Below are 55,910 nucleotides of genomic sequence, written 5' to 3'. Positions count from 1 at the left end.
CTCGTTGTGCCCGACCTCCCCGGCGTCGCGGTGGTAGGCGTCAGCGGTGTCGATCAGCGTGACACCGGCGTCGAGCGCCGCATGGACGGTGGCGATCGAGCGCTCCCGGTCGGGGCGTCCCTCGATGGACAGGGGCATGCCGCCGAGCCCGATCGCGCTGACGGAGCGGTCTCCGATGGTGCGTGATTCCACGGTTCTCCTTGTCTCGACTGTGCTGTCGACGATAAGAAGTGAGCGATGATGAGTCCAACGACTTGAACTCATACCGTTCAGAACTGGGAGTGATCAATGGAGCTGCGGCAGATGGAGTACCTGGTCGCGGTGGCCGAGGAGGGGCACTTCACCCGTGCCGCGGCGCTGTGCGGGGTGACCCAGTCCGGGCTGTCCGCGGCGATCCGGAACCTCGAGAAGGAGCTGGGTGCGTCGCTGTTCTCCCGGACCACACGCCAGGTCGCCCTCACCGACGCCGGGCGGGCCCTGCTGCCGTTCGCGCGGCGCATGCTCGCCCAGGCCTCCGCCGGCCGGGACGCCGTGGCGCGCGCCAGCCAGCAGCTCTCGGGACGGCTGCGACTCGGGTCCGAGCAGTGCCTCGGCGTGATCGACGTCGGGCCGCTGCTCGAACGGTTCCGGCTGCGCTACCCGCTGGTGGACGTGCAGTTCACCCAGGCCGGGTCCGCCGAGCTCGCCACCCAGGTGCGGGCGGGCGACCTCGACGTCGCGTTCCTGGCGACCACCGAGCACCTCGGCTCCCTGCGGCGTCTGGAGCTCGGCCGCCGACCCGTCGTCGCGCTCGCCCACCCGACCGACGACCTCGCCCGGTCCCCGCAGGTCTCGTGGGAGGACCTGGCCGCCCGGGACTTCGTCGACTTCCGCGAGCCGTGGGCGATCCGTCGGCTCGTCGACGACGCCTTCGCCGACCGGCACCTCGAGCGGAGGGTGCGGATGAGCGTCGACGACGTCCACACGCTGCTGGACTTCGTCCAGCGCGGGCTCGGGGTCGCCGTCGTGCCCCAGCACGTCGCCGCCAAGCCGCAGGCCGCCGGACTCGCGATCCTGGAGCTGCCCGCCGGCGGCGCCCCGGAGTGGGTGGTCTCGGCCGTCTCGGGGGCCTCGGCCGCGCCGGCGGCGGTCCGTCTGCTCGAGCTGCTCGGGGAGGCGAACCTGGCGGTCGCGCAGCCGGCGTGAGCCGTCGCCGGGGCGGCTACCCGTCGAACTGGGCGCCGAGGGTGCGCAGCAGCGCGGCGAGGCGGGGGCGTTCCTCGGCGGGCAGGGCGTCGAGGACCTGGGCCTCGACGTCCAGCAGGTCGCTCATCGCCGCGTCGACACGTGAGCGCCCGGCGCCGGTGAGCCGGACCAGCACGCCGCGCCGGTCCTCGGGGGACCGGTGGCGCTCGACGAGGCCGCGTTCGGCGAGCCGGTCGATGCGGTTGGTCATGGTGCCGCTGGTGACCAGGGTCTGGGCGACGAGGCGTCCGGGGGAGAGGCGGTACGGCTCGCCGGCGCGCCGCAGGGCGGACAGGACGTCGAACTCCCACGTCTCGAGGTCGTGCCGGGCGAAGGCGCCGCGACGCGCACGGTCGAGGTGCCGGGCGAGCCGGCTGATCCGGGAGAAGACGGTCAGCGGCTCGACGTCGAGGTCGGGGCGTTCGCGCTGCCAGGCGGTGACGATGCGGTCGACCTCGTCGCCGGGGTGCGTGCTCTCCATCCTCCGAGCCTAGCGCGGGTCTCTCGATATCAAGAATCTTGATATCGGCCTGTCGGCGGCGGGGTCAGCGCTCGATGAGCCCCGGCTTGCGCTCCATGCCGGACAGCCCGTTCCAGGCCAGGTTGACCAGGTGCGCGGCGACGTCGGACTTCTTCGGTCGCCGGGCGTCGAGCCAGTACTGACCGGTCAGCGCCACCATGCCCACCAGCATCTGTGCGTACAGCGGGGCGACCTTGGGGTCCAGCCCGTTGCTGCGGAACTCCTCGGCCAGGATGTGCTCGACCTGCGTGGCGACGTCCCCGATCAGGGACGAGAAGGTCCCGGTCGCCTGGGCGACGGGGGAGTCGCGCACCAGGATGCGGAACCCGTCCTCGGAGGACTCGATGTAGTCGAGCAGCGCCAGCGCCGTCCGCTCGAGCAGCACCTTGGGGTGGCCGCCCTCGGCCAGCGCCCCCGTCAGGGCGCCCGTCAGGGCCTGCACCTCGCGGTCGACGATGACGGCGTAGATGCCCTCCTTGCCGCCGAAGTGCTCGTACACCACGGGTTTGGAGACCTCCGCCGTGCTGGCGATCTCCTCGACGCTCGTGCCGTCGAACCCCTTCGCCGCGAACAGTCCGCGGCTCACGGCCACCAGCTGCTCGCGGCGCTGGCTCGCGGTCATGCGCGCACGCGGCGGGCGTTTCGTCTCCCGGGGTGCAGCAGCCATGACCTCCATTCTGCCTGGTGCGCGGCCCGGCGGGGTGCGCGGTCCGTCCCGGCGGTGCCCCCGGTCGGCGTGGCGCCGCGTGAGCCCCGGTGTGGTGCGCCCCACGGTGCCGGCCGGTGCACCCGGGCGGGATATGTGCGAGCCACCCGCGGCGACCTGGCAGACTGAGGCCTGGATGTGCGGCGCCCGGGGCCCCGGAGGTCGCCGGCCCGACGGCGGAGCCGGGCGTGGTCCGGTACGACGTCGCGCACGATCCGCCTTGGTGTAATCGGCAGCACAAGGGTTTTTGGTGCCCTTGGTCCAGGTTCGAATCCTGGGGGCGGAGCTCGCGCCAGACCCCCGACAGAGACGGAGCAGTGGTGGTTCCCACGGTCCCCCAGGGCGAGCAGCACCCGACCGACCCGACGACGGCACGACCGGCCGCCGTCGTGGTCCTGGCAGCCGGGCAGGGCACCCGGATGAAGTCCGCGACCCCCAAGGTGCTGCACGGCATCGGCGGCCGCACGATGCTCGGGCACGCGATGACCGCGGCACGGGAGCTGACGCCGGAGCACGTCGCCGTCGTCGTGCGCCACGAGCGCGAGCAGGTCGCGGCCGCGGCGCGGGAGATCGACGCGTCGGCGCTCGTCGTCGACCAGGACGAGATCCCCGGCACCGGGCGTGCCGTGCAGTGCGCACTGGACGCCCTCGACGCCCGGACGCACGCCGTCCGCGCGGCCGACCTGGTGCACAGCGCCGACGAGGTCCACGACGCCGACGGCGAGCACCCGCTCGGCGACGGCCTCGAAGGTGCCGTCGTCGTGCTCGCCGGCGACATCCCGCTGCTCGACGGCGCCACGCTCGCCGAGCTCCTCGCCGCCCACCACGCCGACGGCAACGCCGTGACGGTCCTGACGACCGAGCTGGAGGACGCCACCGGCTACGGGCGGATCGTGCGCGAGGCCGGCACCGGCGACGTCACCGCGATCGTCGAGCACGCCGACGCCACGCCCGAGCAGCGCGAGATCCGGGAGATCAACTCCTCGGTCTACGTCTTCGACGCCGCCGTGCTGCGACGCGGCCTGGGCGGTCTCGGCGACGACAACGCCCAGGGCGAGGTCTACCTCACCGACGTCATCGCCTCCGCCCGCGAGGCCGGCGGCGCCGTGCGCGCGCTGCTGTCCGACGACCCGATGCTCGTCGAGGGCGTCAACGACCGGCTGGCGCTGGCCACGCTCGGTGCCGAGCTGAACCGCCGCACCCTGGAGCGCTGGATGCGCGAGGGCGTGACCGTCGTCGACCCCGCCAGCACCTGGGTGGACGTCGACGTCGAGCTCGCCCGCGACGTCACCCTGCTCCCGGGCACCCAGCTGCACGGGGCGACCACGGTCGCCGAGGGTGCCACGGTCGGCCCCGACACCACGCTGACGGACGTCGAGGTCGGCGAGCGGGCCAGCGTCGTGCGCACGCACGGTTCGCTCGCGGTGATCGGCGCCGACGCCTCGGTCGGGCCGTTCGCCTACCTGCGGCCGAACACGGTGCTCGGCGCCCGCGGCAAGATCGGCACCTTCGTCGAGACGAAGAACAGCCAGATCGGCGAGGGCTCGAAGATCCCGCACCTGTCCTACATCGGGGACGCCACGATCGGCGACGAGAGCAACGTCGGCGCGGCCTCCGTGACGGTCAACTACGACGGCGTGCACAAGCACCGCACCGTCATCGGCTCGCACGCGCGCACCGGGGCGGACAACATGTTCGTCGCCCCCGTGACCATCGGTGACGGCGCGTACACGGGCGCCGGCAGCGTCGTCACCCGGGACGTCCCCGCGGGCGCGCTCGGCGTCAGCCGTGCCCAGCAGCAGAACATCGAGGGGTGGGTGGAGCGCCGTCGCGCCGGCACGCCGGCCGCGGAGGCCGCCGCCCGCACCCGGGACGGGGCCGCCGAGGACGGTGGCGGCCTCGGCCCGCAGGCGAAGCTGGAGCTGGCCGAGCACAATGCCCTGACAGGAGCGATCCCGAAGGTGTCGCACACCGACGACGCCGCCGGGGACCCGGCCTCCTCCGAGTCCGCCTGAGACCGAGCCGCACGTAGCGAAGGAATCTCCTACTGATGAACACCTCCATCCCGGGTACCGGAGAGCGGACCCTCGTCGTCGCGGCCGGTCGCGCACATCCGGCCCTCGCCGAGGACGTCGCCGACGAGCTGGGCATCAACCTGCTGCCGACCTCCGCGTACGACTTCGCCAACAGCGAGACGTACGTCCGGTTCGGCGAGTCGGTCCGCGGCACGGACATCTTCCTGCTGCAGAGCCACACGGCACCGGTCAACCAGTGGTTGATGGAGCACCTGCTCATGGTCGACGCGGCCAAGCGTGCCTCGGCCCGGACGATCACGGTGGTCGCCCCGTTCTACGCCTACGCCCGGCAGGACAAGAAGTCCCGCGGTCGCGAGCCGATCTCCGCGCGGCTGGTCGCGGACATGCTGCACACCGCCGGTGCGGACCGGATCATGAGCGTGGACCTGCACACCGCGCAGATCCAGGGCTTCTTCGACGGTCCGGTCGACCACCTGTGGGCGATGCCGGTGCTGACGGACTACGTCCGCACCCGTGTCGACACCTCGAACGTCACGGTCGTGTCCCCGGACGCCGGCCGGATCCGGGTGGCCGAGCAGTGGGCCGCCAAGCTCGGCGGCGGCCCGCTGGCGTTCGTGCACAAGACGCGTGACGTGACCCGCCCCAACCAGGCCGTGGCGAACCGGGTCGTCGGTGACGTCGAGGGGCGCGACTGCGTGCTCGTCGACGACCTCATCGACACCGGCGGCACGATCTCCGAGGCGGCCAAGGTCTGCATGGAGGCCGGTGCGAAGTCCGTGATCGTGGCCGCCACCCACGGCGTGCTGTCGGACCCCGCCCCGCAGCGGCTGTCCGAGTCGGGTGCCGTCGAGGTCGTCGTGACCGACACGCTGCCGATCCCGCCCGAGAAGCGCTTCGACGGGCTGACCGTGCTGTCGATCGCGCCGCTGGTCGCCCGCGCGATCCGCGAGGTGTTCGACGACGGCTCCGTGACGTCGCTCTTCGACGGCAACCCCTGATCCCCGCCGGGGCGTGCGCCGGCGTGAGCCGGTGCACGCCCGCGGAGGTTTCCTCGACGTCCGCGGACCGGGTACAGTAGACCGGTTGCCTCGGCGAGGGACGTCTGACGGGCAGCGGATCCGACCGGGTCGTGCTGCTCGACGCAGGGACTGCGTCGGACCTCCGTGATCGACTGGGCGGCTGCCGGTGCGGTGACGTCGTCCCGCCCGTGCGGCGTCCCGCGGTCGTGTCCGTCACGTGCCCCACGCCGACGCAGCCGCCCGTCCGCACCGGTTTCGGTCGCGGGCAGCCGGTGGTCCTGTTCCGTCCGCCGGCACGCACAGTCTTCCCAGGAGTGATCCCCATGGCCGAGATCAAGCTCGCCTCCGAGGTCCGCACCGAGTTCGGCAAGGGCGCTGCCCGTCGTATCCGCCGTGCGAACAACATCCCCGCCGTCCTGTACGGCCACGGCACGGACCCGGTCCACGTCACGCTGCCGGGCCACGCCACGATGCTGGCCGTGCGTCACACCAACGCCCTCATCGAGCTCTCCTTCGACAACGGCACCGAGCTCGCCGTCGTCAAGGACATCCAGCGCCACCCCGTGACCTGGAACATCGAGCACATCGACCTGCTGCTGGTGAAGAAGGGCGAGAAGATCGCCGTGGACGTCTGGATCCAGGTCGACGGCGAGTCCGCCCCCGGCACGATCCACTTCGTCGAGTCGCAGACCGTGTCCGTCGAGACCGACGCCACGAGCATCCCGGAGTACATCCACGTCTCGATCGAGGGTCGCGAGTCCGGCGACAACATCCACGCGGGCGACCTCGAGATGCCGAAGGGCGTCACGCTGCTGACCGACCCGGAGCACGCGGTCGTGACGATCACCGAGCCGCGCGGCGAGGAGTCGGCCGAGGAGGCCGAGGAGGAGTCCGCCGCGTCGGCCGAGGGCGAGCAGGCCGAGGGCGAGTCCTCCGCGGAGTGATCCCGGCCTGAGCGGACCGTCCGGCCACGGCCGGGCGCCGCACCGCGCCGCGACATCGCGCCAGGGCCCGACGGCGGACCACACGTCTCGCCGTCGGGCCCTTCGCCGTCCGGCTAGAGTCGGCGCTGACCCGCACCGGGGCGCCCCGACCCGACCGACCGATGGGAGACGAGCATGGCTGACGGACCCTGGCTGGTGGTGGGCCTCGGCAACCCCGGGCCCCGCTACGCCGGCAACCGCCACAACGTCGGCCACATGGTGCTCGACGTCCTGGCGGAGCGCACCGGCAGCCGGTTCGCCAAGCACCCCCGCGCCCAGGCGGCCGTCGCCGAGGCGCGGCTCGGGGTCCTGCCCGGCGGCGCCCCCGGGCCCCGCGTCGTGCTGGCCAAGCCCACGACCTACATGAACACCTCCGGCGGCCCGACGTCGGCGCTGGCCTCCTACTACGGCATCGGGGCCGACCGCGTGCTGGTCGTGCACGACGAGGTCGACATCCCCTTCGACTCCCTCAAGCTGAAGACCGGTGGGGGCGAGGGCGGCCACAACGGCCTGCGGGACATCTCCAAGGCGCTGGGTACCCGCGACTACACCCGGGTGCGCGTCGGCGTCGGGCGCCCGCCGGGACGGATGGACACCGCGGACTACGTGCTCAAGGACTTCTCCGGGTCCGAGCGCAAGGAGCTGCCGATGCTGCTCGTCGACGCGGCCGACGCCGTCGAGATGGTCGCCACCGAGGGCCTGCTCGCGGCGCAGGGCCGGTACCACGCCCGAGCCTGACCGGGTCGGGCCCCGCCGGGCCCGCGTCACCCGCCGTATCCTGAGGACGCCAGCCCGCACGCCCCGCCCCGGGGCGAGGTGGGCCCGTCGCCGTGCGCACGAAGGACTCTCATGAACCTCACCGGCATCGTCCCTGCTCTGCTCGCCGACCCCGGCGCTGCCGCTGCGCTCGACGCGGTCCCCGAGGGCGGCGAGGTCGACGTCGTCGGTCCGCGGGGCGTCCGCGCGCCGCTGCTCGCCGCCGCCGCCGAGAAGCGCCCCCTGGTGGTCGTCACGGCGACCGGCCGGGACGCCGACGAGCTGGCCGCGGCGCTGCGCGCGTACCTGCCGGACGACCGGTCCGACGGCATCGCCGTGCTGCCCTCGTGGGAGACGCTGCCGCACGAACGGCTGTCGCCCCGCGCCGACACCGTGGCCCGCCGCCTCGCGGTCTTCCGCCGGCTCGCCCACCCCGACGAGACCGGCCCGACCGGCCCCGTCGACGTCCTGGTGATGCCGGTGCGGGCCCTGCTCCAGCCCGTGGTGGACGGCCTCGGTGAGCTGGAGCCCGTGGCGCTGCGCACCGGGCAGGAGGCGGACCTCACCGCCGTGGGCGACGCCCTGGTGGCCGCCGCCTACACCCGCGTCGACATGGTCGAGCGCCGGGGGGAGTTCGCCGTGCGCGGCGGCATCCTCGACGTCTTCCCGCCGACGGAGGACCACCCGCTGCGCATCGAGTTCTGGGGCGACGAGATCACCGAGATCCGGTGGTTCGCCGTGGCCGACCAGCGGTCCCTGGAGATCGCCGACCACGGGCTGTGGGCGCCGCCGTGCCGCGAGATCCTGCTCACCGACGCGGTGCGTGCCCGGGCCGCGGACCTGGTGCAGCAGCTCCCGGGCGCCACCGACATGCTGGACAAGCTCGCCGCGGGCGTCGCGGTCGAGGGCATGGAGTCCCTCGCCCCGGTGCTCGTGGAGCGCATGGTGCCGGTGCTCGACCTGGTCCGCGACGACGCGCTGCTGGTCCTGGACGAGCCGGAGCGGGTGCGACGTCGTGCCCACGACCTCGTGGCCACGACCGAGGAGTTCCTCGCCGCGGCCTGGACCGGCGCCGTCGCCGGTGCCGACGCACCGATCGACCTGTCCGCCGCGTCGTTCGCGACGTTCGCCGAGACCCGCGAGGTCGCCGCCCGCCGGGGCCTGGGCTGGTGGACGCTCTCGGCGTTCTCCCTGGAGGGGGCCGAGACCGCCGACGAGGACGCGCCGCCCGTCGCGACGGGGGAGGACGGCGCGACCACCGTCACGATCGCCGCCCGCGACGTGGAGTCCTACCGCGGGGACGTCGCCCGGGCGCTGGACGACGTGCGCGGGCTGCAGAAGGCGGGCTGGCGCCTCGTGCTCACCACGGAGGGCCCCGGACCGGCCAAGCGCATGGTCGAGCAGCTCGGCGCGTCCGACACCGCGGCCCGGCTGTCCACGGACCTGGCCACCGAACCCGAGGGCGGCGTCGTGCACGTCGTCCCGGCGCTGGTCGGCAAGGGGTTCGTCGTCCCCGAGCTGCGGCTCGCGGTCTTCAGCGAGGCCGACCTCACCGGTCGGCAGGGTTCGACCACCCGCGACATGCGCAAGATGCCCTCCCGGCGCCGCAACGTCGTCGACCCGCTGCAGCTCCAGGCCGGCGACTTCGTGGTGCACGAGCAGCACGGGGTCGGACGGTTCGTCGAGATGGTGCAGCGCACCCTCGGCGCCGGGGCGAGCGCGGCCACCCGCGAGTACCTGGTGATCGAGTACGCCTCGTCCAAGCGGGGCCATCCGGGGGACCGCCTGTTCGTGCCGATGGACCAGCTCGACCAGGTCACCAAGTACACCGGCGGGGAGTCGCCCAGCCTGAACAAGATGGGCGGCGCCGACTGGAAGAACACCAAGGCGCGCGCCCGCAAGCACGTCCGCGAGATCGCGAGCGAGCTCATCCGGCTGTACTCGGCGCGCATGGCCACCGAGGGCTACGCCTTCGGGCCGGACACCCCGTGGCAGCGGGAGCTCGAGGACGCCTTCGCCTACGTCGAGACGCCCGACCAGCTCGTCACCATCGACGAGGTCAAGGCCGACATGGAGAAGACCGTCCCCATGGACCGGCTGATCTGCGGCGACGTCGGCTACGGCAAGACCGAGATCGCGATCCGGGCGGCGTTCAAGGCCGTCCAGGACGGCAAGCAGGTGGCCGTGCTCGTGCCCACCACCCTGCTGGTGCAGCAGCACTTCGACACGTTCTCCGAACGGTACGCGGGGTTCCCGGTGAACGTCCGGGCCCTCTCGCGGTTCCAGAGCGCCAAGGAGTCCGAGGAGACGATCGCCGGGCTCAAGGACGGCTCGGTCGACATCGTCATCGGCACCCACCGGCTCATCACGGGCTCGGTGCACTTCAAGAGCCTCGGCCTGGTGATCGTCGACGAGGAGCAGCGCTTCGGCGTCGAGCACAAGGAGACGCTCAAGCAGCTGCGCACCAACGTCGACGTGCTGGCGATGTCGGCGACGCCGATCCCGCGCACGCTGGAGATGGCGGTCACCGGCATCCGGGAGATGTCGACGCTCGCCACGCCCCCGGAGGAGCGCCACCCGGTGCTCACCTACGTCGGCGCCTACGAGGAGAGGCAGATCGCCGCGGCGGTGCGCCGTGAGCTGCTGCGCGAGGGGCAGGTCTTCTACATCCACAACAAGGTCGAGTCCATCGACCGGACGGCGGCGAAGATCCGTGAGCTCGTGCCGGAGGCCCGCGTGGGTGTCGCGCACGGCAAGATGAGCGAGAACCAGCTCGACCAGGTCATCCGGGCCTTCTGGGAGCGGGAGGTCGACGTCCTGGTGTGCACCACGATCGTCGAGACCGGCCTGGACATCTCCAACGCCAACACCCTGATCCTCGAGCGCGCCGACACCTTCGGGCTGTCCCAGCTCCACCAGCTGCGCGGTCGCGTGGGCCGTGGTCGCGAACGTGCCTACGCCTACTTCCTGTACCCCCCGGAGCGGCCGCTCACCGAGACGGCCCACGACCGGCTGGCGACGATGGCCGCGAACACCGATCTCGGGGCGGGCATGCAGATCGCGATGAAGGACCTCGAGATCCGTGGGGCGGGCAACCTGCTCGGCGGCGAGCAGTCCGGCCACATCGCCGGTGTCGGGTTCGACCTGTACGTGCGGATGGTCGGCGAGGCCGTGCGCGCGTTCAAGGGCGAGGGGGACGCCGAGGAACCCGAGGTCACCATCGAGCTCCCGGTCGACGCGCACCTGCCCGAGTCGTACATCGCGACGGAGCGCCTACGCCTCGAGGCGTACAAGAAGATCGCGGCCGCGCAGGACTCCGCGGCGCTGGCCGAGGTCCGCGCCGAGCTGACCGACCGGTACGGGGCGCTCCCGGAGCCGACCGAGTCGCTGTTCTGGGTGGCGGAGTTCCGCAACCACGTGCGGCGGGCCGGGCTCACCGACATCACCGCGCAGGGCAAGTACATCCGCTTCGCGCCGGTGGACCTCCCCGAGTCCGCCCAGATGCGGCTCAAGCGGCTGTACCCCGGCACGGTCCTCAAGCCCGGCATCCGTGCGTTCCTGGTGCCGTTCCCGACCACGGCGCGGATCGGCGGCAAACCGCTGCGCGGTGCGGCGCTGCTGGACTGGGCGCGGCAGCTGGTGGACGCCGTCGTCCTGGGGGAGGTGTCGGCCGCCGCGGCGGCCGGGACGGCCACGCGCTGACGACGCGCCCGGCCCACCCGGCGCGACGACGGTCCCCGGGCCTAGCCTGGGCGCATGATCACCTCCGAGCGCGTCGTCATCCACGTCGTCGCGGACTCCACCGGTGACACCGGTGCGCGGGTGGGCCGAGCGGTCCAGGCGCAGTACCCCGAGCTCGAGGTCGTCGTGGTGCGGCACCCGCGCCTGCACAGCCAGGAGGGGCTCGACGACGTCGTGGAGCAGCTGCGCGCCGACCCGGACCTGGCCGTCGTGTTCTGCACCGTCGTGGACGAGGTGCTGCACGGGCAGGTCATCGACCGGTGCGCCGAGCTGGACATCCCGTGCGCCGACCTGCTCACCCCGGCCCTGGACGCCGTCACCGCTCGGACGGGGGCCGAACCCGCCCGGCTCGTCCAGCCGGTGGGGCTCGCGGCCGACTACTTCGAGCGCATCCACGCGATGGAGTTCGCGATCGCCAACGACGACGGTCACGTCACGCCGGACGGGCTCCAGGAGGCGCAGATCGTCCTGGTCGGCGCCTCGCGCACCGGCAAGACGCCCCTGTCGATGTACCTCGGCTACCTGGGCTACCGGACCGCGAACATCCCCCTCGTCGCCGGCGTCCCGCCGCCGCCGGAGCTGTTCCGGGTCGACTCCTGGAAGATCGTCGGGCTGACCATCGACCCGGAGCGCCTCGTGTCGATCCGCCGGCGCCGGGTGGACCTCATGGGGGCCGCCCGGCAGGGCTCCGGGAGCCTCGGCGGGTACGCCGACCTGGCGCGCATCGTCGACGAGCTCGACGACGTCGCCCAGGTGCAGCGCCGGCTCGGCTGCCCGGTGCTGGACACCACCACGCTGGCCCTGGAGGAGGCCGCGGGGCGGATCATCGATCTTGTGACAGCGCGGCGCCGCACCCGTACAGTCCTGCCCACACGCGCCGACGGGCGGAGCGATCCTTCCGCCCGGAGCTGAGAGGAAGGCAAGGGAGCCATGACCGACCAGTCCGAGCACGCCCGCACCGACCAGACCGTCGTCGAGGACCGGAGCCGACGGCTCGTCTACGACCTGGGCGAGGGAACCGCGGAGATGAAGCCGCTGCTCGGCGGCAAGGGCGCCGGGGTGGCGGAGATGATCCGCATCGGCGTCCCCGTGCCCGACGGCTTCACCGTCACGACCGAGGCCTGCGTCGCGACGATGGAGTCCGGCGGCACCTGGCCGGACGGCCTGTGGGAGGAGATCCTCGCGCACCTGGACGCGCTCGAGCAGCGCACGGGCCGGCGTCTGGGCGCCGCGGAGCGGCCGCTGCTGGTCTCCGTCCGGTCGGGTGCGGTGATGTCGATGCCCGGCATGATGGACACCATCCTCAACCTCGGGATCTCGGACGAGTCCGTCGTCGGGCTGGCCGAGGAGTCCGGCAACCCCCGGTTCGCCTGGGACTGCTACCGCCGCTTCCTGCAGATGTACGGCGAGGTCGTCGAGGGGGTGCCCGGGCACGCGTTCGAGGACGAGATCTCGGCGCTGAAGGCCCGCCGCGGCGTCGAGCTCGACAACGAGCTGACGGTCGAGGACCTCCAGGAGCTGGTCGACACCTTCCGCACCGTGGCGCTGCGCCACACCGGCCAGGGACTGCCCACGGACCCGCGGGAGCAGCTCCGCCGGTCCGTGCAGGCGGTGTTCTCCTCGTGGGACACCCCGCGGGCCAACGTCTACCGCCGGGCGCACGACATCCCCGACGACCTCGGCACGGCGGTCAACGTCATGCAGATGGTGTTCGGCAACCGCGGTGACACCTCCGCCACCGGTGTGTGCTTCACGCGGAACCCCGCCACCGGGACCAAGGAGCTCTACGGCGAGTTCCTGGTCGACGCCCAGGGGGAGGACGTCGTCGCGGGCATCCGGACCCCGCGCGCCCTCGCCGAGATGGAGGAGGTCCTGCCGGACGCCTACCGCGAGCTGCTGGACACCATGGCCCGGCTCGAGCAGCACTACGGCGACATGCAGGACATCGAGTTCACCGTCGACGACGGCAAGCTCTACCTGCTGCAGACCCGCACCGGGAAGCGCACCGCCGCCGCGGCGCTGAAGGTCGCCCGCGACCTCGTCGCCGAGGGCGTCATCGACCGCAGCACGGCGTTGCGGCGGATCGAGCCCGCCCAGCTCGACCAGCTCCTGCACCCGGGCCTCGACCCCGAGCACGGGGAGAAGCCGCTGACCCGCGGCCTGAACGCCTCGCCGGGTGCCGGCGTCGGCACCGTCGTGTTCGACGCCGACACCGCCGCCGAGCGCGGGGACGCCGGCGAGTCCGTGGTGCTCGTGCGGTGGGAGACGACGCCGGACGACATCCACGGCGTCATCGCGGCCCAGGGTGTGCTCACCACCCACGGCGGCATGACCTCGCACGCCGCCGTCGTCGCCCGGGGCATGGGCAAGCCGTGCGTCGCCGGTGCGGGCGAGCTGCAGATCGACGTCGAGGCCCGCACGGTCACCGTGGGGGACACGGTGCTCTCCGAGGGGGACACCATCACCATCGACGGCACCACGGGCGACGTGTACGCCGGCGCGCTGACGCTGGTGCCGCCGCGGATCACCGAGGACTTCACCGCGGTGCTGGCCTGGGCCGACGACGTGCGACGCCTGGGTGTGCGCGCCAACGCGGACACCGGCGCGGACGCGGCCAAGGCCCGTGAGCTCGGTGCCGAGGGCATCGGCCTGTGCCGCACGGAGCACATGTTCATGGACGCCGAGCGGCTGCCCGTCGTGCAGTCGATGATCCTCGCCGAGACCACCGAGGAGCGGGCCGCGGCGCTGGAGCGGCTGCTGCCGATGCAGCAGGCGGACTTCGAGGAGATCCTCACCGCGATGAGCGGGCTGCCGGTCACGATCCGGCTCATCGACCCGCCGCTGCACGAGTTCCTGCCGGACCTCGTCGAGCAGTCCGTGCACGTCCAGCGGCTCGAGGAAGCGGGCACCACCGGCCCCGAGCTGGACGACGCCCGCGAGCTCCTCGCGCACGTCAAGCGGCTCAGCGAGATGAACCCGATGCTCGGCACCCGGGGCGTGCGGCTCGCGCTGCTCTACCCGGAGATCGCGCGGATGCAGGTGCGGGCGATCGCCCGCGCGGCCCGCGCCGTCCGCGAGCGGGGCCAGGACCCGCACGTCGAGATCATGGTGCCGCTGGTCGGGTTCGACGAGGAGCTGCGCCGCATGCGCGAGGTCGTCGAGGAGACCTGGGCCGAGGAGGTGCCCGGGGACGACGTGCCGCACTCGGTCGGCACGATGATCGAGCTGCCGCGGGCCGCGCTCGTCGCCGGCGCGATCGCCGCGCACGCCGACTTCTTCTCGTTCGGCACCAACGACCTGACCCAGACCACGGTCGGCATCTCGCGCGACGACGCCGAGGGGTCGTTCCTGGGCGCCTACGTCGAGGCCGGCATCCTGCCGGGCAACCCGTTCGCGAGCATCGACGTCGACGGCGTGGGCGAGCTGGTCCGCACCGGCGTCCGGAAGGGTCGCGACACGGTCCCGGACCTCAAGACCGGCGTCTGCGGGGAGCACGGCGGCGACCCGGCGTCGATCGCCCTGTTCGACGAGATCGGTCTGGACTACGTCTCGTGCTCGCCGTACCGCGTCCCGATCGCGCGGCTCGCGGCGGCGCAGGTGTCCCTCGGCACGAGCTGAGCGCCCTGACGAGCACGCCCTGACGGCCCGTCCCGGTCCTGGGACGGGCCGTCAGGGCGTCGTGTCGTCGCGGTCCGACGGGTCGTGGGCGGTGGCACCCAGCTCGCCCGCGATCCGCTGCTCGATGGCGGCGGTGGCGGCGTCGGGCAGCACGACGATGCCCTCGAGCTCCTTCATGGCCCGGCGGTAGGCGGACTGCCGCTCGGCCGGGGAGGCGCCGTCGTCGTCGGCCAGGGCCAGCAGCTTCTTCGCCCGGTCCAGCGCCCGCCGCTCCTCCGCCGAGAAGTCGGAGGCCCGACGCCGCTTCGCCTCGCGTTCGGCGACGTCGAACGTGAGCTGGTACTCGCGCACCGCCGCGCCGTACCGGTCCAGCCGCCGACGGTCGCGCAGGTCGGCCGGGTCCTCCGGCCGCAGCGCCTCGGCCTCCCGGCGTGCGCGGTGGTAGTCGACGGTGACCTGCTCGCGCATGTCGGTCATGACCGGGAAGTCGAGGGTCTTGACGGCGTCCAGCTCGTACTCGAGCCAGCGGCGCTCGGTCTCCTCGTGCGTCGCGATCGTGCGCTCGATCTCGTCGGTCAGCGACTCCTCCGCCTCCGCGGCGGCGACGCGGTCCGCGTGCTGGAGCCGGTAGAGCTCGATCTTGTCCCGGCGTCGGCGTTCGTCCCACCGGCGGACGCCGCCGGCCCACCCGCCGATGATCCCGCTCAGCGGGAACACCAGCCACCAGTAGGAGCCGACGAAGTCCCAGAAGCCCTCCACCCTCGTCACGATAGTGCGGCCGCCCCGCGGTGCGCGGGTGAGTTCCGGACGGCGGGTGCTCGCCTGCCGGGCAGGACGGCGGGCCCGCCACGTGAGGGCTACCCTGGGGGCGTCAACCCTCCAACGTCGTGGGCGTCGGCTGCCACGGGACGCAGGAGCGTCCGGGCCTGGCCCCGACCGCCCACGAGCCCTGCAGAAGGAGCATCCGTGGCAAGCATCGAAGCCGTTGGCGCACGCGAGATCCTGGACTCTCGTGGCAACCCCACCGTCGAGGTCGAGATCGCCCTCGACGACGGCACGTTCGCCCGTGCCGCGGTCCCGTCGGGCGCCTCCACGGGCGCCTTCGAGGCCGTCGAGCGCCGGGACGCCGACAAGAACCGCTACCTGGGCAAGGGCGTCGAGGGCGCGGTCAACGCCGTCATCGACGACATCGCTCCCGAGCTCATCGGCTACGACGCCGAGGAGCAGCGCCTGATCGACCAGACGCTGATCGAGCTGGACGGCACCGCGAACAAGGGCAAGCTGGGCGCGAACGCGATCCTCGGCGTCTCGCTCGCCGTGGCGAAGGCCGCGGCCAAGAGCGCGGGCCTGGACCTGTTCCGCTACGTCGGCGGCCCGAACGCGCACGTCCTGCCCGTGCCGATGATGAACATCCTCAACGGCGGGTCCCACGCGGACTCCAACGTCGACATCCAGGAGTTCATGATCGCGCCGGTCGGTGCGGAGTCCTTCAAGGAAGCCCTGCGCATGGGCGCCGAGGTCTACCACGCCCTCAAGGGCGTGCTGAAGGCCGAGGGCCTGGCGACCGGTCTCGGCGACGAGGGCGGTTTCGCCCCGAACCTGTCGAGCAACCGTGCCGCGCTCGACCTGATCATCACCGCGATCGAGAAGGCCGGCTACAAGCCCGGCGACGACGTCGCGCTCGCGCTGGACGTGGCCTCGACCGAGTTCTTCTCGGACGACAAGTACTCCTTCGAGGGCAAGAGCCTGCAGGCCGCCGAGATGACCGAGTACTACGAGCAGCTCGTCGAGGACTACCCGCTGGTCTCCATCGAGGACCCGCTGGCCGAGGACGACTGGGAGGGCTGGAGCACCCTGGTCGCGCGCATCGGCGACAAGGTCCAGATCGTGGGCGACGACCTCTTCGTCACCAACCCGGAGCGCCTCACCAAGGGCATCGAGCTCAAGGCGGCGAACTCCCTGCTGGTCAAGCTCAACCAGATCGGCACCCTCACCGAGACGCTCGACGCCGTGACGCTCGCGCAGCGCAACGGCTTCACCACGATGACCTCGCACCGTTCCGGCGAGACCGAGGACACCATCATCGCGGACCTGTCCGTGGCCACGAACGCCGGTCAGATCAAGACCGGTGCGCCGGCTCGCGGCGAGCGCGTCAACAAGTACAACCAGCTGCTGCGCATCGAGGACGCGCTGGACGACGCCGGGCGCTACGCCGGCAAGTCGGCCTTCCCGCGCTACCAGGCCTGACGCCGGGTCAGGACCGCCGCGCGCGGGTCAGAGCACCTCTGCGCGGGTCAGGACTGATCCGGACGGGTCAGGACCGATGCGCGCGAGTCAGGACTGATCCGGACGGGTCAGGATGAGAAGCCGGTACGACCGATGGCCGGTCGCCCCTCCGCGAGGGCGGCCGGCCGTCGTCGTTCCTGGGCCGGGCATCACGGTCCTGACTGGTGCTGGGTCGGCCTGACTCGCGCGCATCGGTCCTGACTCGCCCGCGACCGGCCTGACTCGCGCACGTCGGTCCTGACTCGTGGTCGGCCCGGGCGCGGGCGCGCCGGGGCGGGGTGTGCCGTTCACGCCCCGTGGACCGGCACAATCGGGACGTGTCCTCCCGTCGTCCGACCACGCCCCGAACCCGCCGGGGTCCGACGCGCCCGACCGGCCATCCCGGACCGCGGCCGACGTCGCGCACCGGCGCCGGCCGCCCGCGGGCGTCCTCGTCGTCGGCGTCCGCCCCGAGCGGCGCCTCGCGCCGCCCGGCCGGGCCGTCGCGGGACGAACGGCGCCGCAGCCGCTTCGGGCTGGTCCTGCCCGAGGTGCTCACGGTCCGGCTCATCGTGCTCTCGGTCGTCGTGCTCCTCGCGTTCGTCCTGCTCCTGCCGACCGTGCGCGGCGCGGTGCAGCAGCAGGCGGAGATCGATCGCCTGCGGGCGGAGCTGACGGCCAACCAGGCCGAACGGGACCAGCTGGAGAACGAGCTGGCGCGCTGGGACGACCGGACGTACGTCATCCAGCAGGCCCGGAGCCGCCTGAACTTCGTGCTGCCCGGGGACACCGCCTGGCGTGTCGTCGACGCCGAGGAGATCGAGGTCGACGACGAGCCGGAGACGACGACCGACCCTGCCCCGGCTGTCGGCCCCGGCACCACCGGTGCCCCGTGGTACCAGGCGATGTGGGAGTCGGTGCAGGCCGCGGATCGCGCCGTGGTGGACCCCGGGACGGTCGACGATCCGGCCGACGTGGAGACCCCCGACTCCGGCGGGGGACAATGACCGGGTGAGTCCCGAACCCTCCACCCCGTCCCCCGCGCCGGCACCCGGCGACGACCCGACCGTCGCGACCCCTCATGACCTCGAGGTGATGGCCGAACAGCTCGGCCGGACGCCGCGCGGCGTCGTCGGCATCGCCGCACGGTGCGTGTGCGGGCGCCCGCTGGTGGCGCGCACCGCGCCGCGGCTGCCGGACGGCACGCCCTTCCCGACGACGTACTACCTGACCCACCCCGGCGCCGTCGCCGCGGCCTCTCGGCTCGAGGCCGAGGGTGTCATGAAGGAGATGACCGACCGGCTCGCCGTCGACGACGAGCTCGCCGCCGCCTACCGGGCCGCTCACGAGCACTACCTGGCACGCCGGGCCGAGCTCGGTCGGGTGGAGGAGATCGAGGGCATCTCGGCCGGGGGGATGCCGACCCGCGTCAAGTGCCTGCACGTGCTGGTCGCGCACAGCCTCGCCGCCGGCCCCGGGGTGAACCCGCTGGGTGACGAGGCGCTGGCGATGGTCCGGGACCAGTGGCGCCCGGACCGGTGCTCGTGCTGACGTCGCACGTGTCGGTCCGGGGTGAGAAGGTGCGTCCGTGATGAGCAGCACCCGTGTGGCCGCCGTGGACTGCGGTACGAACTCCATCCGCCTCCTGGTGGCGGACGTCGCCGCCGACGGCACCCTGACCGAGCTGGACCGCAGGATGGAGATCGTGCGCCTCGGCCAGGGCGTCGACCGCACCGGTGAGCTGGCGCCCTGGGCGCTCGAGCGCACCCTGGCAGCGTCGCGCGAGTACGCGAAGGTCGCGGCCGAGCTCGGTGCGACCCGGGTCCGGTTCGTGGCGACGTCCGCCACCCGTGACGCCCGCAACCGGGACGAGTTCGTCGCGGGCGTGCGTGCCGCGCTCGGCGTGGACCCGGAGGTCATCACCGGCCGGGAGGAGGCCGAGCTGTCCTTCCGCGGCGCGACGAGCGGTGAGGCCGCGGCCCACCCCGGCCCCTACCTCGTGGTCGACCTCGGCGGCGGTTCCACCGAGCTGGTGCTCGGCACGACGACGCCGGACGCCGCCGTGTCCATGGACGTCGGCTCGGTGCGCCTCACCGAACGGCATCTGCCGTCCGACCCGCCGACGGCCGACGAGGTCGCCGCGGCGCGGGCCGACGTCGACGCGGCCCTCGACGAGGCCGCCCGGGCCGTGCCGCTGGGACGCGCCGCCACTCTCGTGGGGCTCGCGGGCTCGGTGACGTCGGTGACGGCGCACGCCCTGCGGCTGCCGAGCTACCAGCGGGACGCCATCAACGGCACCGTGCTCGCCGTCGACGACGTGCTGACGGCCTGCGACGACCTGCTGCGGCGTACTCGCGAGGAGCGGCTCGCGCTGGGGTTCATGCACCCGGGCCGGGCCGACGTGATCGGTGCGGGTGCGCTGATCTGGTCGCAGATCGTGGCCCGGGTGCGCGACGACGTCGCCGCGACCGGTGGTGGTCTCACCGAGGTCGTCACGAGCGAGAGCGACATCCTCGACGGCATCGCGCTGTCCCTCGTCTGACCGATCGATCACATCGTGGACACCTTCGGGGTGTCCGTTCTGTCGATCCTGTGGCGCGATGTCGGCGCAAACGCCTGGTCACAGCGGTCCGGGGCGGTGATGGTCGGCACAGGCCGTCACCTCCCGTGCGATCCGAGGTGAGGCAGTCGTAGACTGGTGGTCATGCCTCAGAACGTTCTGTCGACGGACAACCCTGCCCAGGACGCGCCCGCGCCCGCACCGCGCCCCCGCAAGGTGCCTCGCATCGTCGTGCTCGGCGGTGGCTCCGTCGGGCTGTACGTGGCGCGCCGGCTGCGCAAGAAGCTCGGCAAGCGCGAGGCGGCGATCGTCGTCGTGGACCCGCGCCCCTACATGACGTACGCGCCCTTCCTGCCGGAGGCCGGCGCCGGGTCGATCGACGCGCGCGACGTGGTCGCCCCGCACCGGATCGCCCTCAAGGGCATCGACGTGCTGCAGGGCAAGGTCACGAACATCGCCCACGGCGACAAGAAGGTCACGATCTCGCCCGAGGAGGGCATGGACTACGAGGTCTCCTACGACCACCTCGTCGTCGGCCTCGGCTCGGTCTCGCGCACGCTGCCCATCCCGGGCCTGGCGGAGAACGCCATCGGCTTCAAGAACGTCGAGGAAGCCATCGCGGTGCGCAACCACGTGCTCAACCGCATGGACGTCGCCTCGTCCACGTGGGACGCCGACCTGCGCGAGCGGATGCTGACCTTCACCTTCGTCGGCGGCGGCTTCGCGGGGATCGAGGCGCTCGCCGAGATCGAGGACATGGCGCGCTACGCGACCCGCAACTACCCGACCATCGAGGAGTCGGACCTGCGGTTCGTCATGATCGAGGGCGCCGGCCGCATCCTGCCGGAGGTCTCCGAGCCCATGGGCGAGTGGGCGCTCGAGGAGATGAAGAAGCGCGGCATCGAGTTCCACCTCAACACGTTCCTGTCCTCCTGCGAGGACGGCCACGTCGTGACCTCCACGGGTGTCGAGTTCGACACCGAGACGATCGTGTGGACGGCCGGCGTCAAGGCGAACCCGGTCATCAAGGACAGCTCCGACCTGCCGAGCGACAAGATGGGTCGCGTCACGGTCCTGCCGACGCTGCAGGTCGCGCGGACGAACGAGGACGGCACCGAGGGCGAGGTCGTCCCGGACGCCTGGGCCGCCGGTGACTGCGCCGCGGTGCCGGACCTGCTCAACCCCGGCTCGTTCTGCCCGCCGAACGCGCAGCACGCGATCCGCGAGGCCACCCAGCTCGCGGACAACCTGATCGCCCAGCTCAAGGGCGAGTCGCTGGTGGAGTACAAGCACAAGAACATCGGCGTGGTCGCCTCCCTCGGCCTGTACAAGGGCGTGGCGGAGCTGTTCGGCTTCGTCAAGCTCAAGGGCCCCCTCGCCTGGCTCGCCCACCGCAGCTACCACGTCATGGCGATGCCGACGGGCAACCGGAAGTTCCGCATCCTCATCGGCTGGATCGGCCAGTTCCTCATGGGTCGCGAGATCGTCTCCCTCGGTTCGCTGCACGACCCGCGCGACGAGTTCCGCAAGGCCTCGGTGCCTCCGAAGCAGCAGGGTGAGAAGGTCGAGCAGAAGGCGGAGGCCTCCGCGGCCAAGGCGGAGCACGGCGGCTGACGTCCCGGCGAGCACGCATCGGGCGGTCCCGGTCGACGCTCCCGTCCCGTTCGGTATCTTGAGCTGCCGATCGCGACCGGAGCTGTCGATCGAGGCCGCCCGATCGTCGTCCCGCACGCCCCCGTAGCCCAACTGGCAGAGGCAGCCGGCTTAAACCCGGTCCAGTCCCGGTTCGAACCCGGGCGGGGGCACGGGCCGCGGCATCCGCTCGCGGTGGGGAGGGAACCCGGGCGGTCAGGCCGGCGTCGCACCGTCGCGGGGCCGGCGGCCCTCGACGCCGTGACGTCGGGCCGTGTCCGCGGCCGCGGCGGTGAGGCTGTCCAGCACGTGTCGGACGGCCCGGCGTCGGGCGCGGTCGGGTCGCATCACCGCGGAGAGGTGACGCACGGCCGGGACGCCGGTCAGCGGACGGAGCGTGAGCCCGTCATCGACCGGCGTGGTGAACCGGGGCAGCGCCGCCAGCCGTGAGCTGGTCGCGACCAGGGCCTCCACCAGCCGGTTGTCGAGCAGGCGCTGGCGCACGTCCAGCTGCGCCCCCGTGGCCTGCTCGATGGTGCGCAGCACGGTGTCGAACGGGAACCCCCGGGGCACCCCCACCCAGACCTCGTCGACGACGTCGGCCGGCGACACGGTGCCGTGGACCGCGAGACGGTGGTGCGTGGCCATCGCGACGTCGATCGGTTCGTCGACGACGGGCACGACGACGAGACCGTCGGTCCCGGGCGGCCGCACGCTGGTCATGCTGTGCGCGACGACGACGTCGTGGTCGGCGGTCATGGCCCCGTACTCCGCCTCGGCGAGATCGAGCTCGGTCAGTCGCAGCTCGACGCCGCTCGCGGCCAGGTCCCGCTCCAGCGCGGGGAAGAGGTAGGTGGCGGCGCTCGGCAGGGCGGCCACGGAGACCGTGCCCGCGGGCGCGTCGCGGAACGCGTCCCAGCGCGCCTGGACGGCGGACAGCGCGACGGCGACCTCCACCGCGCCGTCCGCGAGCAGCCGGCCCGCGTCGGTCAGCCGGACCCCGCGCCCGTGCGGCTCCACCAGTGCGGCGCCGAGCTCGCGCTGGGCCGTGCGTAGCTGCTGGGACACGGCGGAGGGCGTGCGGTGGGTGGCTGCGGCGACGGCGGAGATGCTGCCCCGGTCCGCCAGCTCGCGCAGGAGCTCGAGGTGCCGGACTTCCATGAAGTCAGCCTACGTCGTCGATGAAGAAAGTTTCGCTTGTCCTTCATCCTCGGTCAGGTCGAGCATGAGGTGTGCCGACCCGTCATCGTCTCCTCGCCGCCCTCGTGGCGCTGCTGTGGGGTCTGAACTTCCTGGCCATCGACGCCTCGTTGCAGCACTACCCGCCGCTGTTCCTGGTGGCGCTGCGGTTCGCCGTCCTGGCGGTGCCGACCGTCCTGCTCGTGCCGTGGCCTGGGGTGCCGGTGCGCTGGCTGATCGGCTACGGCCTCGGCTTCGGCGTCCTGCAGTTCACGTTCCTGTACTGGGGGATGGCGGCGGGGATGCCGGCGGGGCTCGCCTCCCTCGTCCTGCAGGCCTCGGGGCCGTTCACCGTGGTGCTGGGTGCGACGTTCCTGCGCGAGCGGTTCAGCGGCCGCCAGCTCGTGGGCATCCTCGTCGCGGTGGCGGGACTCGCCGTCGTCGGGTGGCAGCGGGCCGAGCACGCCGCCGTCCTGCCCTTTCTGCTGACGCTGGCCGGTGCTTTCGGCTGGGCCATCGGGAACGTGTGCAACCGGCAGGCGAGGCCGCGCAACCCGCTGCACCTGGCCCTGTGGATGTCGGTGGTGCCGCCCCTGCCGATGCTGGCGGTCTCGCTCCTCGTCGAGGGGCCGGACCGCATCGGGGCCTCGCTGGTCTCCTACGACGACCCGGGCGCCGTCGGTGCCGTCGTCGGCCTCGCGTACACGGTGCTGCTCGGCACCGTGGCGGGGTCGGGTCTGTGGACCTGGCTGATGTCGCGACACCCGGCGGGCGTGGTCGCGCCGTTCTCGATGCTGGTGCCGGTCGTGGGCATGACCGCGGCGTGGCTCGTGCTGGGGGAGACGGCGACCCCCGGGGAGCTCGCCGGCGGTGTGCTCGTGATCCTCGGCGTTCTCCTGGGTAGTCGGCTGCCGCGACCCGGGAGCCGACCGGCGTCGGGGAGGCGTGCGGGGCCGCGGGGCACGTCGGAGCAGCGTGCCGCGAGCCCCGCAGCGTCCTACGGCCGCCAGCTCTCCTCGTAGTCCGGGTGGTCCGCGTAGACGGTCCCGAGGGCGGCGACCGTGAGGCAGGGCCATCGCGCACCGGGGTCGGACTCGTTCCCGTGGCCGCAGCGGTAGCAGAGCGTCTCACCGAGATCGCCGATGATGAAGGGTTCGTGCAGCTCCACGATCCGCCGTTTCGCCTCGACCTCCGCCAGCACGCGGGAGGGGTCGAGGCGGGTGAGGTAGTCGGTCAGCAGTCCGTCGTCGGCCACGACGGTCCAGCGGCCGGACGGAACCTCCCGGGCCGCGATCTCGTCCTCGCCGAGTCGCTCTGCCAGGAACTCGAACAGCGTCATGGGCGCATCCTTGCGCCTCCGGGGGTCTCCCGGCTACCTCCGGGACGACGGGGCGCGTCGCGCGCTAGCATTCGAACATGAGTTCGACACGGCGTGGGGAGGGCGACCGCGGCATCGAGCGTGTGCCGCTGCGTGACGTCGCCACCGAGGTCCCGCCCGAGGCGCGCCGGGAGCCGCCGACCCGCCCTCCGGAGCCGTTGCCGGTGACCGCGTGGGTGACGGACGGCCGGGGGAGGACCTTCCGGGCGGACGGCGAGGCGCTCGCCTGGACCCCGCGTGCCGTGTACGTGCGGTACGTCGACCCTGTCGGCCGCGAGGGGTTCGCCTGGCTGTGGGCCTCGGCGGTGAGCAGGCGCTGAGGGCGCCCCGAGGTCAGTCGAGCGGGTCGCCGTGACCCGCGGCGTCGGTGCCGGCGGGTCGTGACGCTCCCTCGTCGGGGACGACCGGGAAGGCGTTGAAGTGGATCTGCACGGGCCGGGACCGCGGGTCCGGTTCCTGGCTCTTGAGCCGGCTGATCTCGGCGGTGATCGTCGCCTGGACGGCCTCGACCAGTCCGAGGAGCTGCTCGGGCGTCGCGTGCGCATTGGCGGTCATGAGGGTGATCGCCTCCTCCCAGCCGGCGGAGTCCGGGATCTGCGCGGGGTCTTCGTTCATCAGGTCGAGGAGTCGCCAGATCTTCTCCTGGCGGGCCTGCTCGAAGCCGGCGCGGACGAGCGAGCGGGTGGTGCGGACGCCCGCGTCGTCGGCCGCCGCCGGCCCGATGACGAGGCCCCCCGGCGTCGCTTCCCACCAGCGTTCGCGGGCGGTGCCCTTGCCCTCGACCTCCCGGACGAACTGGTGCTTGGCGAGCTGGCGCAGGTGGTAGCTGGTGGATCCGCTGGACTCGCCGACGAGCTCGGCCAGGCGGCTGGCGGTGAGGGACCCGTGCACCTGGAGCAGGTCGAGGATCCGGACGCGGAGCGGGTGCGACAGTCCCCGCAGCCGGGCCGCGTCGACCGGGGCGGGCGTCCGGGCGGCGTCCGGTGCCGGCGTGGAGGGGTCCGTCATGTCACGACCGTACTGTGCCGAGACCTCAGCGGAGACCCAGCGGGTTGATCTGCGCGGTGTTGTCGCGCGTCCGCTCGACGGCGAGGTGCTGGTGTCGGCCCCGGGTGCGGCGGTCCCGGGCGTGCGCGTCACGGTGCTTCGCACGGCTGGCGCGGTGCTCCGCTCGGGCGGTGAGGGTGTCGCTCAGGTGGGTGCCGGCGTCGACCAGCAGCCGTGCGACGTGGTCGCCGACGCGGTCGACGACGGTCGGACGCGGTGCGGTGGCGGTGAGCATCATGGCGTCTCCTGCGGTGAGGTCTGGTGGAGGTCCAAACATAGCGCTGCAAAGACATCTTTGCCAACAGTTGTTTGGAAAGTGTGTCCAGGCTCACGGCACGAGCGTGCTGGCCCGATCGGCGACCGGTCCCGGACGGGCCGTCGGCGTGACGTGCGCCACGGTGCGGTGGACCACCCCCGGGAACTTCGTATGCTGAGGATCCGTTGTGCTCCCGTACGACCGTCGCTGATCGTCCACGCCCTGGAGTGAGTGTGTTCCGCCTTGCCCGCCTGTCCCTGGCGAACCGCGCCGTGGTCGCCCTGGTGACCGTCGCGATCTTCGTCTTCGGCACCCTGAGCCTGACCTCGCTGAAGCAGGAGCTCATCCCCTCCCTCCAGTTCCCCGCCGGCGTGGTCCTGGCGACGTACCCCGGCGCCTCGCCGCAGGTCGTCGAGGAGAACGTCACCGAGCAGATCGAGGCGGGGGTCCAGTCCGTCGACGGCATCGAGTCCATCAGCTCGACCGCCTCGACGGGAACCTCGACCACGACCGTCGAGTTCGCCTACGGCACCGACATGGACGCCGCCACGCAGCGGCTGACCACCGCCATGACGCAGATCCAGTCCGCCCTGCCGGAGGACGTCGAGCCCCAGGTCATCACCGGGTCCCTCGACGACCTGCCCGTCATCCAGCTCGCCGCGGCCGGTGCGGGCGACGACCTCGCCGAGCTGGCCGACCAGATCGACGCCGTGCTGGTGCCGGACCTGGAGGACATCGAGGACGTCCGCTCCGTGACGGTCAGCGGCGCGGTCGACGACCAGATCCTCATCGACGTCGACCCCGGCGACCTCGCCGACGAGGGACTCGACGTCGCGCAGGTCACCCGGGTGCTCACCGACTACGGCACCGTCGTCCCGGCCGGGACGGTCACCGAGGAGGGCGACACCTACTCCCTCCAGGCCGGCACCCGCCTCGGCAGCCTCGAGGAGCTGCGGGAGATCCCCCTCGTGCCGACGGTGTCCGCCGCGTCGGCCGACGGAGCGACGGACGGTCCCGCGGCCGTCGCGCCGGGTGCCGAGGGCGCGGTGCCGCCGTCCGGGATCGACGGCGCCGCCACAGCCCCGGCCGACGGCAGCGCCGGCACGGAGCCCGAGGGCCTGCCCGACGCCAACGCGCCTCCGGCCCCACCGGAGCCGGTCCTGCTCGGTGACGTCGCCGACATCTCCGTCGCCCCGTCCGAGCAGACCTCCTTCTCGCGCCTCGACGGCGAGCCCTCGCTGGGCATCGCCATCATCAAGACGCCGCAGGGCAACACCGTCGACGTCTCGCACGCCGTGCAGGAGGCCATCGACGCCAACGCCGCCGAGCTCGAGGAGGCCGGCATCACCACCGCCGTCGTCTTCGACCAGGCGCCCTTCATCGAGGAGTCCATCGAGGGGCTCGCGACCGAGGGTGGGCTCGGTCTCGTCTTCGCCGTGCTGGTCATCCTCGTCTTCCTGCTGTCGATGCGCGCCACGCTCGTCTCTGCCGTGTCCATCCCGCTCTCGCTGGCCACGGCGTTCCTCGTCATGGACGTCACCGGCTACACCCTCAACATCCTCACGCTGGCCGCCCTGACGATCTCCATCGGCCGCGTGGTCGACGACGCGATCGTGGTCATCGAGAACATCAAGCGACACCTGTCGTACGGCGAGGACAAGAAGAGCGCCATCCTCACCGCGACCGGTGAGGTCGCCGGCGCCATCGCGGCCTCGACCATCTGCACCGTCGCCGTCTTCCTGCCGCTCGGCCTCGTCTCCGGCATGACCGGGGAGCTGTTCCGCCCGTTCGCGTTCACCGTGGCCATCGCGATGCTCGCCTCGCTGCTCGTGGCCCTGACGATCGTGCCGGTCCTGGCGTACTGGTTCGTCAAGGCCCCGAAGGGTTCCGAGGAGGCCACCGACGGCGGCCGGGCGATCCGCGAGGCGGCCGAGGCCAAGGAGCGCCGGGGCCTCTGGCAGCGGGCGTACGTGCCCAGCCTGGCCGCCTCGCTGCGCCACCCGTGGATCTCGCTGCTGCTGGCCGTCGGCATCCTCGGCGGGACGCTCGCCCTGGTGCCCCGCCTGGAGACGAACTTCATCGGCGACTCCGGTCAGGACACGCTCGCGGTGACCCAGACGTTCGAGAACACCGCCTCGCTCGCGGCGCAGGACGACGCGGCCCGCGAGATGGAGCAGGCGATCGCCGCCGTCGACGGCGTCGAGACGGTGCAGACCTCCGTCGGGGCCGGCGACTCGCCCGAGGCGGCGTTCTTCGGCGGGGGTGCCGCGCCCAGCGCGAGCTTCTCCGTGACGCTCGACGAGGACGCCGACGGCGTCGCCGTGCAGGACGAGGTCCGCACCGCGGTCGAGGGTCTCGCCGACGACGGCCCCACGACGGAGATCAGCGTCTCCACCGGGGACTCCGGGTTCGGGGGAGCCGACACGATCGACCTGGTCGTCCGGGCGACGGACCTCGACGACCTCGGGACGGCGTCCCGGACGGTGCAGGACGCCGTCGCCGACCTCGACGGCGTCGCCGAGGTGACCAACAACCTCGCGACGGCCCAGACGGTCCTCCAGGTGGACGTCGACCGGGAGGCCGCGGCCGAGGCCGGGCTCAGCGAGACGCAGGTCGCCGCCGTCGTCTCCGGCGAGATGACCCCGGAGCAGACCGTGGGCGAGGTCGACCTGGGCGACGGGCCCCTGGAGACCCTGGTCGTGACCGGTGAGGCGCCCGAGACGGTCGGGAAGATCGAGAGGATCAAGATCCCGACCGCCTCCGGGACGGTGCGCCTGAACGACGTGGCCGTCGTGGAGGAGGTGGAGACGCCGGCCTCGATCAGCCGCGCCGACGGGCAGCGGTCCGCCACGGTCTCCGTGACCCCGGGCGCCCAGGACCTCGGCACCTTGAGCGCCGAGGTGTCCGCCGCCATCGAGGGCCTCGACCTGCCGGCCGGGGCGACCGTCGAGGTCGGGGGTGTGACCGCGGACCAGGAGGAGGCGTTCGCCGACCTCGGCCTGGCCCTGCTGGCGGCGATCGCGCTGGTCTACGTGATCATGGTCGCGACCTTCAAGTCGCTGATCCAGCCGCTCATCCTGCTGGTCTCGGTGCCGCTGTCCGCCACCGGTGCGCTGGTCGCGCTGCTGGTCACCGACACCCCGCTCGGGGTCGCGGCGCTCATCGGCGTGCTGATGCTGGTCGGCATCGTGGTGTCCAACGCCATCGTGCTCATCGACCTCATCAACCAGTACCGCCGACGCGGCCGCACCCTGGAGGACGCGGTGCGCGAGGGCGCCCGCAAGCGACTGCGGCCGATCGTCATGACGGCGCTGGCGACGATCTTCGCGCTGACCCCCATGGCGTTCGGGTTGACCGGTGGTGGCGCGTTCATCTCCCAGCCGCTGGCCCTGGTCGTGATCGGCGGCCTGATCTCCTCGACGCTGCTGACGCTGCTCATCGTCCCGGTGCTCTACACCCTGGTCGAGAGCCGCACGGAGCGCCGAGCCGTCCGCCGGCGTCGGCGGGCCGAGAAGAAGGAGCGCCCGGTCGTCGAGCCCACGGACCGCGAGACGACCGCCGCGGGGGCGGCCGGCTGAGCCGGGTGGTGGCCGCGACGCCGGCCGGGGGTTCCCCGGTCAGGCATCGCGGCGCCGCCACGCGACGCCTGCCGCGACCAGCAGCGCGACCGTGTACCCCGCCAGGACGCCGTACCCGACCCACGGCTCCAGCAGCGTGGGCGGGGTGACACCGGTCGAGATGATCCGCTCCCCGGCGACCGAGGGCAGCAGCTTGTTGACCCATTCGGCCCAGACCGCGTCCGACGCCGAGACCACGATCTGGAAGATGATCGGCAGCACGAAGAACAGCGCCACGAGAGTGAAGATCGCCCCGGCCGTGTGCCGCAGCAGCGCGCCGACGGCCAGGGAGAACGCCGCCACCGTGGCGAGGTAGAGGACGCAGCCCACCAGCGCACGGACCTGGTCCGCATCGGACAGGTCGACCGGCAGCCCCGCGGAGTCCAGGATCGGCATCGTGACCAGCACGGCCACGCCCAGGGCGAGCGAGATCACGACGACGGTCGCCACCACGACCACCACCAGCTTGGCCCACAGCGCGGGCAACCGGTGCGGCACGGCGGAGAACGTCGCGCGGATCATCCCGGTCGAGTACTCGTTCGTGACGGTCAGCGCGGCCAGCACCGCCACGGCGAGCTGGGCGAACGAGTAGCCGAGCGTGACCGCCGTCGTCCCCGTCAGGCCCAGGGCCTGCAGCCCCGGGTCGGAGGACATGCCCTCCTGCATCTCGGGTTCGGTCGAGGCGGTGTTCAGCAGGGACGCCATCATCAGGGCGAACCCCACCATGAGCAGGGCCGTGATGAGCACCGTCCAGACCGTCGAGCGCAGCGACCTGAACTTGATCCATTCCGCGCGCAGCGCACCGACGAACGAGACGGGCCGCACGGGCACCTGCGAGGTCGGTGCGGCGGGGGAGGCGGCGGTCGCGGTCATCAGGAGACCTCCTCGGCGTGGTACTCGACGGCGTCCGAGGTCAGCGACAGGTAGGCGTCCTCGAGCGTGGACGAGACCGGCGTCAGCTCGTGCAGCACGAATCCTTCGGCGGCGGCGAGCTCGCCGATGCGCGCGGCCTCCGTCCCGGCGACGTCCAGTCCGCCGTCCTCGGACGCCGTGACCTGGGCGCCCGCCCGGCGCAGCGCCTCCGCCAGGGCCGTGGGCTGCGGGGTGCGGACCCGGACGCGGCGACGGGCGGCGTCGTCCAGCAGCTCGGCGACGGACGTGTCGGCGAGGATCCGGCCCCGTCCGATGACCAGGACGTGGTCGGCCGTCTGGGCGACCTCGCTCATCAGGTGGCTGGACAGGAAGACCGTGCGTCCCTCCGCGGCGAGCCGGCGCGCGAGGTGGCGCACCCACAGCACGCCCTCCGGGTCCAGCCCGTTGACGGGCTCGTCGAGGATGAGCGTGCGCGGGTCGCCGAGCAGCGCCGCCGCGATGCCGAGCCGCTGCCCCATCCCGAGCGAGAACCCGCCGACCCGCTTGCGCGCGACGTCCGTCAGGCCGGTGAGGTCGATCACCTCGTCGACGCGGGAGTCCGGGATGGCGTGCGTCGCGGCCAGCGCCTGCAGGTGCCGGCGCGCGGTGCGTCCCGGGTGCACCGCCTTGGCCTCCAGCAGGGCGCCGACCTCCGCCAGGGGGCGTGCGTGGTCGGCGTAGGGGCGTCCGTTGACGGTCACCGTGCCCGCGGTCGGTCGGTCCAGGCCCATGACCAGCCGCATCGTCGTCGACTTGCCGGCACCGTTCGGGCCGAGGAACCCGGTGACGACGCCGGGGCGCACGGTGAAGGAGACGTCGTCGACGGCGAGCTTGTCGCCGTACCGCTTCGAGAGGCCTCGTGCCTCGATCATGGGCGCCACTCCTTCGTCGGACGCTGCACGCCGCTGGTCCCGAGCCTAGCGCCGGGACGCCGCCGAGGGCGGGAACGTGTGACAGGGTCCGCGCGTTGCCTAGGATGAGTGTCACGGCCAGCGACCCGGCACTGCGCGCGACAACCCGTCGTGCGCATCCGGCAGCCGCGACCAGGAGGAGTTCATGAGCAACCCCGTCTTCTCGAACAGCGACGTCTTCGGCGAGCCGCGCCGCACCGGGCGTGGCGGAGCCGCCACGGCCGCACGCCCGGCGCAGTACGGCGCCTACGGCGCCCAGGCCGCCGACGCCGCGTCCCTGCAGAACATGTACGAGGCGCCGTCCGCGACCCCCGTGGACACCCAGCGCCTGACCTACACCGACGTCATCATGAAGACCGGCGGGCTGCTCGCGCTGCTGGTCGTCGTGGCGGCGGCGACCTGGTCGATCGCGCCCGGACTGTGGATCGGCGGCATGATCGTCGGTCTCGTGCTCGGCCTGGTCAACGCCTTCAAGAAGAACCCGAGCCCCGTGCTCATCACGCTGTACGCCGCCGCGCAGGGTGTGTTCCTGGGCGGGATCTCGAAGTTCTACGAGTCGTGGCAGGACGGCGTGGTCCTCCAGGCGGTCCTCGCGACGCTGTCGGTGTTCGCCGTGGCGCTGTTCCTGTACAGCTCGGGCAAGGTGCGCGTCACCCCGAAGTTCACGCGGTTCCTGCTCATCGGCATGGTGGGCTACCTCGTGTTCTCCCTGGTCAACGTGGTCCTGGTCTGGACCGGCGTCCTCGAGGGCTGGGGCATGCGCGGCGGCACGATGGGCATCGTCGTCGGCATCATCGCCGTGGTCCTGGCCTCGATGTCGCTGATCATGGACTTCGACTTCATCAAGCGCGGTGTCGAGCAGGGCGTCCCGGCGAAGTTCGCCTGGTCGGCGGCCTTCGGCCTCATCGTCACGCTCGTCTGGCTGTACCTCGAGCTGCTGCGCCTGCTGGCGATCTTCAACAGCGGCGACTGACCAACGCGCGTCGGCCCGCGCCGACGCGCTGGACGTCCGACGGCCGGGCACCCTGCACAGGGTGCCCGGCCGTCGTCGTCCCACCTCCACGAGTCAGTACGGATCGGGCCGGGTCAGAACGGATCGGGCCGGGTCAGTACGGATCGGGCCGGGTCAGTACGGATCGGGCCGAGTCAGGACGCGGGTCCGGGCGCGAACCCGTCGCTCGGCGGGTTGACTCGCCGCAGACCGCCCTGACCCGCGGGAGATCGTCCTGACTCGCCGCAGACCGCCCTGACCCGCGGGAGATCGTCCTGACCCGCGGGAGATCGTCCTGACTCGCGTGAGGTCGGTCTGACCCGCGCAGGCCGGTGCTGGTTCGCGTCAGGCGCGGCTGGGGGTGCGGAACGCCCGGTGGTCGCCCGGGTCGTCCTCCGCGCGGATCACGTGCATGACGGCGTTGATCAGGGCCAGGTGCGTGAACGCCTGCGGGAAGTTGCCCAGGTGCCGTCCCGTGCGCGGGTCGAGCTCCTCCGCGTACAGGTTCAGCGACGATCCGAAGGACAGCAGCCGTTCGCACAGCGTGCGGGCCTCGTCGATCTCGCCGATCTCGCACAGCGCCGAGACCAGCCAGAACGAGCAGATCGTGAAGGTGCCCTCCTCGCCGTCCATGCCGTCGTCCGTGTCGTCGGTGCGGTAGCGCAGGACCAGCCCGTCCTCGGTGAGCTCCTCGGCGATCGCTCGCACGGTGGCGCGGACGCGCTCGTCGTCCGGCGGCAGGAAGCGCAGCAGCGGCACCAGCAGCAGCGAGGCGTCCAGCGAGTCGTCGCCGTAGCGCTGGGTGAACACGCCGCGCTCGTCCACCCCCTTGGAGCAGATGTCGGCGTGGATCTCGTCGGCCAGCTTCTGCCACTGCTCGGCGAAGTCCGGCTCGTCGTACAGCCGGGCCAGGCGCGCACCGCGGTCGAGCGCCACCCAGCACATGAGCTTGGAGGACGTGAAGTGCTGCGGCTGGCCGCGCACCTCCCAGATCCCTCGGTCGGGCAGGTGCCAGTGCTTGGCGGCCTCCTCGACCTGCCGCTTGAGCACCGGCCACAACGCCTCCGGCAGCTGCTCCCGGTTGCGGGTGTGCAGGTAGACCGAGTCCAGCACGGCGCCCCAGACGTCGTGCTGGCTCTGGTCGTACGCGGCGTTGCCCACCCGGACGGGTTGCGCCCCCTCGTACCCCGTCAGGTGGGTGAGCTCGGTCTCCTTGAGCTCCTCCTCGCCGTCGACGCCGTACATGATCTGGAGCTGCTTGTTGTCCTGGCAGGCGTCCTGGATGAAGGCGAAGAAGTCGTTCGCCTCCCGGTCGAGCCCGAGCGTGTACAGGCCCCACAGGGCGAACGTCGAGTCGCGGATCCAGGCGTACCGGTAGTCCCAGTTGCGCTCGCCGCCGGGGGTCTCCGGCAGCGACGTCGTCGCGGCGGCCAGCAGCGCGCCCGAGGGGGCGTAGGTCAGGCCCTTGAGAGTGAGTGCCGAGCGCTGCAGGTAGATGCGCCAGGGGTGGTCGGGGAAGAAGCCCTGGGTGATCCAGTCGCGCCAGAACTGCTCGGTCCGCCACATCTTCTCGGCGGCCTCGTCGAACGACGTGGGCGCCGGCAGCGGTGACCAGGCCAGGGCGACGAAGTGGGTGTCGCCCTCCTCCATCCGGGTGCGTGCCTGGGCGCGACGGCCCTCGAGCCCGAACCGCAGGCTGGAGCTGAGGCGCAGGTCCGGGTTCGCGTCGCCGGTCCGGGCGGTGACGGAGGAGTAGCCCTCGTCGATGTACTCCCAGTCCGGCTCGTAGCGCGCGTAGTCGGACATCGGCGAGCACACGACCTCGAGGTCGACCTTGCCGGAGACGCACTTCACGGTGCGCAGCAGCACGTGCTCGGCATCGTGGTCGGTCGGCGTGCGCCGGTGCGTCTGCGACCGCTCGTGCAGGTTGTGCCACGGTCCCATGACCATCGCGTCGCGCACGACCAGCCAGCCGGTGCTCGTCTGCCACGTCGTCTCGAGGATCAGGGTGCCGGGGATGTAGCGGCGCGCCACGGGGACGCGCACCCCGTGCGGCCCGACCCGGAAGTGGCCGGCCCCGCGGTCGAGCAGGGAGGTGAAGACGCTGGGGGAGTCGGGGCGTGGAACACACATCCACTCGACCGCTCCGCTCGGCGCCACGAGGGCGTTCGTCTCGCAGTCGGACAGGAACGCGTACTCCGCGATCGCGGGGAACGTGCTGCGTCCGTCTGTCGGCGGTGGTGCCTGGGCATCGAGCGTCATGGACCCAGAGTGCGTCGCCCCGGGGGCGGTGCGCCACTTCCCCCTGTGCTGGAGCGAGAAGATTCACACAGTTGTGACGTGTCGGAAAGACGTTCCCGGCGGGCTCCCGGAGCCCGGAGTCTGCGGAACCAGGGCTGTGACCTGGGTCGATGCGGCGCGATCGGAAGAATCGTCGCCGATCTGCCGTGCCGTGTCGATCCTGGGGTGTCCCGTTCGACCTGGGGGTGAGAAGGTCTCGGACAAGAGGCCCGGACATCGGAGGAGATGAGGGACATGACCAAGTACATGCTGATCATGCGCGGCACCGACGAAGGTCGGGCGGACTTCGAGGAGATGGACTTCTCCGAGGTCATCGCCGCCATGGGGCGCTACAACGAGTCGATGATGGACGCCGGTGTGCTCGTCGCCGGCGAGGGACTCTCCGACGCCTCCGAGGGCGCCGTCGTCGACTTCTCCACCGAGACCCCCGTCGTCACCGACGGCCCGTACGGGGAGACCAAGGAGCTGTTCAACGGCTTCTGGATCCTCGACGTCGCGGACGTCGCCGAGGCGGTCGAGTGGGCCAAGCGGGCCCCGCTGAGCGGCCCGGGCACGAAGCTCGAGATCCGTCGGGTGACCGGCGAGGAGGACTTCCCGGCCGACAACGAGTGGATCCAGAAGGAGAAGGAGTGGCGTCGCCGGCTCGGGACGAAGTGAGCCGTCCGCTCGGGGACGAGGGCAGTGCTCCGGTGCCCGACGACGGTCCTCCGGACGCGCGCCGCGGTGTCGGGGCCGACGGCGGTCCCGACACCGCGCGGCGCGCCGTCGAGGCGACCTGGCGCATCGACGCGCCACGGATCGTCGGTGCCCTGGCCCGGTACACGGGTGACTTCGCGCTCGCCGAGGACGTCGCCCAGGAGGCGCTCGCCGAGGCCCTGGTCGCCTGGCCGCGCGACGGCCGCCCCCGCGACCCCACGGCGTGGCTGCTCACCACCGCTCGTCGCCGCGCCGTCGGGCGGCGAGGAGCCGGACCTGCTGTGGGACCCGGACCGGATCGAGGACGACCGGCTCGCGCTGATCTTCACGGCCTGCCACCCGGTGCTGTCCACGGAGGCGCGCGTGGCGCTGACCCTGCGCGTCGTCGGTGGCCTGTCCAGCGACGAGATCGCCCGGGCGTTCCTGCTGCCACGGGCGACGGTCCAGGCGCGCATCACCCGGGCCAAGAAGACGCTGGCGGCGGCCCGGGTGCCCTTCGAGGTGCCGCCCGCCGCGGACCGCACCGAGCGCCTGGGCTCCGTGCTCAGCGTGGTGTACCTGATCTTCACCGAGGGCTCCACGGCGTCGGCCGGGGAGGACTGGATCCGCACCGACCTCGCCCGCGAGGCGATCCGGCTCGCCCGGGTCCTGGAACGTCTGGTGCCCGACGAGCCCGAGGCGTCCGGGCTGCTGGCCCTGCTCGAGCTGACGGCGGCGCGGTTCCCGGCCCGCACCGGCCCGGGCGGGGAGCCGGTGCTGCTGGCCGACCAGGACCGTCGTCGCTGGGACGCCGGGGCGATCCGGCGCGGCCGGGCGGCGCTGGCCCGGGCGGCCGGAGCCGGGCGGGGTCTGGGTCCCTACGGTCTGCAGGCCGCGATCGCGGAGCAGCACGACACGGCGCCGTCCGTCGACGCCACCGACTGGGACCGCATCGTCGTGCTCTACGAGGCCCTGGGCCGGGTCGCGCCGTCGCCGGTCGTCGAGCTCAACCGGGCCGTGGCGGTGTCGATGGCGTCCGGGCCGGCCGCCGCGCTGGAGATCGTGGACGACCTCGCCGCCCGCGAGGTGCTCACCGGGACCTACCTGCTGCCCAGCGTCCGTGGCGAGCTGCTGACGCGCCTCGGCCGGCGGGTGGAGGCGCGGACCGAGCTGGAGCTGGCCGCCCGGCTGTGCGGCAACGAGCGCGAACGCGGAGTGCTCGAGGCCAAGGCCGCGGCGTTGGACGGGCCGTCGTAGGCTGAACCGTGACTCGCCGACCGGCGCACCGCCGTCGGCTCCCCTGCACCCGACCGTGAGGTACCACCATGACCACGCTGCCCACCGCCACCGGTTCCTTCGGCGACAAGCCGCAGATCACCTTCCCCGAGGGCGACGCCCCCGCCGGCCTGCAGGTCCAGGTGCTCGAGGAGGGCTCCGGCCCCGTCGTCGACGCCGGCCGCACCATCGTCGTCAACTACTACGGCCAGACCTGGGGCGGGGAGATGTTCGACAACTCCTGGGACCGCGGGCAGACCATCGACTTCCCGATCGGCGTCGGCGCCGTCATCGGCGGCTGGGACAAGGGCCTCGTCGGCCGCAACGTCGGCGACCGCGTCCTGCTGTCGATCCCGTCCGAGCACGGCTACGGCCAGCGCGGCGTGCCGCAGGCCGGCATCCCCGGTGGCGCGACCCTGGTGTTCGTCGTGGACGTCGTCGACGTCAAGTGAGCTGACCCGGACGCGCGGAGGGCCGCTCCGCAGGGTCGCGTTCACGGGCGCTGGGCGCCCTGCACTTCGCGTCTGACGACCCTGCGGAGCGGCCCTCCGCGCGTCTGCCGGCGTACCGGACCAGGACGCCGGTCAGGGCTTGCGGGAGCGGGTGACCGTGAAGCGCGGGTCCTGGGCGACGTGGTCCGTGGGGCCGACCGCGCGCCCGATCGACCCGCGGTAGCGCAGCCGCGTGTTGTACACGCACCACAGCTCCCCGCCCGGACGCAGGATCCGGCCCGCCGTGGCGAACATGCGGTACGCCGCCTCGGTGCTCATCGCAGCACGGTCGTGGAAGGGCGGGTTGAGCAGCACCACGTCGGCGCTCTCGTCCGGGAGCGTGGCCCCGGCGTCGTCCCGGGTGACCACGCCCGTCACGCCGTTGGCCGCCAGGGTCTCGCGCGCCGACGCCACCGCGGCGGCCGACCGGTCGGTCGCCACGACCCGCGCCTGCGGGTAGCGGTGGGCGAGCACCACCGACAGCAGCCCGGTGCCGCACCCGAGGTCGACCGCGTCGTGCACGCGCGCGGCGGCGGGCCAGTACCCGGCGGTGCTGAGCAGGAACCGGCTGCCGTGGTCGAGGGCGGCCCCCGCGAAGGTGCCGCCGTGCGCCACGACCTCGATCCGGTCCGGGGCCGCGCCGCCGTCGGTCGGGGACGCCGCCGCGAGCAGCTCGGGGTCGGTCAGGTGCTCGTGGACCGGGTACAGCGGGTCGGCCGTCCGGGCCTCCGGGCGCGGGCGAGACGCCACCAGGGCGCGGGACTTGCTGCGCGCCAGGGTGGCGCGGACCTCGGTGAACCGGTCGCCGAGCACGTCGTTCATCGCGCGCGTCATGTGCTTGAGGCGGCCGCCGGCCAGCAGCGTGACGTCGTCGGCGGCGTACCGGGCGACGGCCTCGACGGTCTCGGTGAGCTCGGCCAGGGCCTTCGGCAGCTGCAGCAGCACGATCCGGGCGCCGTCCAGGAGCTCGGGTCCCAGGGTGTCGTGGATCGTCACCCGGCCGCTGACCTCGGTGCTCTCCTGGTGGAGGTGGTGCCGCACGGCCTGCTCGGCGTCGAGGGCGTCGGTGTGGACCCGCACGTCCGGGGCTCCGAGCGCCAGGGCGCCGAGGGTCAGGGCGCCGAACCGGTCGCCCACGACGACGACGTCGCCCGGCCCGGCGCCGGTGATCGCCGCGGCGGCCTCGGCGAGCAGCAGCCGGTCGGTGGCGTCCACCGCGACCGGGCCGTCGGCGCGGGTGCCGTCGTCGGGCCAGGGCACGAGGCGGTCGAGCACGGCGGTCACGGTCGGGGGCAGGTCGGCGGGGGATGTCACGGCACCGACCGTAGTCTGGGCGCATGACCGAAGCCACGTCGTCGGACGCCCGCGTGACCATCACCTACTGCACGCAGTGCCGGTGGTTGATGCGCGCGGCGTGGGTCGCCCAGGAGCTGCTCCAGACGTTCCGCACCCGGCTCGGCGAGGTGGCCCTGGTGCCGGGCACGGACGGCGTGTTCCGCGTGGAGCTGGTCCGGTCACCGGGCGAGGAGCCGATGCTGCTGTGGGACCGCAAGGCCGAGGGCGGATTCCCGGAGATCCCGCCCCTGAAGAAGGCGGTGCGGGACGCCGTCGCGCCGGACATGGCGCTGGGGCACACCGACCGGGTCGCCTCCCGCGACTGATCAGGACTCGCGCTTGCGCTCCGCGGCGACCCGCTCCTCCTCGGCGCGGACCTTCGCGGCGGTCTCGCGCTCCTGGACCAGCCACGCCGGCGGGTCCTCGCGCAGCTCGTCGATCTGCTCGGTGGTCAGCGGCTCGGTGATGCCTCCACGCGCCAGCCCGCCGATGGAGATGCCGAGGCGGCCGGCCACGACCGGGCGCGGGTGCGGACCGTTGCGGCGCAGCTCCTCGAGCCACTCCGGCGGGTTCTGCTCGAGCTGTTCCAGCTCGGCGCGGGTGATGCCCTTCTCCTGGAACTCCGCCGGTGTGGCGGGCAGGTAGACGCCGAGGCGCTTGGCGGCGTTCGTCGGCTTGAGGACCTGCTGGGAGAAGGGTGTTCCGGCCATGCGCCCAGGGTAGTCGGGCGGGCCGCGTGCCGCCGCACCGTAACCTGGCCACGTGAGCGAGGACACCCGGCCCGAACGGCCCGACGACGGCGACCCCAGCGTGGACCCGGGCCCGCGGTTCCGCCTGGGGTTCGTCCCGGGTGCGACCCCGGGCAAGTGGGCCCGCACGTGGGAGCAGCGTCTGCCGCGCGTGCCGCTGGACCTCGTCGCGGTGGAGTCGGCCGACGCCACGACGGCGCTGCGCGAACGGACGGTGGAGGCCGCGATCGCCCGGCTGCCTGTCGACAAGGACGAGTTCCACGCCATCGCGCTGTACGACGAGGTGCCGATGGTGGTGGTCTCCCGGGACCACCTGCTGGCCGCCACCGAGGAGTCCGAGCACGTCACGCCCGCGGACCTCGCCGAGGACGTGCTCTGGGTGCCGGCCGACGACGTGCTCTTCACCGGGGACGAGCCCCGGCCCGGCCGGGCGCCGGAGCCGTACGACGACGGCACCGGGACCCTGGTCACGCCGGCCCCGGCCACGACGGCGGAGGCGATCGCCTGGGCCGCCACCGGCAGCGGCGTGGTGGTCGTGCCCATGTCCCTGGCGCGGCTGCACCGGCGCAAGGACGTCGTGCGCCGGGTGCTCGACGAGGGGCCCGAGGCACCGGTCGGCCTGGTCTGGCTGCGGGACGGTCTGTCCGAGGAGACCGGTGAGCTCGTCGAGGAGATGGTCGGCATCGTGCGCGGCCGCACCGCCAACAGCTCCCGCGGCCGGGCGGGCGAGTCCGCGCGAGCGTCCACGAAGGCCGCTAGCGGCAGGAAGGCCTCCGCCGGGGCCGCGAAGAAGTCCGGGCAGCCCGGGGGGCGCGGGGGAGCGCCGGGCGCTCGCCGTGGAGCGCCCCCGGGCGGCCGCCGCGGCCGTGCCGGCGGGTCCAAGGGGCGGGGCAAGCGGCGCTGAGCGCCGACCGCCCGGTCACGTCGTCTCGTCGCGACAAGTGCATGCGGGCAGGCCGAGCCGTGGTCACGAACGGGCGGCGGCGTACGCCGCCGCGATCCAGGTCTTGACCTGATCATCGATCTCGCTCGTCCCGTGCAGCTCGAGATGATGCAGGAAGCCCCCGGACCGAGGCCCGACGATCTCCTTCCACCGCGGGTCGGCGTCGCGCCACGGGAGGACCACGGAGAGCACGAGCGGCGCTGCGCGCTCTCCCAGGTACTGTCCGGGAGCCCAGGCGAGCGCAAAGGTGCGGCGGTCCCGAAAGGCCACCTGGCTCACGGACGCACGCTCGGTGACCGGCCCCAGCTTGAGGATCACCCGGCGCAGCTCGTCGAAGAGCGCTCGAGAATCCTCGTGTGCGGCGAGGTACTCGGCCAGGTCCATGGGCAGCATCGTGCGGACGGACGTCGTGCCACCGCAAGCCGGAGGACGACCACCGTGACCCCGGAGGGTCAGCGCAGGGAGCGTACGGCGTCGATCGTGTCGGCCTCGGCGGCGGTCTTGTCGTCGCGGTACCGCACCACCCGGGCGAACCGGAGCGCGACACCGCCGGGGTAGCGGGTGGAGCGCTGGACGCCGTCGAAGGCGATCTCGACGACCTGCTCGGGGCGGACCCGCACCACGTAGCCGTCGGTCGGTCCCTCGGCGATCTCGGTGAACCGTTCCGTCTGCCAGGCGAGCATCTCGTCGGTCATCCCCTTGAACGTCTTGCCGAGCATGACGAACCCGCCGCTCTCCGGGTCGCGCGCCCCGAGGTGGATGTTCGACAGCCAGCCCTGGCGGCGTCCGGACCCCTGCTCGACGGCGAGCACCACGAGATCGAGGGTGTGCCGGGGCTTGACCTTGACCCAGGCGGCCCCGCGCTTGCCCGCGGCGTACGGGGCGTCGAGGTCCTTGACGACGAGGCCTTCGTGGCCGGCGCCCACGACCTCGTCGAAGAACTCCTGCAGGGCCCCGGCGTCGGCGTCGACCAGACGGGGGACGACGGCGTCGGCCGGGACGGCACGGTCGAGCGCGGCGAGGCGCTCGCGGGCCGGGGCGTCGACCAGGTCGGCGCCGTCCAGGTGCAGCAGGTCGAAGAACCGGACGGTCAGCGGCAGGCTCGACGCCGGGTCGGCCTCGTGGGTCCCGGTGCGGGACGCCGTCTCCTGGAACGGGCGGGGGCGGCCGGCGTCGTCGAGGGCGAGGGCCTCGCCGTCGAGCACGGCGGCCTCCACGTCCAGGGAGCGGGCCAGCGTGACGACCTCGGGCAGCCGGTCGGTGATGTCGTCGAGCGAGCGGGTGAACACGGCGACGTCGTCGCCGGTGACGTGGACCTGTACGCGGATGCCGTCGAGCTTCACGTCCGCGGCCACGGCGGTGTCGGCGAAGCGCTCGGCGGCCGCGCCGACGTCAGGCGCTGACGACGCCAACATCGGGCGGACCGGCCGCCCGACCTGCAGCCGGAAGCTCTCCAACGCCGACGCACCTCCGGTCAACGCGGCGCGGGCGATCGGTCCGGACACCGCGGAGAACATCGCCGCGCGACGGACGGCCTTGACGGGCACGTCGGCCGCCGCGGCGATGGCGTCGAGGAGGAGCGAGTCCAGGGCGCCCTGGCGCAGCTCGCCGCGGAGCAGGCCGGACAGGAACCGCTGCTCGTCGGCGGTGGCGCGGGAGAACAGCTCGGTGAAGGCCTGCGAGCGCGCCGTGTGGGAGCCCGCGCCCTCGAGGGCCTGCATCGCGGACAGGGCGGCGTCGACCTCGACGGGGGTCAGCGTGGCGGCCTCCGCCGCAGGCGGCAGGTCGGCGAGGGTCCGCCAGCCGACGCCGGTGCGGCGCTGCCGGGGGCGGCCGGACAGGTAGGCGGCGACGATCTCGATCTCGTCGGCGTCGTCACCCTCCGGCGCCGTCGCGGGCGGGGGAGCGGCGTCGCGCAGTGCCGCGGCCAGCAGCTCGCGCTTGCGCAGGCGGGAGCGCGTCGCGGCGACCGCGGCGTGGGTGCGGACGAGCTCGTCGAGCAGCACAGGTCGATCGTCGCAGCCGACACCGACAGGCGCGCGGCACGACGGCCCGCCCCCTCGCCGGAGGGGACGGGCCGTCGTGGCGGTGGTCTCAGGCGGCGTCCGGGAACGGCACCCCGGTCGTCGCGTGGCAGCGGTAGCCGTGCGGGTTCTTCGCCGGGGACAGGTACTGCTGGTGGTAGTCCTCGGCGTAGTAGAACGGCCCCGCCTCGGCGGCGGGCCGCATCTCGGTGGTGATCGGGTCGTAGCCCCGCGCGGCCAGCACCTCGGCGTAGCGCTCCGCCGTGGACCGGACCGCCTCGGCCTGCTCCGGCGTCGTCCAGTAGATCGCCGAGCGGTACTCGGTGCCCACGTCGTTGCCCTGGCGGAAGCCCTGCGTCGGGTCGTGCCGCTCCCAGAAGATCCGCAGCAGCTCCTCCTCGGACACCTTCGCCGGGTCGTAGGCGACCATCGTGGTCTCGGTGTGGCCGGTCCGCGCGGTGCAGACCTCCTCGTAGACGGGGTTCGGCGTCGTGCCGCCCATGTAGCCGACGGCGGTGCTCACGACCCCGGGGACCTGCCAGTAGATCTCCTCGGACCCCCAGAAACAGCCCATCGCGACGTACAGCACGCGGGTGCCGGGCTCCCACGGGCCGACGATCGAGGTGCCCAGCACGGTGTGCGGACGCGGCGCGGCCAGCACCGGCGCCTCCCGCCCGGGCAGCGCGTCCTCCGGGGCGACCATCGTCGTCTTGCCGGCGCCGAACAGGTACTCGAAGATCATGGTTCCTCCTGACTCGGGCGGGTCTCTCCGCCCGATGGCGACAACGCCGGACCGGCGGTGCGTGTTCCGTCCGCTGCGGGCATGAAAGCTGCAGCTCTGGACCGGTCCACGACGGCAGATCTCATGCCCACGACGCCGGGGGCTCGGGGTCAGTCGAGGTCGCGCACCGCGCGGGCCTCGACGTCCGCGAGGACCTCGTCCGCCACCTCCGGGCTGACCAGACCCTCGTTGCGTGCGCGGACGCAGACGTCGCGCTCCACCTCGACGGCGTCGTGCAGCAGCGCGTCGACCTGCTCGCCGTAGTGCTCCGTGCCGTCGCCCTGGGCCCGCGCCCGGGCCAGCGCCCGCTGCGCGGTCAGGTACCCCTCGTACTGCAGCGCGACCGCCTCCCTGACCGGCGCGGGGACGTCGGACCGGACGCGGACGGCCTCCAGCGCGGCCACCGTCGCGTCCTCGCGCAGCCGGGCGACCTCCGCCGCCTCGTCACCCGTGCGGCCCACGCCGAGACGCCGGACCACCGGCGCCAGCGTGAGCCCCTGCAGCACGAGGGTCGCCAGCACCACGACCAGCCCGACGAACACCACCGTGTCCCGCATCGGGAAGTCCCCTCCGGAGTCCACGACGTGCGGCAGCGCGAGGGCGGTGGCCACCGTGACGACGCCGCGCATCCCCGCCCAGGAGACGACCGCCGTCTCCCGACGGGTGAAGGCGCCGACGCCCGTGACGTCCGCGGGTGCCCCCTTCGCCCCCGCCCGTGCCTCCATCCCGCGCTCCAGCCACAGCAGGGCGGGGAACATCCAGGCGAACCGCACCACGACCAGGACGGCCACCACCGCGAGCGCCAGCGGCAGCGCGGTCGACCAGACCGGGTCGCCGTCCAGCACGGACGTCAGCTCGAAGCCGATGAGCACGAACACGACCCCGGTGATCAGGTAGTCGGCGTAGTCCCACACGGCCCGACCGAGCAGCCAGCCCCCGGAGGTCACCGACGCGTGGGACACGGACCGCAGCACGAGCCCGAGCGTGAGGACCGCCAGCACACCCGACCCCAGCAGCTCCTCGGCCACCAGGTAGGCGGCGAACGGCAGGGCGATGGTCACGGTCGTCTCGGCGGCAGGCACGTGCAGGCGGCCGAGCACCAGGTGCCCCAGCCAGCCGCCGGCCACGCCCACCGCGACCCCCACGACGACGGCGAGGAGCAGGTCGAGCCCGACCTCCCCGGCCGTCACGGAACCGGCCACGACGGCGGCCACGGCGACGTGGTACATCACCAGGGCGGTGGCGTCGTTGAACATGCCCTCGCCCTCGAGCACGGTCACGACCCGGCCGGGCAGGCGCAGCCGCCGGGCCACGGCGGTCGCCGCCACCGGGTCCGGCGGCGCGACGATCGCCCCCAGCACCCACGCGACCGGCCAAGGGACACCGGCGGCGTGGGCGACCACGGCGACGATCCCCGCCGACGCGATGGTCAGCCCCACCGCGGTCAGGAGGATCGGCCGGGACTGGCTGCGGAACTCCCGCACCGTGGACCGCTGCGTGGCCGCGAACAGCAGCGGCGGCAGCACCACCGGCAGGATGAGGTCGGGGGAGAGCCGCAGGGCCGGCACGGCCGGGAACAGGGGCAGCGCGAGGCCGAACAGCGTGAGCAGCACGGGCAGCGGGACGCGGACCCGGTCGGCGAGCGGGGTCAGCACGACGACCCCGGCGACGATGACTCCCCACAGGGCGACCGACGACATGTGGTGTCTCCCGGGTCGGCGACGACGGACGTGGACAGTCTGCCCGTCGCGGGACTCCGGCGCGCGAGGGCCCGCCGCCCGCGAACGCCGACGCGTCGGTACCGTGGCATCCATGGCCACCGAGCCCAGCGACCCGCTGCTCCTGCCGGACGCCGCCGCGTGGCGGGCCTGGCTCGACGCCCACGAGGACGACACACCCGAGGGCGTCTGGGTCGTGCTCGCCCGCAAGGCCCGTCCGGCCCCCACCTCGCTGACGCGTGACGAGGCGCTCGAGGAGGCGCTGTGCAGCGGCTGGATCGACGCCCAGGCCCGCTCGCGCGACACCGACACCTCCCTGCAGCGCTACTGTCCCCGCCGTCGGCGCAGCAGCTGGTCCGCGCGCAACCGGGAGATCGTCGACCGGCTGGTCGCCGAGGGCCGGATGCGTGCCCGGGGCCAGGCGGAGGTCGACCGGGCGCGGGAGGACGGTCGATGGGAGGCGGCGTACGGCGGTGCCGCCACCCTGGAGGTCCCGCCGGTGTGGAGCCGGGCGTTGGCGGCGAGCCCTCGGGCGACGGCCGCCTGGGAGCTCCTCACGGCGCAGAACCGCTCCGCGATCCTGCACCGGCTGGCCACGGTGGTCCGGGACGAGACCCGGGAACGCCACGCCGCTCGGTTCGTGGCCATGCTGGAGCGGGGCGAGACGCCCCATCCGCAGCGGCGAGGGACGCTCCCCGCGGAGTGACCACGGCCACCCCGACCTGCAGGGGGACGCCGGGCCGATCACCGGGCGGTCGCGCCGGGAGCGGCCTAGGGTTGAGGCCGTGACGAGCCCGGGGGGAATCGAGAGCAGGGACGGCGACGCCGTCCCCGCCAGCGTGCGGGTCGCGGCGGCCTGGTCCTGGCGGCTGCTGCTGATCGCGGCCGCCGTCGCCGGCCTCGTCTGGCTGCTGGCGCAGCTCAAGACCATCGCCGTGCCCGTGGCCGTGGCTCTGCTCGTGACGATCCTGCTGCGCCCCATGCGTCGGATGCTCGAGAACGTCGGGGTCCCGCGCGGAGCGGCCACGGCGCTGTCGATCCTGTCGTTCATCGCCTTCGTCGTCGGCCTGGTCGTGCTCGCCGGCTCCCAGATCGTCACCGGGTTCCAGGACCTGTGGGACCAGGCGACGCAGGGCTTCCAGGAGTTCCTCGACTGGCTGTCCACCGGGCCGCTCGGCATCGACTCCCAGCAGCTGTCCGACTACACCAACCAGGTGCAGGACCTCTTCGCGAGCCAGAGCTCCAACCTCATCTCCGGGGCGCTGGGGGCCGCGAGCACCGTGGGCCACGTGCTGGTCGGCTTCATCATCGCGATCTTCTGCACGATCTTCTTCCTGCAGGACGGGCGGTCCATCTGGGCCTGGATCGTCAACCTGCTGCCCCTGCCCGCCCGGGAGAACGTCCACCAGGCCGGCCGGCGCGGCCTGGTGACGCTGTCGTCCTACGTGCGCACCCAGATCCTCGTCGCCCTCGTCGACGGCATCGGCATCGGCATCGGCGCCGCCTTCTTCGTGCCCTCGCTCGCGCTGCCGATCGGCACCCTGGTGTTCGTCGGCTCGTTCATCCCGATCCTCGGCGCCATCGTCACAGGTGCGATCGCGACCGCCGTGGTGCTCGTCGCGCAGGGATGGGTGGCCGCCCTCATCATGCTCGGCATCGTGCTGCTCGTGCAGCAGCTCGAGAGCCACATCCTGCTGCCGCTGCTCATGGGCCACGCCGTCTCGCTGCACCCCGTGGCCGTGATCATCGTCGTGGCGTCGGGGACCCTCGTCGCCGGGCTCATCGGTGCGCTCTTCGCGGTCCCCCTGGCCGCCGTGCTCAACACCGTCGTGCAGTACCTGCACGGCCACGACAAGTTCCCCGAGCTCGGCACCGAGGACCACGTGCCCCTGCTGAGACGGGAGGCCCTCGCCGAGCTGCCCGGCACGCTGCTGTGGTCCAACCGGGGCAACCGGGACACCTCCGAGGGTCGCGACGACGCGGGCCCCGGACCGGGTGCCGCCGGCCCCTGACGTGACCTGCGACGTCGTGGATCACCCCGTGGTCGTCGCATACTGGGGCACGTGAATTCACCGACCCCCCTGGACCGAGTGACCCTCGCCGACGTCAAGGCAGCCGCCGAGCTGCTCGACGGGGTGGTGACGCGAACCCCGGTACACCCCTTCCGGGCGCTGACCCAGCTCGCGGGCGCCGACGTCGTCCTCAAGTGCGAGAACCTGCAACGCGCCGGATCGTTCAAGATCCGCGGCGCCTACACCCGGCTCAGCCGGCTGACCCCCGAGGAGCAGCGCGCCGGCGTCGTCGCGGCCTCCGCCGGCAACCACGCCCAGGGCGTCGCGCTCGCCGCGCAGATGCTGGGCATCCCGGCGGTGGTGTACATGCCCGTCGGCGCGTCCGTGCCGAAGCTGGAGGCGACGCGCGGCTACGGCGCCGAGGTGCGCCAGCTCGGCGAGTCCGTCGACGAGGCGCTCGAGGCGGCCCGCGAGGAGTCCGCTCGCACCGGCAAGGTCCTCATCCACCCCTTCGACCACGCCGACGTCGTCGCCGGGCAGGGCACCGTCGCCCTGGAGATCCTCGAGCAGGTGCCCGACGTCGGCACGGTCGTCGTGCCGCTCGGGGGCGGCGGGCTCGTCGCCGGTATCGCCACGGTGCTGGCCGAGGTGGCCCCGCACGTGCGGGTCGTCGGCGTGCAGGCGGCCACGGCGGCCGCCTACCCCGCGTCCCTGGCGGCCGGCCGGCCGATCGCCGGCCACCTGGAGTCGACGATGGCGGACGGCATCGCCGTCGGGATGCCCGGCGAGGTGCCGTTCGAGGTGCTGCACCGGCTCGGTGTCGAGGTGCGCACGGTCACCGAGGCCGAGATGTCCCGCGCGCTGCTGCTGGTGGCCGAGCGCGGCAAGCTCGTCGTCGAGCCGGCGGCCGCTGCCGCCGTCGCCGCGGTCGCCGCCTCGCCGGGCGCCTTCACCGGGACGGTGGTGCCGGTGCTCTCCGGCGGGAACATCGACCCCCTGCTGCTGCAGCGCGTCGTCCAGCACGGGCTCGTGGCGGCCGGTCGCTACCTGCAGATCTCGGTCCGGCTCGACGACGAGCCGGGCGCGCTGGCGTCCCTGCTGGAGACGGTGGCGGCCGCCGAGGGCAACATCGTGCGGGTCGACCACCGGCGCACCGACACCACGCTCGAGGTGTCCGAGGTGCTCGTGACCCTGCAGCTGGAGACCACCGGCCCCGAGCACTGTGCCGCGGTGCTCGACCGGCTGCGCCGGGACGGCTACCAGCTCACCTGACGGCGCCGGCCGCCCGGGCACCGGGCGGCCCGCCGTCGCACGAGAACGACCCCCGCGGTCCGGGCCGACTCACCGGAGTCGGTCGCGGACCACGGGGGTCGTCCACGTGGAGCGGGGGTCAGCCGGCGGCGGACTCCGGCTCGGTGATCAGCGGGTACACGCCGTCCGCGTCGTGCACCTCGCGGCCGGTGACCGGCGGGTTGAACACGCACACGCACGTGATGTCGGTCTTCGGCCGCACCTTGTGCTTGTCGTGGTCGTTGAGCAGGTACAGCGTGCCCGGCTTGAGCTCGTGGATCTCACCGGTGGCGAGGTCCTCGATCTCGCCCTCGCCCGAGGTGATGAAGACCGCCTCGTAGTGGTTGGCGTACCAGAAGTAGTTGTCCGTCCCCGCGTACAGCGTGGTCTCGTGGACGGAGAACCCGACACCCTCCTTGGCCAGGATGATGCGCTTGGAACGCCAGTTCTCGGTCTTGATGTCGGCGTCGGTGTCGGTGATCTCGTCGAGCGTGCGAACGAGCATGGAGCCTCCTCGAAGATGTGGTCGGTGGTCGGACGACGGGGCCGGGCGGCTCAGGCGCCCAGGGCCTCCGTGATGGCCTCGTCCAGGATCGTCAGACCCTTGCGCAGCTCGTCCTCGGTGATCGTCAGCGGCGGCAGGAGCTTGACCACCTCGTCGTCGGGACCGGAGGTCTCGACGAGCATGTGGCGCTCGAACGCGCCGGTGGTCACCTTGTCGGCCGTCTCGCCGTCGGGGAACTGCAGACCGCGGGCCAGGCCGCGACCCTTGCTGACCAGGTCCAGCTTGGGGTAGCGGGCGACGATCTCGTCGAAGAAGCCCTCGATGATCTTGCCCTTGGCCAGCACGTCCTTCTCCAGGGCGTCGTCCGACCAGTAGGTGCGCAGGGCCTCGGAGGCCGTGGCGAACGCCGGGGCGAAACCACGGAACGTGCCGTTGTGCTCACCCGGCTCGAAGATGTCGAGCTCGGGACGCACGAGCGTGATCGCCAGCGGCAGGCCGTAGCCGGAGATCGACTTCGACAGCGTGATGATGTCGGGGACGATGCCGGCCTCCTCGAAGGAGAAGAAGCCGCCGGTGCGCCCGCAGCCCATCTGGATGTCGTCCAGGATGAGCAGGATGCCGTGACGCTTGCAGAGCTCGGACAGGGCGCGCAGCCACTCGGCGCGTGCCGCGTTGATGCCGCCCTCGCCCTGCACCGACTCGACGATGATCGCCGCGGGCTCGTTGAGACCGCTGCCGGAGTCGCCGAGCAGGCGCTCCAGGTAGGCGAAGTCGTCCTCGGCGCCGTTGAGGTAGTCGTCGTACGGCATCGGGGTCGCGTGCACCAGCGGGATGCCGGCGCCGCCGCGCTTCATCGAGTTACCGGTCACCGACAGGGCGCCCAGCGTCATGCCGTGGAAGGCGTTGGTGAAGTTGATGACGGACTCGCGCCCGGTCACCTTGCGGGCGAGCTTGAGCGCCGCCTCGACGGCGTTGGCGCCACCCGGGCCGGGGAAGATGACCTTGTGGTCCAGACCGCGCGGCTCGAGGACGTGGGAGTTGAAGGTCTCCAGGAACTCACGACGCGCCGTGGTGAACATGTCCAGCGAGTGGACCATGCGGTCGTCGGCGAGGTAGTCGATCAGGACCTTCTTCAGCACCGGGTTGTTGTGCCCGTAGTTCAGCGAGCCGGCGCCCGCGAAGAAGTCCAGGTAGGCCGTGCCGTCTTCGGCAAAGACCGTCGCGCCGGTCGCGCGGTCGAACACCACGGGCCAGGCACGGGAGTAGCTGCGGACCTCGGACTCGAGGGCCGAGAAACCCGTGGGGTCGTCGTGGGAGGACGCGTCGGGGGTCGGTGCGGACAGGGTTGTCACGGAGGACACTCCTTCGATGATGCGCGCCGGTGCGGTGAAAGAAGGGACAGGACTGCGTCGTCACCTGCGCGCCGAACCGGCGCAGTCCGAAGTGGTGGGTCAGCGGAAGCCGTCGATCACCAGCAGGGGCTCGGCCTCGTGGCCGTCCGGGAAGTGGTGCGCCTCGAACCCGGTGACCTCGCGCAGGGTCCCGCCCCGCTGCTCGGCCCACCGCTGGAAGACGCGGCGGGAGGACTGGTTGTCCTCGGTCACGGTGGTCGTCAGGGAGGTCACCTCGGGGTGGGCGTCGATCACGGCGTCGATGAGGCGGCCGGCCAGGCGGTGGCCTCGGGCCCGCTCGTCGACCGCGACCTGCCACAGGAAGTAGCGGGTCGGGTCGGCCGGCAGCCGGTACCCGCTGACGAAGCCGACGACGTCGTCACCCATGAGGGCGATGCGACAGGTGTCGCCGAAGTGGTCGGCCAGCAGCAGGTAGGCGTAGGAGGAGTTGAGATCGAGCTCCCCGGAGTCCCGCGCGACGCGCCACATGGCGCCGCCGTCGGAGACGTCGGGGCGTCGGATCGTCAGGGTGGGCTCGTCAGCCCGCGAGGCCGTGTCGGCGGTCGCGGGCGCGTTCGGTCCTGTCTCTGGGATCGTCATACCGTACTCAACCATAGACAGATCATCGGCAAAATCTCACGCCGGTCCTACCGGACGATGAGTCCGGAACCCGAGGTCAGGGCGCGACGGCGCTGGTCGGCGCTGCACCGGGCGCACATGTGTGGATACGGTGAGAGGTCGGCCGGACGGCGGCGACGACGTCGATCGACGCCGTCGCCGCCGTCCCGCCGGGTGGCGTCAGCCCGAGAACGGCGTGGCGGAGACGATCCGCACGGGGATGTCGCGGCCGTTCGGCGCGGTGTACGTCGCGTCGTCGCCGACCTTCTTGCCGTCGATGGCGGCACCCAGCGGCGAGGTGGGGGAGTACACGTCGAGGTCGGTGGTGTCCGCGATCTCGCGGGAGCCGAGCAGGAACGTCATCTCGTCCCCGGCGACCTCGGCGGTCACGACCATGCCGGCCTCGACGGTGCCGTCGTCGGCGGGCCGGCTCACGGCGACGTGGCGCAGCTTCTCGGTGAGCTCACGGATGCGCGCCTCGTTCTTCGCCTGCTCCTCGCGGGCGGCGTGGTAGCCGCCGTTCTCCTTGAGGTCACCCTCGTCGCGGGCCGCGGCGATCCGCTCGGCGATGGCGGTGCGCGCCGGGCCGGAGAGGTGTTCCAGCTCCGCCGTCAACCGGTCGTGAGCTTCCTGGGTGAGCCAGGTGACGTTGGTCTCGGTCACGTGGGCTCTCCTTTCTGGTGCTCGTCGGTGCCCGGCGCGCGCCGCGCGTTCGTCCGGCCGACGGACGTCGGCACGCGCGTCGGCTCGTGCTGGACTTCGTGTGAAACGTCCAGGATACCGGACGTCGGCGTCCGGCGGGTGGCGCGACGCGGCCCCGGAGGGTTCAGCCGCCGGTCGCCGTGCACCCCGCGACCACGGCGGACGTCGCCTCCTGGGAGGTGCCCACGGTGACCTCGTACGCGCTGGTCCGGGTCTCCGCCGGGCCGACCGGGACGTCGAGCGTGCCGACCTGGGCGTAGCTGGGTGCCAGGGCCTCCACGGTGCAGGTCGCGGTGGTCCCGACGGGCATGTGCACCTGGAAGGTGACGGCGACCTCCTCGGGTCCGAGCACGTCGAACCCGACGACGTCGTGGGCGACCGGGTCGCTGCGCTGCTGCAGCATCGCGAACCAGGCCGTCAGGGCCACCGCCGCCGCGAGGGCCACCGCGATCGCGACCCGGGCGCCACGACCGAGGGTGCCGCCCCGGGGCGCCGGGCCGCCGGCCGGGCGCGCCGACCCGTACCGGTCGGTGGGGACGGCAGGTTGCTGCGGCTCGCTCATGCCACCATTGTCCCTGACGACCGCGGACGCCCCGCACCACCCTGGGAGGACTCTTGACCGGCGAGCCACTGCGCCTGATGGCGGTGCACGCGCACCCTGACGACGAGTCGAGCAAGGGGGCCGCGACCACGGCCCGCTACGCCGCCGAGGGTGTCGAGGTGCTGATCGTCACCTGCACCGGCGGCGAGCGCGGCGACGTGCTGAACCCCTCCTTCGAGGCTCCCGAGGGGCACGAGTTCGAGTCCGTCGAGGGTCGCCTCGCCGTGCGCCGGCTGGAGATGGCGGCCGCCGCGGAGGCGCTCGGCGTCCGGCAGCACTGGCTGGGGTTCGTCGACTCCGGCCTGCCCGAGGGCGACCCGAGGCCCCCGCTGCCCGAGGGCTGCTTCGCCCTGGTCCCGCTCGAGGAGGCGGCGGCACCGCTGGTGGAGCTCGTGCGCGAGTTCCGGCCGCACGTGATGACGACCTACGACCCCTCGGGCGGCTACCCGCACCCGGACCACATCAAGTGCCACGAGGTGTCGGTCGAGGCCTACCGCGCCGCCGGTGACGCCGACCGGTACGTGGTCGAGGGCGGTGCCGAGGCCTGGGCGCCCGCCAAGCTCTACTACAACCACGGGTTCTCCCTGGACCGTCTGCGTGCCGTGCACGAGGCGATGGAGGGCGCCGGGCTGGAGTCGCCGTTCGGCGACTGGATCGAGTCCCGGGCCGCCCGCGAGATCCCGGAGCGGGAGGTGACCACGCGCATCGAGGTCGCCCCGTACTTCGCCCGGCGTGACGCCGCGCTCACCGCGCACGCCTCGCAGATCGACCCCGACGGCTTCTTCTTCGCGGTGCCGCGGGACATCGAGGCGGACGTGTGGCCCACCGAGGAGTTCGAGCTCGCCGACTCCCGGGTGCCCACCGACCTGCCGGAGACCGACCTGTTCGCCGGCCTGCGCGAGGAGTCCGCATGACGACGAGCCTGATGACCACCGTGCTGGCCGACGTCACCCCGGGCCCGTCCCCGAGCCCGACGGCCCGGGTGCTGGAGGACTGGGAGGTGACCCCCGGGCTGGAGGGGTTCCTGGCGACCTTCGCGGTCGCCGTCGCCGCCGTCCTGCTCTTCCTCTCGCTGAGCCGGCACCTGCGCAAGGCGGACACGTACGCGCGCGACCACGGCATCGAGGTCCCGGAGCGACGCAGCATCGGCATCCGTCGTGGCGCGGTGGACGACGGCGGGTCGTCCGCGGTCACCCCCACCTCGCCCGACGTCGGACCCGCGCCCGGGCAGCGGGACGACGACCCCGGCGAGCCGGGGACGAGCGGGTCGCCGGACGGCGGCCGGGAGCCGCGATGACGGTCCGCGTCACGGTCGCGCAGGTCACGGTCGCCGACGACCACGAGGCCAACCGCTACCTCGTGGCCGACGCCTTCGCGCAGGCCGCGAAGGTCGACGCCGACCTGCTGCTGCTGCCCGAGTACTCCTCCGGCTACCACCGGTCCGGGGTGGGCATCGAGCACGCCGAGGAGCTGGACGGTCCGTACGTGACGCTCCTGCGCCGGCGGGCTGCGGAGACCGGGGTGGCCGTGATCGCCGGGACGACGCTGCCGGGTGACGACCCCGCGCCGGACGGCGGACCCCGCAAGGGTGTCAACGCACTCGTCGCCGTCGACGGTGCCGGCGAGCTGGTGGGGGTGTACCGCAAGGTGCACCTGTACGACGCGTTCGGCACCCGCGAGTCGGACCGGCTGCAGCCGGGGCCCGTGGACGCCGAGCCGTTGACGATCCGCCTCGGCGACCTGACCTTCGGCGCCATCACCTGCTACGACCTGCGGTTCCCCGAGTCCGCGCGCCGGGTGGTCGACGCCGGCGCCGACGTGCTCGTGGTGCCCGCCGCCTGGGTGGCGGGACCGCTGAAGGCCGAGCACTGGCGCACGCTGCTCACCGCCCGCGCGATCGAGAACACGGTCGTCGCGATCGGGGTCGGCATGGCGGGCAAGGGGGTCACGGGGCGGTCGGTCCTCGTCGGCCCGGACGGCGTCGTCGGGCTCGAGCTGGACGAGACGCCGCAGCTGCGCACCGTGGACCTCGACGCCGACGAGCTGGCGAAGGCCCGTGCGGCCAACCCCTCGCTGGCGAACCGGCGCTACACCGTCGTCCCCCGCGAGGACCGAGAGTCCTCGCGGGAGGGGTGAGTCGTCTCAGACGGCGAGCGAGGCGAGGAAGATCGCCACGGTGTGGCAGGTGAACCCGACCACCGTCAGCACGTGGAAGATCTCGTGGAACCCGAACCAGCGCGGCGACGGGTCGGGGAACTTCGTGCCGTAGACGACCGCCCCGAGGGTGTAGGCCAGACCCCCGCCGGCGACCAGCCAGACGACGGCCGGTCCGCCCGCGGCGCCGAACTGGCCGAGGTAGGCGACCGCCACCCAGCCCAGCGCGACGTAGACCGGCACGTAGAGCCAGCGGGGCGAGTTCATCCACAGCACCCGGGTCAGGAGGCCGGCGATGGCGCCGCTCCACACGATGGTGAGCAGGACGGTGGCGTCGCGCGGGTCCAGGAGGGCGACCGCGAGCGGGGTGTAGGTGCCCGCGATGATGAGGAAGATGTTCGCGTGGTCCATCCGGCGCAGCGCCGCCTCGACCGGCGGTGACCAGTTGCCCCGGTGGTAGACCGCGCTGGTGCCGAACAGCAGCAGGGCGCTCAGGCCGAAGACCGCCGCGGCGACCTTGCCCGCCACGGGCTCGGCCAGCACGACCAGCACGATGCTGGCGGCCAGCGCGAACGGGGCGGTGACGGCGTGGATCCAGCCCCGCAGCTTCGGCTTGAGGCGGCGCGCCTGGGTGGTGGCACCGGTCGCGACGGTCTGCACGACGTCGGAGACGGTCTGACGCGCGTCGTGCGCGGCGCCCTTGGCCGCGGACCCGACGTCGGCAGGGTCCGGGACGGTGATGCGCCGCTCGTGCGGGGCGGATCCGGTCACGAGTCCTCCTTGCTGGGACGACAACCTACGGTTCCGTAGGTTACGCCAGCGTAGGGGTGCTCCGCCATGATCCCGACCGGGAGTCTGTGAAGATCGTGCGACGACTCCGCGCGTGCTTCCCGCCCGCCTCGATCCGTTGCTTCCGGCGACGTCCGGCGGCGGTACCGTTGTCCCGGTTCGTCCACCCCCGAGCACCCGTGAGGATCTGCGTGCGTCTGCCCCATCCGCTGTACCGGCTGTACGAGCGTCGGCTCTCGGCGTCGCTGCCGCCCGCGCAGATGCCGCGGCACGTCGGCGTCATCCTCGACGGCAACCGCCGGTGGGCGAAGTCCTTCGGGGAGACCGCGGCCACCGGGCACCGGCGCGGCGCCGACAAGATCGCCGAGTTCCTGGGCTGGGCCGAGGAGCTCGGCATCGAGGTCGTCACCCTCTGGATGCTGTCCACCGACAACCTGGCCCGGTCCGAGGGCGAGCTGGCCGACCTGCTGGACATCATCTCCGACGCCGTGCGCGACCTGGCCGAGACCGGGCGGTGGCGGCTGCGCATCGTGGGCCGGCTCGACCTGCTGCCCGAACGTCTCGTGCGCACCCTGCGCGCGGCCGCCGCGGCGACCGCCGACGTCGAGGGGCTGCACGTCAACGTCGCCGTCGGGTACGGGGGCCGCCACGAGATCGCCGACGCCGTCCGGTCCTACCTGCGGCTCGAGCAGGAACGCGGCACGACCCTGGCCGAGCTGGCCGAGCGGCTCGACGTCGAGGACATCGCCGCCCACCTGTACACCAAGGGGCAGCCCGACCCCGAGCTCGTCATCCGCACGTCGGGCGAGCTGCGCGTCGGCGGATTCCTCATGTGGCAGAGCGCGCACAGCGAGCTGTCGTTCTGCGAGGCCTACTGGCCCGACTTCCGCCGGGTGGATTTCCTGCGTGCGCTGCGCGACTTCTCCCGCCGTGAGCGCAGACTGGGGCGGTGAGGACGCGAACCGGCCCCGGCGCCGGGACTGGAGGTCGGACACGATGACGACGCACGCGGTGCCCGGGTCGGCCCGGCGGGCGGCGGAGACCTGGGAGGCGCTGTTCCGTGCCCAGGTCACCCTGATGCGGCGGTTCCAGGCCGACGAGGTCTGGGTCGAGCTCTCGCTGCGCGAGTACGACGTCCTGTTCACCCTGTCCCGCTCGGACGACGGCACGATGCGCCTGCGGCAGCTCAACGAGAACGTGCTGCTGGCCCAGTCGTCCCTGTCGCGGATGGTCGAGCGGCTCGAGGCCCGGGGGCTGCTGTGCCGGTCGGTGCCGGAGGACGACGCGCGCGGGACCCTCGTCGGGCTCACGGACGCGGGCCGCCGCCTGCAGCGCCGGGTGGGTGCGCGGCACGTGCGGGCGATGGACCAGTACGTCGGAGGTGCCCTGGACGCCGAGGAGCAGGCCGAGCTCGTGCGGTTGCTGACGAAGCTGCGGGCCGCGCAGGCCGACATCCCCGACTGGACACCTCACGGTTGACCAGGGTCGATATTCTCGCCGGGTGACACCGTCGACACCCGCCGACCCGCCCCTGGCAGCCGAGCGACCGCACGTGGTGCTGGCGCCCGACGCGTTCAAGGGGACCCTGGACGCCACCGAGGTCGCCGTCGCCCTGCGGGACGGCGTGCTGGCCGCGGCTCCGGAGGCCCGGGTGACCTCGCGCGCCATGGCCGACGGCGGGGAGGGCACGCTGGACGCCCTCGTGGCCTCCTGGCAGTCGGCCGTGCGCACGGTGGAGACCGTCGACGCGATCGGTCGCCCCACCGCGGCGCGGTGGACCGTCTCCCCGGACGGGCTGATCGGGGTGGTCGAGCTCGCCGAGGCCAGCGGGCTGCCCCGGGTGAGCGACGAGCCGCTCCAGCCCCTGCACGCGAGCACGCGCGGGACGGGTGACGTCGCCGCGGCCGTCCTGGACGCCGGGGTGCACGAGGTGCTCGTGTGCCTGGGTGGTTCCGCCTCGACCGACGGCGGCGCCGGGATCCTGACCGGGCTGGGCGCCCGGCTGCTCGACGGCGAGGGTCAAGTGGTCCCCGACGGCGGCGAGGGCCTGGCCCGGGCGGCCGCGATCGACCTGTCCGGGCTGCACCCGCGCGCCCGCGACGTGCGCTGGCGGCTGGCCGTGGACGTCACGAACCCGCTGCTGGGCGAGCACGGTGCCGCGGCGGTCTTCGCCCCGCAGAAGGGGGCGGGCCCGGGTGAGGTGGC

General features: G+C 72.9%; 53 protein-coding genes, 2 tRNA genes and 1 pseudogene (1 of these 56 running past the window's edge). 33 read left to right on the top strand and 23 right to left on the bottom strand.

The genetic code is table 11. The features are described from left to right. On the bottom strand, positions 1 to 192 hold the 5' end (the start) of the coding sequence (locus HLI28_RS08090; protein ID WP_171247001.1) for an aldo/keto reductase. The gene continues 669 nt to the left of window position 1, outside the view; only the first 192 of its 861 coding nucleotides appear in the window; it begins with the start codon at positions 190 to 192; its stop codon lies beyond the left edge, outside the window. A 96-nt stretch (positions 193 to 288) separates the two neighbouring features. Here HLI28_RS08090 and HLI28_RS08085 point away from each other — a divergent pair, with 96 nt between their 5' ends. Further along, positions 289 to 1,185: a LysR family transcriptional regulator gene (locus HLI28_RS08085; RefSeq protein WP_171247000.1), complete on the top strand. Its 897-nt coding sequence runs from the start codon at positions 289 to 291 to the stop codon at positions 1,183 to 1,185. A 16-nt stretch (positions 1,186 to 1,201) separates the two neighbouring features. Here HLI28_RS08085 and HLI28_RS08080 read toward each other — a convergent pair whose 3' ends face one another. Both HLI28_RS08080 and HLI28_RS08075 read right to left on the bottom strand, forming a co-directional pair. Continuing rightward, the gene (locus HLI28_RS08080; RefSeq protein ID WP_171246999.1) at positions 1,202 to 1,705 is read right to left on the bottom strand and encodes a MarR family winged helix-turn-helix transcriptional regulator; all 504 of its coding nucleotides are present in this window, start codon (positions 1,703 to 1,705) and stop codon (positions 1,202 to 1,204) included. A gap of 64 nt (positions 1,706 to 1,769) precedes the next feature. After that, positions 1,770 to 2,366 (bottom strand): TetR/AcrR family transcriptional regulator, encoded by a 597-nt coding sequence (locus HLI28_RS08075; RefSeq protein ID WP_171247014.1) that lies wholly within the window; start codon positions 2,364 to 2,366, stop codon positions 1,770 to 1,772. A gap of 298 nt (positions 2,367 to 2,664) precedes the next feature. Here HLI28_RS08075 and HLI28_RS08070 point away from each other — a divergent pair. From HLI28_RS08070 to ppdK, 8 genes are all read left to right on the top strand, one after another. Next, a tRNA-Gln gene (locus HLI28_RS08070) sits at positions 2,665 to 2,736 on the top strand. Between the two features lie 133 nt (positions 2,737 to 2,869). Beyond that, complete coding sequence (glmU, locus tag HLI28_RS08065; protein ID WP_171247013.1) at positions 2,870 to 4,465, top strand: bifunctional UDP-N-acetylglucosamine diphosphorylase/glucosamine-1-phosphate N-acetyltransferase GlmU; 1,596 nt, start codon at positions 2,870 to 2,872, stop codon at positions 4,463 to 4,465. Positions 4,466 to 4,500: 35 nt separating this feature from the next. Then, positions 4,501 to 5,484: a ribose-phosphate diphosphokinase gene (locus HLI28_RS08060; RefSeq protein ID WP_171246998.1), complete on the top strand. Its 984-nt coding sequence runs from the start codon at positions 4,501 to 4,503 to the stop codon at positions 5,482 to 5,484. A gap of 344 nt (positions 5,485 to 5,828) precedes the next feature. Then, positions 5,829 to 6,449, top strand: a complete 621-nt coding sequence (locus HLI28_RS08055) for a 50S ribosomal protein L25/general stress protein Ctc (protein ID WP_171246997.1) — start codon at positions 5,829 to 5,831, stop codon at positions 6,447 to 6,449. Between the two features lie 174 nt (positions 6,450 to 6,623). Continuing rightward, positions 6,624 to 7,226 (top strand): aminoacyl-tRNA hydrolase, encoded by a 603-nt coding sequence (gene pth / locus HLI28_RS08050; protein ID WP_171246996.1) that lies wholly within the window; start codon positions 6,624 to 6,626, stop codon positions 7,224 to 7,226. Between the two features lie 111 nt (positions 7,227 to 7,337). Then, positions 7,338 to 10,946 carry a transcription-repair coupling factor gene (gene mfd, locus HLI28_RS08045; protein ID WP_171246995.1) on the top strand — a complete coding sequence of 1,203 codons (3,609 nt, stop codon included), beginning with the start codon at positions 7,338 to 7,340 and terminating at the stop codon, positions 10,944 to 10,946. A 54-nt stretch (positions 10,947 to 11,000) separates the two neighbouring features. Beyond that, entirely contained in the window at positions 11,001 to 11,897 is an 897-nt protein-coding gene (locus tag HLI28_RS08040; RefSeq protein ID WP_171246994.1) for a pyruvate, water dikinase regulatory protein, read from the top strand. 18 nt (positions 11,898 to 11,915) lie between these two features. After that, positions 11,916 to 14,603 (top strand): pyruvate, phosphate dikinase, encoded by a 2,688-nt coding sequence (gene ppdK, locus HLI28_RS08035; RefSeq protein ID WP_171246993.1) that lies wholly within the window; start codon positions 11,916 to 11,918, stop codon positions 14,601 to 14,603. 51 nt (positions 14,604 to 14,654) lie between these two features. On the opposite strand, the gene HLI28_RS08030 is transcribed toward ppdK, so the two are convergent. After that, positions 14,655 to 15,362: a DUF2786 domain-containing protein gene (locus HLI28_RS08030; protein WP_171246992.1), complete on the bottom strand. Its 708-nt coding sequence runs from the start codon at positions 15,360 to 15,362 to the stop codon at positions 14,655 to 14,657. Between the two features lie 207 nt (positions 15,363 to 15,569). On the opposite strand from HLI28_RS08030, the gene eno reads away from it, so the two are divergent. The 6 genes from eno (at position 15,570) to HLI28_RS08000 (ending at position 21,233) form a co-directional block, all read left to right on the top strand. Further along, on the top strand, positions 15,570 to 16,850 hold the full coding sequence (gene eno, locus HLI28_RS08025) for a phosphopyruvate hydratase (RefSeq protein WP_171246991.1): 1,281 nt from the start codon (positions 15,570 to 15,572) through the stop codon (positions 16,848 to 16,850). A 356-nt stretch (positions 16,851 to 17,206) separates the two neighbouring features. After that, a complete protein-coding gene (locus HLI28_RS08020) occupies positions 17,207 to 17,875 on the top strand; it encodes an FtsB family cell division protein (RefSeq protein WP_343035725.1) in 669 nt (222 codons plus the stop codon). A gap of 88 nt (positions 17,876 to 17,963) precedes the next feature. Continuing rightward, positions 17,964 to 18,419 carry a DUF501 domain-containing protein gene (locus HLI28_RS08015; protein ID WP_171247011.1) on the top strand — a complete coding sequence of 152 codons (456 nt, stop codon included), beginning with the start codon at positions 17,964 to 17,966 and terminating at the stop codon, positions 18,417 to 18,419. Between the two features lie 40 nt (positions 18,420 to 18,459). Next, the gene (locus HLI28_RS08010; protein ID WP_171246990.1) at positions 18,460 to 19,410 is read left to right on the top strand and encodes a Ppx/GppA phosphatase family protein; all 951 of its coding nucleotides are present in this window, start codon (positions 18,460 to 18,462) and stop codon (positions 19,408 to 19,410) included. 162 nt (positions 19,411 to 19,572) lie between these two features. Next, complete coding sequence (locus HLI28_RS08005) at positions 19,573 to 21,042, top strand: NAD(P)/FAD-dependent oxidoreductase (protein ID WP_171246989.1); 1,470 nt, start codon at positions 19,573 to 19,575, stop codon at positions 21,040 to 21,042. A 117-nt stretch (positions 21,043 to 21,159) separates the two neighbouring features. Next, positions 21,160 to 21,233: transfer RNA gene (locus HLI28_RS08000), tRNA-Leu, on the top strand. A gap of 43 nt (positions 21,234 to 21,276) precedes the next feature. On the opposite strand, the gene HLI28_RS07995 is transcribed toward HLI28_RS08000, so the two are convergent. Then, positions 21,277 to 22,221, bottom strand: a complete 945-nt coding sequence (locus HLI28_RS07995) for a LysR family transcriptional regulator (RefSeq protein ID WP_171246988.1) — start codon at positions 22,219 to 22,221, stop codon at positions 21,277 to 21,279. A 71-nt stretch (positions 22,222 to 22,292) separates the two neighbouring features. Here HLI28_RS07995 and HLI28_RS07990 point away from each other — a divergent pair, with 71 nt between their 5' ends. After that, entirely contained in the window at positions 22,293 to 23,261 is a 969-nt protein-coding gene (locus tag HLI28_RS07990) for an EamA family transporter (protein WP_171246987.1), read from the top strand. Here HLI28_RS07990 and HLI28_RS07985 read toward each other — a convergent pair. Further along, positions 23,237 to 23,578 carry a DUF6221 family protein gene (locus tag HLI28_RS07985; protein WP_171246986.1) on the bottom strand — a complete coding sequence of 114 codons (342 nt, stop codon included), beginning with the start codon at positions 23,576 to 23,578 and terminating at the stop codon, positions 23,237 to 23,239. The two genes, HLI28_RS07990 and HLI28_RS07985, sit on opposite strands and share 25 nt — an antisense overlap. 77 nt (positions 23,579 to 23,655) lie before the next feature. Here HLI28_RS07985 and HLI28_RS07980 point away from each other — a divergent pair, with 77 nt between their 5' ends. Beyond that, on the top strand, positions 23,656 to 23,937 hold the full coding sequence (locus HLI28_RS07980; protein ID WP_171246985.1) for a hypothetical protein: 282 nt from the start codon (positions 23,656 to 23,658) through the stop codon (positions 23,935 to 23,937). A gap of 13 nt (positions 23,938 to 23,950) precedes the next feature. Here the strand turns inward: HLI28_RS07980 and HLI28_RS15265 are convergent, their stop codons facing one another. Together HLI28_RS15265 and HLI28_RS07970 are read right to left on the bottom strand one after the other, a co-directional pair. Further along, entirely contained in the window at positions 23,951 to 24,625 is a 675-nt protein-coding gene (locus tag HLI28_RS15265) for a winged helix-turn-helix domain-containing protein (RefSeq protein WP_216077510.1), read from the bottom strand. A gap of 25 nt (positions 24,626 to 24,650) precedes the next feature. Next, the gene (locus tag HLI28_RS07970; RefSeq protein ID WP_171246984.1) at positions 24,651 to 24,902 is read right to left on the bottom strand and encodes a hypothetical protein; all 252 of its coding nucleotides are present in this window, start codon (positions 24,900 to 24,902) and stop codon (positions 24,651 to 24,653) included. A 251-nt stretch (positions 24,903 to 25,153) separates the two neighbouring features. Here HLI28_RS07970 and HLI28_RS07965 point away from each other — a divergent pair, with 251 nt between their 5' ends. Next, positions 25,154 to 28,498 (top strand): efflux RND transporter permease subunit, encoded by a 3,345-nt coding sequence (locus HLI28_RS07965; RefSeq protein WP_171246983.1) that lies wholly within the window; start codon positions 25,154 to 25,156, stop codon positions 28,496 to 28,498. 39 nt (positions 28,499 to 28,537) lie between these two features. On the opposite strand, the gene HLI28_RS07960 is transcribed toward HLI28_RS07965, so the two are convergent. Both HLI28_RS07960 and HLI28_RS07955 read right to left on the bottom strand, forming a co-directional pair. Next, positions 28,538 to 29,410 (bottom strand): ABC transporter permease subunit, encoded by an 873-nt coding sequence (locus HLI28_RS07960; protein ID WP_171246982.1) that lies wholly within the window; start codon positions 29,408 to 29,410, stop codon positions 28,538 to 28,540. Then, a complete protein-coding gene (locus HLI28_RS07955; RefSeq protein ID WP_171246981.1) occupies positions 29,410 to 30,321 on the bottom strand; it encodes an ABC transporter ATP-binding protein in 912 nt (303 codons plus the stop codon). The genes HLI28_RS07960 and HLI28_RS07955 overlap by 1 nt, the downstream gene beginning before the upstream one ends. 184 nt (positions 30,322 to 30,505) lie before the next feature. On the opposite strand from HLI28_RS07955, the gene HLI28_RS07950 reads away from it, so the two are divergent. Continuing rightward, positions 30,506 to 31,333: a Bax inhibitor-1/YccA family protein gene (locus HLI28_RS07950; RefSeq protein WP_171246980.1), complete on the top strand. Its 828-nt coding sequence runs from the start codon at positions 30,506 to 30,508 to the stop codon at positions 31,331 to 31,333. Between the two features lie 363 nt (positions 31,334 to 31,696). Here the strand turns inward: HLI28_RS07950 and HLI28_RS07945 are convergent, their stop codons facing one another. Continuing rightward, a complete protein-coding gene (locus tag HLI28_RS07945) occupies positions 31,697 to 33,613 on the bottom strand; it encodes a glycoside hydrolase family 15 protein (protein WP_171246979.1) in 1,917 nt (638 codons plus the stop codon). A 273-nt stretch (positions 33,614 to 33,886) separates the two neighbouring features. Here HLI28_RS07945 and HLI28_RS07940 point away from each other — a divergent pair, with 273 nt between their 5' ends. From HLI28_RS07940 to HLI28_RS07930, 3 genes and pseudogenes are all read left to right on the top strand, one after another. Then, a complete protein-coding gene (locus HLI28_RS07940; protein ID WP_216077509.1) occupies positions 33,887 to 34,309 on the top strand; it encodes a YciI family protein in 423 nt (140 codons plus the stop codon). 125 nt (positions 34,310 to 34,434) lie between these two features. Then, positions 34,435 to 35,584: pseudogene (locus HLI28_RS07935) on the top strand (RNA polymerase sigma factor). A gap of 68 nt (positions 35,585 to 35,652) precedes the next feature. Continuing rightward, positions 35,653 to 36,054, top strand: a complete 402-nt coding sequence (locus tag HLI28_RS07930) for an FKBP-type peptidyl-prolyl cis-trans isomerase (protein ID WP_171246978.1) — start codon at positions 35,653 to 35,655, stop codon at positions 36,052 to 36,054. Between the two features lie 132 nt (positions 36,055 to 36,186). On the opposite strand, the gene HLI28_RS07925 is transcribed toward HLI28_RS07930, so the two are convergent. Then, positions 36,187 to 37,407, bottom strand: a complete 1,221-nt coding sequence (locus tag HLI28_RS07925) for a methyltransferase (protein WP_343035724.1) — start codon at positions 37,405 to 37,407, stop codon at positions 36,187 to 36,189. 23 nt (positions 37,408 to 37,430) lie between these two features. Between HLI28_RS07925 and HLI28_RS07920 the strand changes: the two genes are divergently transcribed. Continuing rightward, positions 37,431 to 37,754, top strand: coding sequence for an Rdx family protein (locus HLI28_RS07920; protein WP_171246977.1), 324 nt, complete (start codon positions 37,431 to 37,433; stop codon positions 37,752 to 37,754). Here the strand turns inward: HLI28_RS07920 and HLI28_RS07915 are convergent, their stop codons facing one another. Then, positions 37,755 to 38,138 carry a DUF5997 family protein gene (locus HLI28_RS07915; protein WP_171246976.1) on the bottom strand — a complete coding sequence of 128 codons (384 nt, stop codon included), beginning with the start codon at positions 38,136 to 38,138 and terminating at the stop codon, positions 37,755 to 37,757. Between the two features lie 52 nt (positions 38,139 to 38,190). Between HLI28_RS07915 and HLI28_RS07910 the strand changes: the two genes are divergently transcribed. Next, entirely contained in the window at positions 38,191 to 39,081 is an 891-nt protein-coding gene (locus HLI28_RS07910; RefSeq protein WP_343035723.1) for a LysR substrate-binding domain-containing protein, read from the top strand. Positions 39,082 to 39,144: 63 nt separating this feature from the next. On the opposite strand, the gene HLI28_RS07905 is transcribed toward HLI28_RS07910, so the two are convergent. The 4 genes from HLI28_RS07905 to HLI28_RS07890 form a co-directional block, all read right to left on the bottom strand. After that, entirely contained in the window at positions 39,145 to 39,504 is a 360-nt protein-coding gene (locus HLI28_RS07905) for a DUF5655 domain-containing protein (protein ID WP_171246975.1), read from the bottom strand. Between the two features lie 68 nt (positions 39,505 to 39,572). After that, a complete protein-coding gene (locus tag HLI28_RS07900) occupies positions 39,573 to 41,126 on the bottom strand; it encodes an ATP-dependent DNA ligase (RefSeq protein ID WP_171246974.1) in 1,554 nt (517 codons plus the stop codon). 88 nt (positions 41,127 to 41,214) lie between these two features. Continuing rightward, positions 41,215 to 41,886, bottom strand: coding sequence for a peptide-methionine (S)-S-oxide reductase MsrA (msrA, locus tag HLI28_RS07895; protein WP_171246973.1), 672 nt, complete (start codon positions 41,884 to 41,886; stop codon positions 41,215 to 41,217). Between the two features lie 149 nt (positions 41,887 to 42,035). Next, positions 42,036 to 43,625 (bottom strand): Na+/H+ antiporter, encoded by a 1,590-nt coding sequence (locus HLI28_RS07890; RefSeq protein WP_171246972.1) that lies wholly within the window; start codon positions 43,623 to 43,625, stop codon positions 42,036 to 42,038. A 112-nt stretch (positions 43,626 to 43,737) separates the two neighbouring features. Between HLI28_RS07890 and HLI28_RS07885 the strand changes: the two genes are divergently transcribed. The 3 genes from HLI28_RS07885 to ilvA all read left to right on the top strand — a co-directional run bounded on the left by HLI28_RS07885 (position 43,738) and on the right by ilvA (position 46,927). Continuing rightward, positions 43,738 to 44,349 (top strand): YdeI/OmpD-associated family protein, encoded by a 612-nt coding sequence (locus HLI28_RS07885; RefSeq protein ID WP_171246971.1) that lies wholly within the window; start codon positions 43,738 to 43,740, stop codon positions 44,347 to 44,349. A gap of 79 nt (positions 44,350 to 44,428) precedes the next feature. After that, positions 44,429 to 45,655 (top strand): AI-2E family transporter, encoded by a 1,227-nt coding sequence (locus tag HLI28_RS07880; RefSeq protein WP_343035722.1) that lies wholly within the window; start codon positions 44,429 to 44,431, stop codon positions 45,653 to 45,655. A 51-nt stretch (positions 45,656 to 45,706) separates the two neighbouring features. Then, positions 45,707 to 46,927 carry a threonine ammonia-lyase gene (gene ilvA / locus HLI28_RS07875; RefSeq protein WP_171246970.1) on the top strand — a complete coding sequence of 407 codons (1,221 nt, stop codon included), beginning with the start codon at positions 45,707 to 45,709 and terminating at the stop codon, positions 46,925 to 46,927. Between the two features lie 118 nt (positions 46,928 to 47,045). Here the strand turns inward: ilvA and HLI28_RS07870 are convergent, their stop codons facing one another. The 5 genes from HLI28_RS07870 to HLI28_RS07850 all read right to left on the bottom strand — a co-directional run bounded on the left by HLI28_RS07870 (position 47,046) and on the right by HLI28_RS07850 (position 50,723). Then, positions 47,046 to 47,450: an ectoine synthase gene (locus HLI28_RS07870; RefSeq protein ID WP_171246969.1), complete on the bottom strand. Its 405-nt coding sequence runs from the start codon at positions 47,448 to 47,450 to the stop codon at positions 47,046 to 47,048. 50 nt (positions 47,451 to 47,500) lie between these two features. Beyond that, entirely contained in the window at positions 47,501 to 48,802 is a 1,302-nt protein-coding gene (gene ectB / locus HLI28_RS07865; protein WP_370375399.1) for a diaminobutyrate--2-oxoglutarate transaminase, read from the bottom strand. Between the two features lie 99 nt (positions 48,803 to 48,901). After that, positions 48,902 to 49,441 (bottom strand): diaminobutyrate acetyltransferase, encoded by a 540-nt coding sequence (gene ectA, locus HLI28_RS07860; protein ID WP_171246968.1) that lies wholly within the window; start codon positions 49,439 to 49,441, stop codon positions 48,902 to 48,904. A 198-nt stretch (positions 49,442 to 49,639) separates the two neighbouring features. Beyond that, on the bottom strand, positions 49,640 to 50,122 hold the full coding sequence (gene greA / locus HLI28_RS07855; protein ID WP_171246967.1) for a transcription elongation factor GreA: 483 nt from the start codon (positions 50,120 to 50,122) through the stop codon (positions 49,640 to 49,642). Positions 50,123 to 50,285: 163 nt separating this feature from the next. Beyond that, entirely contained in the window at positions 50,286 to 50,723 is a 438-nt protein-coding gene (locus HLI28_RS07850) for a DUF4307 domain-containing protein (RefSeq protein ID WP_171246966.1), read from the bottom strand. Positions 50,724 to 50,776: 53 nt separating this feature from the next. On the opposite strand from HLI28_RS07850, the gene mca reads away from it, so the two are divergent. From mca to HLI28_RS07835, 3 genes are read left to right on the top strand one after another with little or no spacing between them, the layout of a single operon-like run. Further along, positions 50,777 to 51,676 carry a mycothiol conjugate amidase Mca gene (gene mca / locus HLI28_RS07845; RefSeq protein WP_246246538.1) on the top strand — a complete coding sequence of 300 codons (900 nt, stop codon included), beginning with the start codon at positions 50,777 to 50,779 and terminating at the stop codon, positions 51,674 to 51,676. Further along, entirely contained in the window at positions 51,673 to 52,059 is a 387-nt protein-coding gene (locus HLI28_RS07840; RefSeq protein ID WP_171246965.1) for a hypothetical protein, read from the top strand. Before mca ends, HLI28_RS07840 begins: the two co-directional genes overlap by 4 nt. Continuing rightward, positions 52,056 to 52,898, top strand: coding sequence for a carbon-nitrogen hydrolase family protein (locus tag HLI28_RS07835; protein ID WP_171246964.1), 843 nt, complete (start codon positions 52,056 to 52,058; stop codon positions 52,896 to 52,898). Before HLI28_RS07840 ends, HLI28_RS07835 begins: the two co-directional genes overlap by 4 nt. Positions 52,899 to 52,904: 6 nt before the next feature. Here HLI28_RS07835 and trhA read toward each other — a convergent pair whose 3' ends face one another. After that, on the bottom strand, positions 52,905 to 53,687 hold the full coding sequence (gene trhA / locus HLI28_RS07830) for a PAQR family membrane homeostasis protein TrhA (protein ID WP_425483386.1): 783 nt from the start codon (positions 53,685 to 53,687) through the stop codon (positions 52,905 to 52,907). Between the two features lie 209 nt (positions 53,688 to 53,896). Between trhA and HLI28_RS07825 the strand changes: the two genes are divergently transcribed. From HLI28_RS07825 to HLI28_RS07815, 3 genes are all read left to right on the top strand, one after another. Continuing rightward, positions 53,897 to 54,658 carry an isoprenyl transferase gene (locus HLI28_RS07825; protein ID WP_171246963.1) on the top strand — a complete coding sequence of 254 codons (762 nt, stop codon included), beginning with the start codon at positions 53,897 to 53,899 and terminating at the stop codon, positions 54,656 to 54,658. A 43-nt stretch (positions 54,659 to 54,701) separates the two neighbouring features. Beyond that, positions 54,702 to 55,184, top strand: coding sequence for a MarR family winged helix-turn-helix transcriptional regulator (locus HLI28_RS07820; RefSeq protein ID WP_171246962.1), 483 nt, complete (start codon positions 54,702 to 54,704; stop codon positions 55,182 to 55,184). A gap of 22 nt (positions 55,185 to 55,206) precedes the next feature. After that, positions 55,207 to 55,910 (top strand): glycerate kinase (locus tag HLI28_RS07815; protein ID WP_343035721.1); only part of this gene is annotated, 704 nt, incomplete at its 3' end.

The organism is Isoptericola sediminis (assembly GCF_013085345.1).
Classification (GTDB): domain Bacteria; phylum Actinomycetota; class Actinomycetes; order Actinomycetales; family Cellulomonadaceae; genus Isoptericola; species Isoptericola sediminis.
Note: the sequence above shows the minus strand (reverse complement) of the source record. Positions and strands in the feature narration are given on the sequence as shown.

Bases quoted from the DNA above. Each gene is read 5' to 3' on its own strand.
- HLI28_RS08085 (WP_171247000.1), top strand. From the start codon at position 289: ATGGAGCTGCGGCAGATGGAGTACCTGGTCGCGGTGGCCGAGGAGGGG.
- HLI28_RS08080 (WP_171246999.1), bottom strand. From the start codon at position 1,705: ATGGAGAGCACGCACCCCGGCGACGAGGTCGACCGCATCGTCACCGCC.
- HLI28_RS08075 (WP_171247014.1), bottom strand. From the start codon at position 2,366: ATGACCGCGAGCCAGCGCCGCGAGCAGCTGGTGGCCGTGAGCCGCGGA.
- glmU (WP_171247013.1), top strand. From the start codon at position 2,870: ATGAAGTCCGCGACCCCCAAGGTGCTGCACGGCATCGGCGGCCGCACG.
- HLI28_RS08060 (WP_171246998.1), top strand. From the start codon at position 4,501: ATGAACACCTCCATCCCGGGTACCGGAGAGCGGACCCTCGTCGTCGCG.
- HLI28_RS08055 (WP_171246997.1), top strand. From the start codon at position 5,829: ATGGCCGAGATCAAGCTCGCCTCCGAGGTCCGCACCGAGTTCGGCAAG.
- pth (WP_171246996.1), top strand. From the start codon at position 6,624: ATGGCTGACGGACCCTGGCTGGTGGTGGGCCTCGGCAACCCCGGGCCC.
- mfd (WP_171246995.1), top strand. From the start codon at position 7,338: ATGAACCTCACCGGCATCGTCCCTGCTCTGCTCGCCGACCCCGGCGCT.
- HLI28_RS08040 (WP_171246994.1), top strand. From the start codon at position 11,001: ATGATCACCTCCGAGCGCGTCGTCATCCACGTCGTCGCGGACTCCACC.
- ppdK (WP_171246993.1), top strand. From the start codon at position 11,916: ATGACCGACCAGTCCGAGCACGCCCGCACCGACCAGACCGTCGTCGAG.
- HLI28_RS08015 (WP_171247011.1), top strand. From the start codon at position 17,964: ATGGCCGAACAGCTCGGCCGGACGCCGCGCGGCGTCGTCGGCATCGCC.
- HLI28_RS08010 (WP_171246990.1), top strand. From the start codon at position 18,460: ATGAGCAGCACCCGTGTGGCCGCCGTGGACTGCGGTACGAACTCCATC.
- HLI28_RS08005 (WP_171246989.1), top strand. From the start codon at position 19,573: ATGCCTCAGAACGTTCTGTCGACGGACAACCCTGCCCAGGACGCGCCC.
- HLI28_RS07995 (WP_171246988.1), bottom strand. From the start codon at position 22,221: ATGGAAGTCCGGCACCTCGAGCTCCTGCGCGAGCTGGCGGACCGGGGC.
- HLI28_RS07985 (WP_171246986.1), bottom strand. From the start codon at position 23,578: ATGACGCTGTTCGAGTTCCTGGCAGAGCGACTCGGCGAGGACGAGATC.
- HLI28_RS07980 (WP_171246985.1), top strand. From the start codon at position 23,656: ATGAGTTCGACACGGCGTGGGGAGGGCGACCGCGGCATCGAGCGTGTG.
- HLI28_RS15265 (WP_216077510.1), bottom strand. From the start codon at position 24,625: ATGACGGACCCCTCCACGCCGGCACCGGACGCCGCCCGGACGCCCGCC.
- HLI28_RS07970 (WP_171246984.1), bottom strand. From the start codon at position 24,902: ATGATGCTCACCGCCACCGCACCGCGTCCGACCGTCGTCGACCGCGTC.
- HLI28_RS07960 (WP_171246982.1), bottom strand. From the start codon at position 29,410: ATGACCGCGACCGCCGCCTCCCCCGCCGCACCGACCTCGCAGGTGCCC.
- HLI28_RS07955 (WP_171246981.1), bottom strand. From the start codon at position 30,321: ATGATCGAGGCACGAGGCCTCTCGAAGCGGTACGGCGACAAGCTCGCC.
- HLI28_RS07950 (WP_171246980.1), top strand. From the start codon at position 30,506: ATGAGCAACCCCGTCTTCTCGAACAGCGACGTCTTCGGCGAGCCGCGC.
- HLI28_RS07945 (WP_171246979.1), bottom strand. From the start codon at position 33,613: ATGACGCTCGATGCCCAGGCACCACCGCCGACAGACGGACGCAGCACG.
- HLI28_RS07940 (WP_216077509.1), top strand. From the start codon at position 33,887: ATGACCAAGTACATGCTGATCATGCGCGGCACCGACGAAGGTCGGGCG.
- HLI28_RS07930 (WP_171246978.1), top strand. From the start codon at position 35,653: ATGACCACGCTGCCCACCGCCACCGGTTCCTTCGGCGACAAGCCGCAG.
- HLI28_RS07920 (WP_171246977.1), top strand. From the start codon at position 37,431: ATGACCGAAGCCACGTCGTCGGACGCCCGCGTGACCATCACCTACTGC.
- HLI28_RS07915 (WP_171246976.1), bottom strand. From the start codon at position 38,138: ATGGCCGGAACACCCTTCTCCCAGCAGGTCCTCAAGCCGACGAACGCC.
- HLI28_RS07905 (WP_171246975.1), bottom strand. From the start codon at position 39,504: ATGGACCTGGCCGAGTACCTCGCCGCACACGAGGATTCTCGAGCGCTC.
- msrA (WP_171246973.1), bottom strand. From the start codon at position 41,886: ATGATCTTCGAGTACCTGTTCGGCGCCGGCAAGACGACGATGGTCGCC.
- HLI28_RS07890 (WP_171246972.1), bottom strand. From the start codon at position 43,625: ATGTCGTCGGTCGCCCTGTGGGGAGTCATCGTCGCCGGGGTCGTCGTG.
- HLI28_RS07885 (WP_171246971.1), top strand. From the start codon at position 43,738: ATGGCCACCGAGCCCAGCGACCCGCTGCTCCTGCCGGACGCCGCCGCG.
- HLI28_RS07870 (WP_171246969.1), bottom strand. From the start codon at position 47,450: ATGCTCGTTCGCACGCTCGACGAGATCACCGACACCGACGCCGACATC.
- ectA (WP_171246968.1), bottom strand. From the start codon at position 49,441: ATGACGATCCCAGAGACAGGACCGAACGCGCCCGCGACCGCCGACACG.
- HLI28_RS07850 (WP_171246966.1), bottom strand. From the start codon at position 50,723: ATGAGCGAGCCGCAGCAACCTGCCGTCCCCACCGACCGGTACGGGTCG.
- HLI28_RS07840 (WP_171246965.1), top strand. From the start codon at position 51,673: ATGACGACGAGCCTGATGACCACCGTGCTGGCCGACGTCACCCCGGGC.
- HLI28_RS07835 (WP_171246964.1), top strand. From the start codon at position 52,056: ATGACGGTCCGCGTCACGGTCGCGCAGGTCACGGTCGCCGACGACCAC.
- HLI28_RS07820 (WP_171246962.1), top strand. From the start codon at position 54,702: ATGACGACGCACGCGGTGCCCGGGTCGGCCCGGCGGGCGGCGGAGACC.